The sequence below is a fragment of the Achromobacter sp. genome (genome assembly GCF_049647645.1).
In the GTDB taxonomy this organism is placed as follows: Bacteria; Pseudomonadota; Gammaproteobacteria; order Burkholderiales; family Burkholderiaceae_B; genus Achromobacter.
The window spans coordinates 1-40,468 of sequence record NZ_JBARYB010000202.1 but is presented as its reverse complement, the minus strand read 5'-3'; the positions used below and the strand labels follow the sequence as shown (position 1 = coordinate 40,468).

The window sequence follows — 40,468 nt, the reverse complement described above, 5'->3', positions numbered from 1 at the left end:
CACCTCCACGGGCCGACCGGCCTCAACTGCCGCAGCCGCCAGCGACCGCACCGTGTCGGCGGAATCGGCGAACGCCAGCAGGCGCGCATCGGGATAGGCCGCCAGCAGCTTGCCCAGGCGGGCGCCGCTGGCCGGGCCGCCGATCTCGTTGCCCAGCATCAGGCGCGAGACGCCGGCGCGCAGCAGTACGGCGGCCTGCTGCAGGTTGGCGACGGTGGCGCCCCAGGCGCCGGCATCCAGCAGCCGCTGCACGATCTGCGGCGACATCGGCGTCTTGGCATGCGGCGCCAGCGCCGCGCCGTGGCTGCGGGCGTACTGGAAGATCTGCTCGACGTTATGGGCGAAGGCGGCCTCGTCCAGCGTCAGGACGGGCAGCGCCATGTTGCCGCTGCTGGGCTGCCAGCCGCGGGTCGCCACGGCGCGCAGCGCAACCGCGGGCTGGCCCGGAGGAATGCCCCGGTAGGTGTCGTCCAGTGGAGTATCGAGCAGGGTTTCCAGGAAGGGATTCATGCGGCCGCCGAAGAAAGGATTCAGGGATATGACAACGTTATCATTTGATGGCGGCAGTCTAATGGTAACGTTGTCAAATTAGGATTAGGGCAATCCCTAGGAAAGCGAAAACCGGCGTTTCAAGCCGGCGCCAGCGCGGTTTCGTCCTTCCAGCGCTGCTTGTCGCGCAAGGGCGGCGAGCCGAACAGCCGGCTGTACTCGCGGCTGAACTGCGAGGAGCTTTCATAGCCCACGGCATGGGCCGCCAGCGCCACGCCGGCGTCGTCAGTCAGCATCAGCCGCCGCGCTTCCTGCAGGCGCAGGTGCTTCTGGTACTGCAGCGGGCTCATGGCGGTGGCCTGCTTGAAATGATGGTGCAGCGAAGACACGCTCATGTGCACGTCGCGCGCGATCTCTTCCACGCGCAGGGGCTGCGCATAGTTGTCGCGCAGGATGCGGATGGCCTTGGCCACGCGGTTGAGCTGGCTGTCCTGCAGCACCGACTGGCGCAGCACCGCGCCCTGGCCGTTCATCAGCAGGCGGTACAGCAGCTCGCGCTTGACCAGGGGCGCCAGGATGGGAATGTCGCGCGGCGTATCCAGCAGGCGCAACAGGCGCAGCACCGCGTCCAGCAGCGCGCCGCCCAGCGGATTGACGCAGAGCGCGCGGGCGGCCTCGGCCGGCGCCTGGCCGGGCAGGTTTTCGTCGCTGATCAGCGCGGTGATCTCCTCCACGTTCAGGTCCAGCCGCAAGCCCAGGTAGGGCAGGTTGGGACTGGCGACGGATACCTTGGCCACGACCGGCAGATCCACGGAGGAGATCAGGTAGTGGAAGGGGTCGTACTCGTAAGCCTCGTCGCCGATCAGCAGGCGCTTGGATCCCTGTGCGATCACGCCCAGCGCGGCCTTCTGCAGGCCGGGCTTGGCGCCGGTGGGCTGCGAAATGCGATGCAGGAACAGGCCTTCGATGGGCGTGTCCAGCGCGCCCTCCAGGTCGCCGGTCATGCGTTCCAGCGTGCAGAGCAGTTCGCGCCGCGCCGGCTCGTAGGCGGCGTCCAACGTCGGGCCGGCGCGGTGGCCGGCAATTGCGGTGGTCAGGGTCATGGGGGCTCCCGTGGCGCGCCGCGCCGGGAAGGCGGGCGGCGAAGGAAAATCGGAGAATCAGGCGGCTTTCAGTGTATGCCCTGGCGGGCTTGCATCCAGGCTGCAGCTTCTTTCATGGAGAAATGGGCAGGAAATCCGGAGGAATGAGTGCGCGCGCGCTGGATGTCGGGCATCGCCAGAGAATCGGGCAAAAAAAGGGCAGGATCAAGCAGCGCCCGCGGCCGGCGCCGGACGCATACTGGCTTCATCCCGGCAGGCGGGCCGCGACCATTCCATCCCGGAATGCCGGCACCCGTCGAGCCCTTGAAGGAGCGCAACCATGCGGTACAAGAAATTCGGAAGCACCGGCCTGTTCGTGTCGGAACTCTGCCTGGGCACCATGACCTTCGGCGGCGAAGGCGAGCTGTGGAGCAAGATCGGCAGCCTGCAGCAGGAAGACGCCAACCGACTGGTGGGCCGGGCGCTGGATGCCGGCGTCAACTTCATCGACACGGCCGACGTGTATTCAGAGGGCCGTTCCGAGGTCATCACCGGACAGGCGCTGCGCGACCTGAAGGTGGCGCGCGAGGACGTGGTCATCGCGACCAAGGTGTTCGGGCAGACCGGCGCCGGCGTCAATGCGCGCGGCAACTCGCGTTCGCACATCATGGACGGCGTCAAGAAGAGCCTGTCGCGCCTGCAGCTGGACCATATCGACCTCTACCAGATCCACGGCTTCGATCCCGCCACGCCGGTGGAGGAAACCGTCAGGGCGCTGGACAATCTGGTGCAGCATGGCCACGTGCGCTACGTCGGCGTGTCCAACTGGGCCGCCTGGCAGATCATGAAGGCGCTGGGCATCGCCGAACGGCTGGGCCTGGCGCGCTTCGAGTCGCTGCAGGCCTACTACACGATCGCCGGCCGCGACCTGGAGCGTGAGATCGTGCCCATGTTGCAAAGCGAAGGCGTGGGGCTGATGGTGTGGAGCCCGCTGGCCGGCGGCCTGCTCAGCGGCAAGTACACCCGGGACGGCCAGGCCGAGGCCGGCAGCCGCCGGGCGCTCTTCGACTTCCCGCCGGTGGACGAAGACCGCGCCTACGACAGCATCGACGTGCTGCGTCGCGTCGCCAGCGCCCGCGGCGTGTCCGTGGCGCAAGTGGCGCTGGCCTGGCTGCTGCACCAGCAGGCCGTGACCAGCGTCATCATCGGCGCCAAGCGCGTGGAGCAGTTGGACGACAACCTGGCGGCGACTGCCATCCGGCTGACGGCCGATGAACTGGCCGAACTGGATCAGGTCAGTGCCCTGCCGCCGGAGTATCCGGGCTGGATGCACGTGCGCCAGGGCGAGTACCGGCGCAAGCAGCTGAGCGAATCCGCAGCGCAATAAAACTGGCGTGGCGGCGCGCTTCGGTTTTGAGGTTCAGCTTGCCTGCGCTGCGTTCCCGAGCCGCGTGCCCAGCGGGCAAGCCCTACCATCCATGCGGATGTGCCGGGCCTGCCCGCGTGGAACCGCGAGGGATTTACTTCGGCATCAGCACGGTATCAATGACGTGGATCACGCCGTTGGACTGATAGACGTCATAGGTGCTGATGGTCGACACCCCGCCGTTTTCATCCTTCACGGTCAGGTTGTGCTTGCCGTTCATCATCACCCACAGCTTGCCGCCGCTGGCGGTAGTCAGTTCCGCCGTCTTGCCGTTCTTCTTGATCCGCGCCGCCAACGCGTCGAAGTCCAGCTTTCCGGGGACCACGTGATAGGTCAGGATCTTGGTCAGCGTCGCCTTGTTTTCAGGCTTGACCAGCGTATCGACCGTGCCGGCCGGCAGCTTGCCGAACGCGGCATTGGTGGGTGCGAACACCGTGTAAGGCCCCTTGCCTTGCAGCGTGTCCACCAGTCCGGCGGCTTTCACGGCCGCGACCAAGGTGGTGTGGTCCGCGGAGTTCACCGCATTCGCGACGATGTTCTTGGCGGGCATCATCGCCTGGCCGCCCACCATGACGTCAGCCGCATGGGCGGGTAGCAAGGTCAGCGCGGAGCAGGCGAGGGCAATCGAAGCTAGCAATTTCATGACGATCTCCTTTTGTGTGGCCGTCAACAGGAGATACGCGGCGGGTCGACGATTGGATGCGGCGTTCGATGCTAGGACAAACCCTGATCAGATAACGGTGCCGCTCAAAACGATAGGACCGGTCGGCACGCCCTGCGGGGCGCCGCCCGGCGGTTCGAGCGTGACGGCCACGGTGTCGCCCGGCCGCGGCGGCTGGCGCGGCGTCAGGACGGTGGTCTGGCCAGGCATGAGCAGGCCCAGCGAGCGCGGCGCCTGGTTTGGCGAGATTGCCCACAGTTCCAATGCGCGGCCATCGGCCAGGGCCGTGAGATCGCGCATGGGTTGGACTGCCAGGCGCTGATCCGGCAGGCTGTTCAGCACCAGCAAGCCAGGCGTCTTTTCCGCGCTCAGGATGGCGACAGTGCGCGGTTCAGCGGGCGGCGCGGGGGGCTTGAGCAGCATGACAGCCAGCACCACGGTCGCGGTCGCCAAGCCGACAGACAGCCTCTGCCACCAGGCCAGGCGGCGCGCATGGCTGCGGCCGCCGGGAGCGGAGCTCGCGGCAGGGGCGATGCGGGCTGCGACCGTCTCCCAGACACTGGGCGGGGGCGCTTCGGGCGGCAGCGCCAGCGCCAGGGGCAGCAGCCTGTCTTCCCATTCACCGACGGCGCGGCGCAGGGCCGCATCGTCGCGCATCAACTGAATGAACCGGCGCCGCGCGCCCCCGCGCAGCCCGCCAAGCACGTACTCGGCGGCCAGGCGGTCCTGCAGCTCCGGGTCGCGGTAATTCATTCCAGGCACCTTTTCAGCTGTTGCAGGCCTCGGCGGATCCAGCTCTTGATCGTTCCCAGCGGCGCATTCAGGCGTGCCGCGATGGCTGAATGCGCCAAGTCGTCAAAGAAGGCCATGGCGATCGCGACGCGTTGCGGCCCTTCCAGCCGCCCCAGGCAATCCGCCAGGCGACGTCCGTCCTGGCTGGCCTGTAGCTGCGCCAGCGGCCCGGGCCCGTCGTCGGCCATGGCCAGCGTCAGCGCGTCATCCGGATCCGGCACTTCAGCGTTGGCGCGCCGCAAGCGGTCGATGCAGCGGTTGCGCACGATGCGGGTCATCCAGGTCATGGCCTGGCTCTGTTCCGCGCGGTATTGTCCCGCCTGGCGCCAGATCGAGACGAAGCAATCCTGCAGCACGTCCTCGGCCGCGGCCTGGTCTCTCAACATACGTCTGGCCAGCGCAAACAGATGCGGGGACGCAAGGCGATAGATCTCGGCCAACGCGGACTCCCGCTTTTCAGCGCATTGGACAAGCAGGGCCTGGAGGTGCTGAGGGTCGGGCATCGGTTCCTTGAGGGAATGGCGTGCTGGGACCAAGCATACTGGGCCGGCGGCGAGGCGTCACCCGATAGTGCCGGCCTTACAATGCTCCGCACCGGGCTGCGCGGGTTCGGCACCGGGACTTTGGAGGAGGCAAACTAGGCATGGACGCGGAATTCTGGCTGGAGCGGTGGCGCGAAGGGCGCACGCATTTTCATCAATCGCGGGTCACGCCGCTGCTGCAGAAGTACTGGCCCACGCTGGGCGTGCCCAAGGACGGCCGCGTGCTGGTGCCGCTTTGCGGCAAGTCGCTGGACATGGTCTGGATCGCGGCGCAGGGGCATTCCGTGCTGGGCGTCGAACTGTCGCAGCTCGCGGTGGAGCAGTTCTTCGAAGAGAACGAACTCAAGCCGCTGACGCACGTGTCCGTCTATGGCAAGCACTACGTGGCGGGCAGCATTGAAATCATTTGCGGCGACATCTTCAAGCTGGACGCGCAGCTGCTGTCGCATTGCGTCGGCGCCTATGACCGCGCCGCGCTGGTGGCGCTGCCCGAAGCCATGCGCGCGGATTACGTGCGCCACGTCTACGGCAATCTGTCGCCCGCCTATCAGGGCCTGCTGATCACGCTGGACTATCCCCAGGAGGAAATGCCGGGGCCGCCGTTCTCGGTGGTGGACAGCGAAGTGCAGGCGATCTTTGCAGGCGTATCGCCCGCCAGGATCATCGACCGCCGCGACATCCTGGAAAAGGAACCCAAGTTCCTCGCGGCTGGCGTCAGCCGGCTGGACACGGTGGTCTACCACCTGGGCTCGCAGGAATGACGGGGGCGCCCGCCTGAGCGTGCAGGCGGGCGTCTTGCATCACGACATCACGTCATCAGCCAGCCGCCGGCCACGTCCAGCACCTGGCCGGTGACGAAGCGGGCCTGGTCCGACGCGAAGAACAGGCAGGCGTCGGCCACTTCCTCCGGCGTGCCCAGGCGGCGCAGCGCGGTCACCTGCGCCACGGCGTCGTTGATTTCCTTCGGCACGGACTTCAGCAGGGGTGTGCTGATGCGTCCGGGCGCCAGCGCGTTGACCGTGACCTCGTGCTCGCCCAGCTCGGCGGCCCAATGGCGCGTCAGGCCGATCAGGCCGGCCTTGGTGGCCGCATAGTGCGCCGCGACGATGTCGCAGTAAGCCCGGCCGGCTACCGAGGACATGTTGATCACCCGGCCCTGGCGTTCGCGCACCATGTGCGGCGTGGCCAGGTGCGTCATGTAGAACACGCTGTTCAGGTTGACGGCGACCACATTCTCCCATTCCCGGGGCGGCATCTCCCAGACCTTCAAGGCGCGCCCATCGGTCTTGGGCGAAATGCCGACGTTGTTCACCAGGATGGTGGCCGCGCCCAGCTCGCGGCTGATGCGCTCATAAGCTGCCTGGCACTCCTCGAAACGCGCCACGTCCGCATGCACGAAGCAGACGTCATGGCCGCGCTTGCGTAATTCCTTCTCGTAGGCCTGGCCGCCCTGCGAATTGAAATCGATCAGCCCCACGCGGCCGCCTTCGGCGAGGAACCCTTCGACGATGGCCGAACCTATGCCGCCGACCGCGCCGGTGACGATGGCGACCTGGTCCTGGAAGCGCCCGTTCACGAGCCCACCTTCAGCATGATCTTGCCGATGTGCTTGCTGCTTTCCATCAGCGCGTGCGCCTGCGCCGCCTCGGCCAGCGGGAATACCTTGTAGATGCGCGGCAGGCATTGCCCCTGTTCCATCAGCGGCAGCACTTTTTCAGCCAGCTCCTGGGCGATCGCACCCTTGTCTTCATCGGAGCGGGGGCGCAGGGTGGACCCGGTGAACTGCAGCCGCTTGATCATGATGGGCATGGCGTCGATCTCGGCCTTGCTGCCTTCCAGGAACGCGATCTGCACCAGCCGGCCATTGACCGCCAGCAGCCGCAGGTTCTTGTTGATGTAAGCGCCGCCCACCATGTCCAGGATCACGTCCACACCCGGGCCGCCGCTGCCCTGGCGCACTTCGGTCTCGAAGTCGGCATCGCGGTACAGCACGGCGTGGTGGGCGCCAGCGGCCAGGCAGGCCTCGGCCTTTTCCTGGTTGCCCACCGTGGTCCAGACCTCGGCGCCAAAGGCGCGGGCCAATTGGATCGCGGTCAGGCCGATGCCGCTGGAACCGCCGTGCACCAGGAAGCGCTCGCCGGCCGCCAGGCGGGCGCGGTCGAAAACATTGGTCCAGACCGTGTAGTAGTTCTCCGGGATGGCGGCGGCCGTCAGCAGGTCCAGGCCGCGCGGCACCGGCAGGCAATGACGCTCGTCGGCCAGGCAGTATTGGGCATAGCCGCCGCCCGGCGTCAGCGCGCAGACCTGGTCGCCGACCTTCCACAGGCTGGCTTCGGGGCCGGTGGCGATGACGGTGCCCGACACCTCAAGGCCCAGGTGGGGCGAGGCGCCCGGGGGCGGCGGATAGGAGCCGGAGCGTTGCAGCACGTCGGGCCGGTTGACCCCGGCGTAGGCAACCTCGATCAGCACCTGCCGTCCGGCGGGCGCTTCCATGTCGCGTTCGGCCAGACGCATGCAATCGGGCGCGCCGCCCTGGCCGTGGTCGATGTATGTGCAGCGTATAGACATAAAAAGGGGATCCTTGGTATCAATGGCCCAGATAGGCCTTCTTCACATGCGGGTCGCTCAGCAGTTCCGCGCCGGTGCCGGTGCGCACGATGGCGCCGTTCTCCAGCACGTAGCCACGGTCCGCCAGCCGCAGCGTGCGGAACACGTTCTGCTCCACCAGCAGCACGGTCACGCCGTGCGCGGTGACGCCGCGGATGATGTCGAACATCTGCTGCACCAGCAGCGGCGACAGGCCCAGCGAGGGCTCGTCGAACACTAGCAGCTTGGGATCGGCCATCATGCCGCGCGCGATCGCCACCATCTGCTGTTCGCCGCCCGAGAGCGAGCCCGCGTACTGGCTCAGCCTTTCCTTCACCCGGGGAAAGATGCCCAGCACCTCGTCCAGCTTGCGCTGCACGATGGGGCGGGCGGCGCGCTTGTACGAGCCCATCAGCAGGTTGTCGCGCACGGTGAAGTGCGGGAACAGTTGGCGGCCTTCGGGAATCATGGTGATGCCGGCGTCCACGATGTCGTAGGGCTTGCGGTTGGTCAGGTCCTGGCCTTCGAATTCGACCTTGCCTTCCATCGCACCGATGACGCCGCACAGCGTCTTCAGCGTGGTGGTCTTGCCGGCGCCGTTGGCGCCGATCAGCGTGACGATCTCGCCGGCGTGGACTTCGAAGTTCAGGCCGTTCAGGACCTCGCTCTTGCCGTAGCCCGAGGACAGATTCGAAACCTTAAGCATCCTGGTACTCCTTGCCCAAATAGGCTTCGATGACGGCGGGGTTCTCGACCACGTCCTTGGGCGCGCCGCTGACCAGCACCGCGCCTTCGTTCAGCACGATGATGCGGTCGGACAGCGCCATGGTGGCCTGCATCATGTGTTCGATCAGCAGCACCGACACGCCCGAATCGCGGATGCGCCGGATCATCTGGATCGACTTCTCGATGTCGGTCGGGTTCAGGCCCGCCATCACTTCGTCCAGCAGCAGGATGCGCGGCTTGATCGCCAGCGCGCGGGCGACCTCCAGGCGCTTCATGCCGCCCACGGTCAGGTTGCGCGCCTCGATGTCCAGGGACTTCACCAGGTCGGTCTGCTCGGCCACCTTCATGGCGATCTGCTCGGCCTCATCGCGGTTCGAGGTCCGGATGAAGGCGCCCAGCATGATGTTCTCCAGCACGGTCAGGCCGGTGAAGGGCTTGGCGATCTGGAAGGTGCGGCCCAGCCCCTGGTGCGCGAATTCGTCGGGCGTCTTGCAGGTGACCCATTTGCCATTCGCGTCCAGCATGCTGATGCCGCCCTTGTCCGGCGACAGGAAGCCCGACAGCAGGTTGAACACCGTGGTCTTGCCCGCGCCATTGGGGCCTATCATGCCCAGGATCTCGTTCTGGTTCAGCGTCAGCGACACGTCGTTGGTGGCGCGCAGGCCGCCGAAGCTCTTGAACAGTTTTTCGGCCTTCAGCACCGGCTGCTCGGTGCGCGCCGCGCTGTGCAGGCGCAGTTCGTCGGCCAGCTTGAGCTTGGCGCGCGGCGTGCCCAGATAGGGCAGGCGCGACAGCCAGCGCTCGATGGTCGGACCGAAGGCGCCGGCCAGGCCGCGCGGAATGGTCAGCACCACCGCCACCAGGATCAGGCCGTAGATCAGCCCGTGCATGCCGTTGCCCACGCTGCTGAGCCAGCCGCGCGCCAGTTCGGCGATGGGTAGCACCAGGAAGGTGCCGGCGATGGGGCCGGCCACCGTGCCCAGGCCGCCGATCAGGGCGAACATGGCCACCTGGATCGACAGCTCCAGCGAAAACGCCGAACTGGGATCCACGAAGGTCAGGTAGGTGATGTGGAAGGTGCCGATGATGCTGGTCAGCATGGCGGACACGACCGCGGCGATGATCTTCATGCGCACGGTATGGATGCCGACCGCCAGCGCTGCGTCCTCGCGTTCGCGGATCGCGATCAGGTAATGCCCGATGCGCGACTTGCGGATGTACCAGGATGCCCAGGTCACCAGCAGGAACAGGCCGAAGGCGATGATCACGTAGTTGAGCTTCTCGCGGAACACGATCCAGGTCCAGCCTATGTTCAGCGGCAGGCTGATGCCGCTGGAGCCGCCCGTCCAGCTTTCTTCATGGATGACCAGGAGGCGCACCACTTCCAGGATTGCAATGGTGGCCAGCGCGAAGAACGGTCCGCGCAGCCGCAGGGTGGGGTAGCTGATCAGGATGGCGACCGCGCCCGAGATCACCGCGCCCGCCAGCATGCCGAACCAGGGCGAAATGCCGAAGTTCTGCGTCAGCAGCGTGGCGGTATAGCCGCCGATGCCGTAGAACACGGCGTGGCCCAGGGACAGTTGGCCGGCGTAGCCGCCGACGATGTTCCAGGCCACCGACAGGGCCGAGAACACGAACAGCAGCACGAACAGATTGGTCCAGAAAGGCGTGCCCATGACCACGGGCACCAGGAACAGCGCGATCAGCAGGATCAGGCTGACGTAGGTCTTGGGGTGTCGAATATCGGGAAACACATCTCGCTCCTTGTTGCTCTGATCACTCTGTGCCAACGCCGAACAGGCCGTTCGGACGCAGCACCAGGATCAAGAGGAAGATCCCGAAATAAACGACCTCTTTCAGGTCGGGGGCGATGTAGAAGCCGGCCAGCGTGTCGACGATGCCGATAATCATGGAGCCGGCCACGGCGCCATACAGGCTGCCCAGTCCGCCCAGCACCACGATCACGAATGCCGTCAGCACGAAGTACGTACCCACGGTGGGAAACACCGGATACTGCGGCGCCAGCAGGCCCGCGGCGATGCCGACGAAGGCCGTGCCCAGGCCGAAGGCGATCGCGTAGACGTTGTTGACGTTCACGCCCATCAGGGTGGCGGCGTAGCGGTGCTGCGCCACCGCCCGCAGCGCGCGGCCCAGATAGGTGCGGTGCATGAACAGGTGCAGCAGCACGGCCAGGCTCAGGCCGATCACGAAGGTAATCAGCTGCCCGGTCACCATCGAATAGGGGCCGATGTCGATGGCATTGGTACCCAGTTCCACCGGCGCGCGGTAGACGTTGGCGCCGAAGATCACCAGGGCAAGGTTCAGGAGGATGGTGGACACGCCCACCGTGGCGAAGATCTGGATGTGCTGGTCGGCGTTGAGCAGCGGCTGGATGATGCCCTTCTGCGTCAGCGCGCCCAGCGCGAACAGGATGACTGCCACCGGCACCAGGCCGGCATAGGGATGCACGCCGAATTGCGCCGCGATCAGATAGACCATGTACATGCCTATCATCAGGAACTCGCCATGCGCGAAGTTCACGACCCGCACCACGCCGAAGATCAGCGTCAGCCCCAGGCTGATGATGGTGTACGCGCCGCCCAGCAACAGGCCGTTGATGACCAGTTGAATGAATAGTTCCATGTTGCAACCTCTTAGAGCGGGCTGCGGCCCCGGCGCGGCCGTGTCGTCGGCCGGGCCGGGGCGCGCGGACCCCGGGATACGTCAGGCGCCCCCGAGCGCCTGAGCACTGGCGTGGCGCTTATTTCTTGAAAACCGGCTTGCCGAGTGCGAGGTTGCTGGGCGCGATGGTGACGAGCTTGCCGTCCTGCCACTGCATCACGTAGAACGTGGATGCATTGTTCTGGCCGTCTTCGCCGAAGTCGAAGGCCCAGCCGTTGGCGGTCTGGCCTGCCGGCTGCTTGTAGGCCAGGACCGCGGCGCGGATCTTGTCCTTATCGGTGGACTTGGCGTTGCCGATGGCTTCGAAGAAGGCCTTGGCGCCGACGTAGTTGGTCAGGCTGTGGCCGGACTGCGGATCGCTCTTGTAGGTGGCCTTGTAGGCTTCCAGGAACTTGTCCAGGCCGGGCGCGCCCGCCGGATTGATGGAGGATTGCGGAAAGTCCAGGTCGAATACGCCGTTCATGTCCGCGCCCACGGCCTTGGCCGTGTCGGCCAGCGAATAGCCGCCGCCCGCGCCGATCACGACCTTGGGCTTGAAGCCCGCGGCGCGCGCCTGGCTGAAGAACAGGATGGCGTCGTTCTGATAGGCCGTCTGCAGCACCACGTCGACCTTGGCGCCCTTCAGGCGCAGGATCAGCGAGGACAGGTCCACCGTCTTGGCCGAATACGGCAGCACTTCCGCAACGGTGTAGCCCAGCTCCTGCGCGCGCTTCTTCTCGGTGGCGGCCACGTCGGTGCCGTAGGGGCCGTCCTCGTGGATGATGCCGATCTTGATGTCCTTGGGGTTCAGCCCCATGCCTGGCGCGATGGTGTCGTGCAGCGCATTGACCACCGACACGCCGTACAGCGCGGTGTTGGGGTTGCTGCGGAACAGGTACTTGTAGCCGCGCGTGGTGATCTTGTGCGCGGTGGCGCCCAGTTCGAAGTAGGGCACGCCGGCCAGCTCGGTGACGGGCGAGGCCGCGTAGGAGATGCCGGAAGCGTAGCTGCCGAACACGCCGACCACGTTGGAGGAAATCAGGCGCTTGGTTTCCGACACGGCCTGGGTCGGGTCGACGGCGTCGGCCTTGATGATTTCGATCTTTTCGCCGTTGATGCCGCCCGCGGCGTTGATCTCATTGACGGCCAGCTCCAGGCCGCGATAGCTCTCTTGTCCCAGGAGCGCGAGCGCGCCGCTGAACGGGAAGAGGGCGCCTACCTTCATGTCGGCCGCTGCGGTGCCGCTTGCCAGCGCGCCGCACACGGCCAGCGCCAAAGCAATTTTGTTGAACTTGAACACTGTCTACGCTCCTTTGTCGGTATGGGATGCGGACTTTCTTGTTTGGTCCGTTTTTTTGAATATATGATATATCTGCCGGACGGGTAGCAAACCCCGCCTTGGATTCTAGTTGGGGCCGTAACCCGCCGAATCGGGGAATTCCCTAAAGCCGCATGAATAAAGACTTAGCGGGCTGATCCAGCGCAAATCCGCATTGCTACCCCACTTTGGGATGACTCTTTTTGGCTGAGTCGATGGTTGCCAAAAACATCAGGGCATAGCTGTTTTTTTCATATATCGTATATCATCAATCGCCTGCTTTTCATAAGAATCTAGGAGACAGAGGCATGTTCGAGGAAGTGGATTTCGCCGGGAAAAGAGTGCTCATCACCGCCGGTGCGGACGGGCTGGGCCTGGAAATGGCGAAGGTGTTCCGCCATGCCGGCGCCTCCGTATTCGTGTGCGACGTGAACCAGGAGCGCCTGGCCGCGCTGCCGGCCGAATTGCCCGGGGTGCACGCGGTGCTGGCTGACGTCTCGGACGAGGACAGCGTCGCCGCGCTCTTTGATCAGGTCCGCGCCAAGCTGGGCGGCCTGGACATCCTGGTGAACAACGCGGGCGTGGCCGGTCCCACCGGCTATGTCGAAACCCTGTCCAAGGCGGACTGGGACCGCACGCTGGCCGTGAACATCACCGGACAGTTCCTGTGCGCGCGCCAGGCTATCCCCTTGCTCAAGGAATCCAAGGCCGGCGTCATGATCAACCTGTCGTCCGCGGCCGGCCATCTGGGCTTTGCAGGGCGTTCGGTCTATTCGGCCTCGAAATGGGCGGTGATCGGTTTCACCAAGTCCCTGGCCATCGAGCTGGGGCCGCATGGCATCCGCGTCAACGCCATCCTGCCGGGCGCGGTCGAAGGGCCGCGCATCCGCGCCGTCATCGCGGCCAAGGCGGATACGCTGGGCCGCCCGGTGGAGGAGATCGCCGCGCAGTATGAGAACCAGGCGGCGCTGGGCCGCATGGTCACGGCGCGCGACATCGCCAACATGGTGCTGTTCAACGCCAGCGAGGCTGCCCGCAGCGTCACGGGGCAGGCCATCGTGGTGGACGGCTACACGCAGAAGCTTTACTGATGGACGCCGGCTCCAAGGCGCAGCGCGCCGCCATCGTCGGCACCGGATTGATAGGCCAGGGCTGGGCCATCGTGTTCGCCCGCATGGGTTGGGAAGTGAGCCTGTATGACGTCAACGCCGCCATGCTGGCCGAGGCGCGAGGCCTGATCCTGCAGCAGCTGCGGGAACTTGAAACCCAGGGCTTGCTCAAGGACGCCGAGGCCATCGGTGGCCGCGTCCATGTGGCCAGCAGCCTGGCGGAGGCCTTGAAGGGCGCCAGCTACATCCAGGAAAACTCGCCCGAAAACGTCGAGATCAAGCGGGCACTGTTCACGCAACTGGACGCAGCGGCCGAGCCCGACGCCATCATCGGTAGCTCCACGTCCAGCATCCCCGCCAGCGAGTTCACCGAACATCTGGCCGGACGGCATCGCTGCCTGGTGGCGCATCCAGTGAATCCGCCTTACCTGATCCCGGTGGTGGAACTGTGTCCCGCGCCCTGGACCAGCCCCGAGGCCGTGGCTGTTGCCCGCGCCATCATGACCGGCATCGGCCAGAAGCCGGTGCTGGTGCGGCGCGAAATCGAAGGCTTCATCCTGAACCGGTTGCAGGGCGCGCTGCTGCACGAGGCTTTCCGGCTGGCCAGCGCGGGCATCGCCAGCGCCGAGGATATCGACACCACGGTGAAGGACGGGCTGGGCCTGCGCTGGTCGTTCATGGGGCCGTTCGAAACCATAGACCTCAATGCGCCGGGCGGCATTGCCGATTACTGCGCGCGCTACGGCGGGCTGTACCAATCCATCGGCGCGACCCAGGGCGAACCCGCCGCCTGGGACGGCGCGCTGGTCGACGCCCTGTCGGAGCAACGCCGCGGCCTGCTGCCGCGGGAAGATCTTGCCAAGCGCCGCTTCTGGCGCGATGAAAAACTGATGCGCCTCATGCGCCACAAACAGGACAACGGAGACAACAATGGCTAAGCCCAAGCAGAAAGTCATCATCACTTGCGCCGTGACGGGCGCCATCCATACCCCCAGCATGTCGCCGCACCTGCCGGTCACCGCCGACGAGATCGCGGAAGCGGCCATCGGCGCGGCCAAGGCCGGCGCGGCGGTGCTGCACCTGCACGCGCGCGATCCGCAGACCGGCAAGCCCTCGCAGGATCCGGCGCTGTTCAAGCCCTTCCTGGAGCGGATCAAGCGCGAAACGGACGCCATCATCAACATCACCACCGGCGGCAGCCCCCACATGACGGTGGAAGAGCGCATGCGTCCGGCCACCACCTTCAAGCCGGAGCTGGCATCCCTGAACATGGGGTCCATGAACTTCGGCTTGTACCCGATGCTGGGCCGCTTCCAGGAGTTCAAGCACGACTGGGAACGCGAGCACCTGGAGAACAGCCGCTCGCTGGTATTCCGCAATACCTACCAGGACATCGAATCCATCCTGGCGCTGGGCAACGCCAACGGCACCCGTTTCGAGTTCGAGTGCTATGACATCAGCCATCTGTACAACCTGGCGCATTTCGTCGACCGCGGCCTGGTCAAGTCGCCGCCCTTCATCCAGTCGGTGTTCGGCATCCTGGGCGGCATCGGCCCCCACCCCGAAGACCTGATGCACATGAAGCGCACGGCCGACCGCCTGTTCGGCAACGACTATGAATGGTCGATCCTGGGCGCTGGCCGCGGCCAGATCCCGCTGGCCACCATCGGCGCGGCCATGGGTTCGAACGTGCGGGTAGGGCTGGAGGATTCGCTGTGGATCGGCCCGGGCGAAATGGCGCAGTCCAATCAGGTCCAGGTGGAGCGCATCCGCACCATCCTGGAAGCGTTGAACCTGGAAATCGCCACGCCCGAAGAAGCGCGCGCCAAGCTGGATCTGAAGGGCAAGGACAACGTCGCGTTCTGATGCGGCAGGGCGCCGGCTTGGCCGGCGCCCTGCCTTGTCAGGCGTGGCGTCGCAGCGCGGCGGCCAGGGTGTCCGTGTCCAGCGCGCGGTCGAAGTTGGCGGCGTGGCGGGCCTTCAGGCTCAGCTCCGCAGCCAGCTTCAATTCCGCGTCGGACGGCACGGCGGCCGCGCCCAGTTCGCGCAAGGTGGTGGGCAGGCCCACCTGGGCATACCAGCGGCTCAGCTCGGCCAGCATGCCGTCCGTCCGGTTTTCCAGGTCCAGCTGCACCAGCAGGCCGACAGCGACCTGCAGGCCATGCGGGGCGGCGGCCACGCCGCTGATCTTGGGCAGGCCGCGCGTCAGCGCGTGGGCAATGGACAGGCCGCCGCTTTCAAAACCGAGGCCGCTCATGAGGATCATCGCTTCCACCACGCGTTCGAACGCCGGCGTGGGCTGGCCGCTGCCGGCAACCGCGGCGGCCGCCGCGCCGTCGGCCAGCAGGGTGCGCAGGCAGCCGTCGGCGATGAACTGGGCGGTAAGGGGCGGCGCGCCGTCATACATGTTCCTGCCGCCGTTGCGGGCGCACTGCTCGGCCTCGAACTTCTTCGAGACCGCGTCGCCCAGGCCGGCACGGAAGAAATGCGCCGGCGCGGTGGCGATGACGGCCGTGTCCACCAGCACGAGGGTGGGGTTGAACAGCATGTGTTCCACCGCCAGGAGATTGTGATGGGCGTCGTACAGGACGTAGTTCTTGCTGGTCGGCGCGTCGTTGGAGGCAACGGTGGGCACGGTGATGAGGTGGCAGTGCGAGGACTTGGCCACCGCCTTGCCGGCATCCAGCGATTTGCCGCCGCCCACTGCGATCACCATGTCGATGCCGGCTGGCGCGGCCTGCGCGCGCAATTGCGTGATCGCCGCGGGCGTCAGGTCGCCTTCGACGATCAGCGGCGTAAGCGATACCTGCTGCGCCGCGCACAATGCTTCGATTCTTGGCCCCAGCACGCCATGCACATAGCTGTCGATGACCAGGGCAGCGCGGCGGCCGAACAGGGCGGCGTACTGTCCCAGGGTGTCCAGGGCGCCGGCGCCCTGGATATAGCGGCAGGGCGCACCAAAAATCTTCAGCATGGGTTGTTCCTATTTGCGGGCAGCGGGAGGGCGGTAGTCGAGTTCCTTTTCGCGCTCGACCAGCCAGTCGATCATGATCTTGCCGCCCCAGACCAGATCGGCCTGGATGGCTTGCCTGGCGGCTTCGGAGTCGCGCGCTTCCAGGGCTTCCAGCACGGCCTCGTGGCGGTGCTCGTTCTGCGAGTAGTCCAGGCCCGAGGTCTTGACGTGGAAGACCTTGAGGATGGGGCCGGTAATCACCCAGAACGATTCCACCGTGGCGCGCAGGATGGGCTTGTTGCTGGCTTCCAGGATGGCGAAGTGGAACTTGCGGTTCAGGTAGCTGGCGCGCTTGGGATCGCTGGAAGTGCAGGAGATGAAGTCCCTCTGCAGGGCGATCAGGTTGTCCAGCTGCTTGCGCGTGATGTGTTGGGCGGCCTCGGCCGCGCCCATGCCTTCCAGGTGGAAACGGATCTGCTGGATTTCGCGCAGCTTTTCCGAATTGACGTAAGGCACGTAGACCGCGGTGGCCGCCTGCATTTCCAGGCCCTGCTCGCTGATCAGCCGGAAGATCGCTTCGCGCACGGGCGTGATGGAGACGCCCATTTCCTGGGCCAGTTCGCCAATGATCAGGCGTTCGCCGGGTTCGTACTGCCCGTTGATCAGGGCATTGCGGATTTCGTTGTAGACCCTGACGGAGAGGTTCTCTTTCTTTACCGGTTTGAGGCTGGACATGACAGGGCTCAGGCTTGCTGTATTGATGGGGGCGGGTGGATTCGGGATGAATTCTATCCCGCCATGGCAAATTCGAGCGCGATGGGTATATTATATATCATATATCCTAACAGCGAAAAGGAAGCGCCATGAGGAGTGACTGGGAGGCCCCTACGGAAGGGGAGGTCGGGATGCTGCGGGAAAAGGCCCGCCACATCCGGCTGGAGACCATCAGGCTGATCGAAATTGCCAAGGTCGGACACTACAGCTCGGTGTTCTCGTGCGCGGAAATCTTCGCCGCGCTGTACTACGACGTGATGCGCCTGCGTCCGGGCGAACCGCAGTGGCCCGACCGCGACCGCTTCCTGATGGGCAAGGGCCATGCCGCCGTGGGCCTCTTTCCGGTGCTGGCCGACCACGGCTTCATAGACCGCGAACTGCTGGACGGCTACACCCGCCTGGGCAGTCCGCTGGGCGACCATCCCGACATGAGCAAGGTGCCGGGCGTGGATTTCAGCTCGGGCTCGATCGGCCATGCGCTGTCCAATGGCGCGGGCATGGCGGTGGGCGGGCGCATGAGCGGACGCGACTTCAACGTGTTCGTGCTGCTGGGCGACGGCGAGATGCAGGAAGGCCAGGTCTGGGAGGCCGCGCTGTTCGCCGCGCACAACCGCCTGTCGCGCCTGGTCGCCATTGTCGACCGCAATGGCTATCAGCTGGACGGCAAGGTCGATGAGGTCATGGGCGTGGAGTCGCTGAAGGAAAAATGGCAGGCCTTCGGCTGGGACGTGCACGAGGTCGACGGCCACAACCTGGCGGAGCTGAGCGCCTTGCTGCGCCGCCTGCGCGCGGATGAGGCGCGCGCCAAGCCGGCCTGCGTGATCGCGAAGACCATCAAGGGCAAAGGCGTGTCCTATATGGAAACGGAGCCGGGCTGGCATCTTGGCTACCTGGCGCCGCAGGATGCGCAAAGCGCCGTTGAAGAAATCCTTTCCCGCGAGATCTGAATGGCACAGGCACAAGTCCTCTCTCCCGACTCCTGGCAATACCGCGCCCTGAACGCGGTGAACCCCGGGCTGTCCTATCTTTCCGACGCGCTGATTGAACTGGCGCAGGCGGGACACCCCGTCGTGGCAGGCTCGGCCGACCTGCAGTATTCCAACGGCCTGAACCGCTATGCGCAGGCCTATCCCGATCGCTACATCCAGTTCGGCATTTCCGAGCAGAACATGGTGTCGGCCGCCGCCGGGCTGGCGACCACGGGCATGATGCCTTTCGTCGCGACCTTCGCATCCTTCCTGGGCCTCTTGTGCTGCGAACAGATCCGCATGGACGTGGCCTACACCAAACTGCCGGTTCGCCTTATCGGCCACCACACCGGCATCAGCCTGGGCTTTTACGGCACCTCGCACCATGCCACCGAAGACATTTCGACGATGCGGGCGCTCGCCGGCCTGACGGTGGTCTCGCCCGCCGACGGCCCGCAACTGGCATCCGCCATCAAGGCCTCAGTGGATTGGCCCGAGCCGATCTACTTCCGCATCGGCCGCGGCCGCGACCCGCAGGTCTATGAAGACGGCACGCCTTTCGAATTCGGCCGCGCCATCGTCCATTCCAGCGGCTCGGACCTGAACATCATCGCCTGCGGCATCACCGTGCACGCGGCCCTGGCCGCGGCCGAGCAACTGCGCGGCGAGGGCCTGTCGGTGGGCGTGATCGACATGCCCACCATCAAGCCCCTGGACCGCGATGCCGTGCTGGCCGCGGCGGGCAGATCCCGCCAATTGATGACGGTGGAAGAGCACAACGTGCTGGGCGGGCTGGGTTCGGCCGTGGCCGAGGTCCTGGCGGACGCGGGCACGGGCACGCGCCTGCGCCGCCACGGCATCTACGACGAGTACAGCCTGATCGCGCCACCCACCACCCTGTACGCGCACTACAAACTGGACGCCGCCGGCATCGCCGAGGTTGCGCGCGCCACGCTCCAGCCCTGAGACACGGAGACGAGAATGAAGGAAATCACCGGAACCACGCGCCTGTTCGGCATCCTGGCCGATCCCATCCACCATGTGAAGACGCCGCAGCGCATGAACGAGCATTTCGCCGCCATCGGGTTCGACGGCGTGTGCGTGCCGTTCCACGCCCGGCCGGACAACCTGGCGGAAGTGGTCGCCGGCCTGCGACGGCTGGAAAACCTGGGCGGCGTCATCGTCACCGTGCCGCACAAGACCGCCATCCTGGACCTGGTGGACGACGCCACGCCCGTGGCGCGCAAGATCGGCGCGGCCAACGTGGTGCGGCGCGAGGCCGACGGCAAGCTGGTGGCGCACATGCTGGACGGCGAAGGCTTCGTGCGCGGCTTGCAGAGCGCCGGCGTGTCGCCCGAAGGCAAGAGCGCCTACCTGGCGGGCGCGGGCGGCGCGGCCAATGCCATCGGCTTCGCGCTGGTGCAGGCCGGCGTGTCGCGCCTGACCATCGCCAACCGCACGACGGCCAAGGCCGAAGACCTCAAGGCGCGCATCCTGTCGCTGCATCCCGGTGCCCGGATCGACGTGGGCACGCCCGACCCGTCGGGGCATGACCTGGTGGTCAACGGCACCTCGCTGGGCATGAAGCCGGAGGATGCGTTGCCGCTGGACGCCAGCCGCCTGACGCCGGATCAACTGGTCTGCGAAGTCATCATGCAGCCCAAGGACACCGCCTTGCTGCTGGCGGCGCAGGCCCGCGGCTGCAAGGTGCACTACGGCGCGCCGATGCTGGCCTGCCAGATCGAACTGATGGCGCAGATGCTGGGCGTGGCGGCGGACAAGCAGGCCGGCACAGGACGCTGACCCGTATGAGCGACTACGACTTCATCATTGCCGGGGGCGGCACGGCGGGCTGCATCCTGGCCAACCGCCTGAGCGCCGACGGCAAGTACCGCGTGCTGATGCTGGAGGCCGGCCACGAAGCCCGCAGCATGTGGATCTCCATCCCGGCGGGATTTTCCAAGCTGCTGGTGAACCCGGAATACAACTGGCGCTTCGCCACCGAGCCGGAAGACAACGTCCATGGCCGCATCATCGCCGTGCCGCGCGGCAAGGGTTTGGGCGGCTCGACCCTGATCAACGGCATGATCTACGTCCGCGGCCAGCCGCGGGACTACGACGGCTGGGAGGCGGCCGGCGCCACCGGCTGGGGCTACAGCCAGGCCGAGCGCGTCTTCCGCAAGATCGAATGCTACGAACCCGGCGATGGCAGCCGCGGCAAGAACGGTCCCATGCACTTGGAAGAGGTGGCCGAACGCTTTCCCATCGCGGATGCATTCTTGCGGGCGGCGCAGGAAGACGGGCAGCCCTTGAACCCGGATTACAACGGCGGCAGCCAGGAAGGCGTGGGCTACTACCAGGTGCTGCAGCACCGGGGCAGGCGCTGGAGCGTGGTGGACGGCTATCTGAAACCCGCCACGGGCCGCAAGAACCTCAGCGTGGAGTGCGGCGCGCACGTGACGCGGCTGGTGTTCGAGGGCAAGCGCTGCGTGGGCGTGACCTACCGCAAGAACGGGCAGGAGCACATCGTGCGCGCGCGGCGCGAGACGCTGCTGTGCATGGGGGCGGTGCAGTCGCCGCAGCTGCTGGAGCTGTCCGGCATCGGCAACCCGGCCTTGCTGCAATCGTTCGGCATTACGCCGGTGCTGGCGCAGCCGCAGGTGGGGGAGAACTACATCGACCACTTTGCCACGCGCATGAACTGGCGGGTGCAGGGCACCGTGACGCTGAACGAGATGTCGCGCGGCTGGCGCCTGGCGCAGCAGGTGGCGCGCTACTACGCCAGCCACAAGGGCATCCTGACCCTGGGCACGGGGCTGGCGCACGGCTTCGTGAAAAGCGCGCCGGACCTGCCCGCGCCCGATGTGCAGTACTTCTTCGTGCACGCCAGCTACGCCAACGCCGCCGAACGCATCCTGGACCGGCAACCGGGCATGACGATAGGCGTGGCGCAGCTGCGGCCCGAATCGGTCGGATCCATCCACATCAAGTCGGCCGACCCGCAGGCCGGCCCCGCGATCCGCCCCAACTTCCTGTCGGCCCAGGTGGACCGCGACAGCCTGGTGGGCGGCATGCAGGTGGCCAGGCGCATTGTCGGCCAGCCGGCCATGCAGCGCTACGTGGAATCCGAGATCAGCCCCGGCGTGGCGGTGGACAGTTACGACGAATGGCTGGACTTCGCGCGGCGCAACGGCCAGACCATCTACCACCCCATCGGCACCTGCCGCATGGGCTCGGACCCCGCCGCCGTCACCGACGTGCGCCTGCGCCTGAACGGCCTGTCCGGCCTGCGCGTGGTGGATGCTTCTGTGATGCCGAAGATGGTCTCCGGCAACACCCAGGCCGCCGTCATGATGGTGGCCGAGCGCGGCGCGGAGATGATTCTGGAGGATGCGGCGCGGACGTAACCGCGCTCGCCATCGAGAAAGGCGCGCGGGGCCAATCGGCCTCACGCGCCTTTTCACTTCAGCGGATGAGGAATCCGGCGCCCACAGGGTCGTTCTTGTCGATCACCCAACGCGCCGTTCCCAGAATGCTGGCCGTGCCCTTGACCGTGGGACGCACGGCGCGGGTGCCGTTCAGGTCCACCTCGCCCAGCAGGCAGCCCTCGAACACGCCGCTGCCCAGCAGGCCTTCCGACTTGATCGGCTGGTTCAAGCCCATCTTGCCGCGCGCCTCGAACATGGCCATCATCGCGCTGGTGCCGGTGCCGCCGGGCGAACGGTCCAATTGGCCGGCGCTGAACACATGCACGTTCTTGTAGAACGCGCCCTCGATGGTCGGCTGGTGCCAGAAGGTGATGAAGTTCAGGTTGTTGATGTGCGCCTCGGTCGGATGCTGGATGCGTTGGCGGGCATTGAGCTGGTCGCGCACGATCAGGCCCATGCGCGACAGTTCCGTGCCGTTGTCCGGCGAGATACGCAGATCGCAGCCGGACAGGTCCACGATGCCGAAGTAATTGCCGCCCCAGACGATGTCGGCCGACAGCTTGCCGTAGCCGGGTAGTTCCACCGGGATGTCCTGCGCGGCCACATAGGCGGGCACGTTCTCGAATCGCGTCCACAGCACGTTGTCGCCTTCGGACGCCACTTCCGACACCACCAGGCCGGCGGTGGTTTCAAAGCGGATCTTGGTGATGCCGTCCTTGCCGCGCGGCACCAGGCCGTGGGCCACCATGGCCATGCTGACCGCGATGGTGCCGTGGCCGCACATGTGCGAATACTCGGTGCCGTCGATATAGATCAGGCCTGCGTCGAACTCGGGGCTGGACGGGGGCGTGAGGAACACGCCGAACATGTCCTTGTGGCCGCGCGGCTCGCGCATCAGCGCCTTGCGCAGCCAGTCGTAGTTCTGCTCCAGAAAGGCGCGCTTCTCCAGGATGGTGGAGCCGGCGGGGTAGGGGATGCCGCTGTGCACGATGCACAGGGGCTCGCCTTCGGTATGGGTATAGATGACATCGAACGCGTCTTGCTTGCGCATGACTGTGACTCCAGACAATTAAGGTAGGGAAGAAAGGTTATTTGCCGCGTTCGGACAGCATGTCCAGCCCGACGGTCAAATCCAGGATGACGATGGCGATCACCGCAACCACGATCGTGGCGCCCGATACGGCTGCGATGGTCGGATCTATCGTGTATTGCACGTAGTTGAAGAGCTTCACGGGGATGGTGTTGAGGTCCGCCGTGGTGTTGAAAATGGACAGCTCCACGTTGATCCACGAAGAGATGAAGGCGAAGATCGAACCGGTCACGATGCCCGGCCGGATCTGCGGCAGCACCACCAGGAAGAAGGTGGTCCAGGGATTCGCGCCCAGGTCCGCCGAGGCTTCCTCCAGCGCGCGCTGCTCCGGCGTCAGCAAGGTCAGCGTGGACCGCAGCACGAAGGGCGCGATGATGACGATGTGCCCGATCAGCAACGACAGGAAGCTGCGCGTCAGGCCGAAGTACGCGCCGTACTGCAACAGCGCCGCGCCCAGCACGATGTGGGGCAGCACCAGCGGCGACATCAGCACCGAGGTCAGCGCAGCCTTGCCCGGAAACTCGTAGCGCGCCACCGCCAGCGCGGCGGGCACCGTCAGCAGCACGGCGGCGGCCGTGGCGGCCAGGGCCAGCACCGTGCTGGTCGTGAACGCGGCGACATAGCCGGCTTCGATCAGCAGGGTGCGGTACCAGTCCAGCGTAAAGCCCTTGGGCGGAAACGCCAGGTAAGGCGTGGCCGTGAACGAGGAACCCAGGATCACCACCAGCGGCAGGGCCAGGTAGGCCAGCACGCCCAGGGCGATCAGGCGGATCAGGTTGCGGGCGATCATCGCGCGGCTCCCGGCAGGACGGCGGCGCGGTTGGCGAGCGCCACCAGGATCAAGGTGAACACCAGCAGCACCATGCTCAGCGCGCCGCCGTAATGGAAGTCGAACACCGTGCTGTATTGCTGGAATATCAGCATCGACAACACCGACACGCGCCCGCCCGACAGCAGGGCCGGCGTGACGTAGGCGCTGACGGCCAGGGTGAAGACCATGATGGCGCCGGAGACCACGCCGGGCAGGGTCAGCGGCCAGGTGATGTGGAAGAAGGTCGCCGCCGGACTGGCGCCCAGGTCGGCCGACGCGTGCTCGCAGGCCGGATCGACCCGCGCCAGCGCATTGCCCACCGCCAGCACCACGAAGGGCAGCAGCACGTAGACCATGCCGATCAGAATGCCCAGTTCGGTGCCGATGAAGCGCACCGGTCGGTCGGCGGCGCCCACGCCCACCAGGGCCTGGTTGACCAGGCCGTTGCGGCCCAGCAGCACCATCCAGCCGAAGGCGCGCACGATATTGCTGGTGAACAGCGGCACCACCAGCAGGATCACGCAGAAGCGCCGCCAGGCCTGCCAGCGCACCACGCGCACCAAGTACCAGGCCAGCGGGTAGCCCAGGATCACGCAGACGACCGTGGTGAAGAACGCCAGCCGAAACGTCACCAGGATCACGTCCCAGTGGTACTGGTCGCCCAGCACGCGCAGGTATTGCTGCGGGGTGAGGCTCAGGCCGTCGGGCCCGCCGGTGATGCTGGCCAGCGCCACCACCGCCAGCGGCGCCAGGAAGAACGCCGCGAAGAACAGCACGGGAGCCGCCAGCAGCAGGCAGGGCGAACGCCAGGCGCGCGTGCTCATGGCTGTTCACCGATCAGGTGCAGGTGTTCCGGCGCGAATGCCAGGCGCGCCGCGGCGCCCGGGCCCAGGCCGGATGGCGCGATGCCGCCGTGGCGCGCCACCAGGACCTGTCCGCCGATGTCCACGTGGATCATGCAGTGGCTGCCCACGTTGATGACGTCGGTGACCGTGCCGGTCAGGGCCGTGGCCGTCGATGCATCGGCCAGGCGCAAGTCCTCGGGCCGCAGCACGGCGACGCCGCGCGCGGGCGCGGTCTTGCCCGGCAGCGGCACGCGCAGCCCCTGGGCATCCATCAGCAGCGCGTCGCCGTCGATGGCCGTGAACGGTATGAAGTTGGCGTCGCCGATGAACTCGGCGACGAAGCGGGTGGCAGGGTGCCGGTAGATGTCGGTTCCGCCGCCTACCTGCTCGATCTTGCCGGCATGCATGACGACCACCCGGTCGGCCATGGTCATGGCTTCTTCCTGGTCGTGCGTGACGAAGATGAAGGCGATGCCCAGCTTGGCCTGTAGATGCTTGAGTTCCAGCTGCATGCGCTTGCGCAGTTTCAGGTCCAGCGCCGACAGCGGTTCGTCCAGCAGCAGCAGCTTGGGTTGGTTCACGATGGCGCGCGCCAGCGCCACGCGCTGCTGCTGGCCGCCGGACATTTCGCGGGGATAGCGCGGGCCGAAGTCCGCCAGGCCCACCATGTCCAGCGCGGCGCGCGCGCGCCCGGCCGCCTCCTGCCGCGACGCGCCCTGGCGCCGCGGACCATAGGCCACGTTTTCCAGCACGCTCATGTGCGGGAACAACGCGTAGTTCTGGAACACGGTATTCAGCGGCCTGTGGTGTGCGGCCAGACGGCTGATGTCCTGGCCTTCGATCAGGATGCGGCCCGATTCGGGCCTGAGGAATCCGGCGATCGAGCGCAGCAGGGTGGTCTTGCCGCAACCGCTGGGACCGAGCAGGGCCACGAATTCCCCCTGCTGGACCTCCAGGTCGATGCGGTCCAGCGCCTGGTAGGCGCCAAAGCGCATCGACACGCCTTCGATGGTGAGCAAAGCGGACATGTTCTATCCCTAGCGCTTGCGGGCAACCTGGCGGTTCCAGGCGTCCGTGACCTCGGCGCGGCGGCTGTTGATGAGGTTCCAGTCGAACAGGCTCAGGTTCTTGACCGAGCCGTCCGCGCCCCAGGGCAGCTTGCGGGCCACGTCCTTGGACACCTGCACGTCCTTGACGGCGGGCCCCAGGTACAGGCGTGTGGCCAGGCAGGCGGCGGCATCCGGCGTGAGCGCGGTGTCGATGAACTTCTGCGCGGCGGTCTTGTTCGGCGCGTTCTTCACCAGATGCAGGCGCGCATCCGTGGCCCAGGCGCCTTCCTTGGGCACCGCGAAGCCGATGGGCAGGCCCTTGTCGATCAGGTCCCAGGCGCCCACGTTGAAATGCGCGCCGATGATGGCCTCGCCGCTCTGGTAGGCATTGGTGGCCGCGCCCGAACTGTCGAAGAACAGGGCCGTGTCCAGCGAGGCCAGCTTGGCGTACAACGGCGCCAGATTGGACGGGTCGACGGAGAACACCCGCGCCAGGAAGAAGATGAACGGCACACCCGACGAGTTCGCTGGCGACGGAATGGCGACGGCGCCCGCGTACTCGGGCTTCCACAGGTCCTTCCAGCTGGTGGGGGGCTGCGGCACTTCCTTGGTGTTGTAGGCGATGCCCAGCGAGTAGTAGCCGGTGCTGACCGCGTAGGCGCCATCGCCGTTGCGGTACACGCCCTGGTCGATGACGTTCTTCAGGTTGGGAATGCCGGCGGGATCGAGCGCGTCCAGCACGCCCGCTTCGGCGGCCAGTTCGCTGATGCCGCCGTCCATCCAGGCCACGTCTATCGTGGGCGCGCCTTTCTGTTGCTGCAGCTTGGCCAGCGTGGTGGTGGACGTGCCCACTTCCGGCACCACGGCCACGCCGGTCGCCTTGGTGTAGGGCTCGGCCACGCAGGCGCGGAACGCGTCGCCCCAGTTGCCGCCGTACCAGGCGACGGTGATCTTCTGCTGCTGGGCCAGCGCCTGGCCTGCGAGCAGCAGGCCGGTTCCCAGCAAGGCGGCGCGGATCGCGCTGCGGGTGAGTGTTGCCATGTCGGATTCCCCTTGTCGATTTATCGGCCCGTTGCGGCGGCGCCGGCGGGCGCGGCAGGACGGTGCCATAGATGCATCTTGGGCGATCCCCGGGAAAACCAGCTTGAAGGCGCGGGACAAAAACTTGAATAATTGCGACATGGAAACCGCCACACCCGCCGCGGCGCCGTCTTTCTCCTATGACGACGAGTTCAGCGGCCTGCCCCAGGGGAAACCCGCACTGACCGTAGGCATCGTGCTGCTGGACCAGTTCACGCTGGCCGCCTTTGCCGGATTGGTGGACGTGTTGCGGCTGGCGGGCGACCACGGCGGACGCAGCCGCCAGATCCATACCGCCTGGCGCGTCATGAGCTGGGACGGCAAGCCGCGCTGTTGCAGCGCCGGCCTGACCATAGAGGTGGCCCACGGTCTGCCCGAAGACCCGACGCAGTTCGACTATGTGGCGGTATGCGGTGGCAACGACTATTTCAACGGCCGCCTGCCCGAGCCCCTGCGCGACTGGCTGCGGCTGGCGGCGGCGCAGCGCGTGCGGCTGCTGGGCATATGCACCGGCACTTTCGCGCTGGCGCAGGCGGATGTCATCGGGCCGCGCACGGTTTGCGTGCACTGGAACGTGCTGGACACCTTCCGCGAGCGCTTTCCACAGGCCCGCGCAGTGGTGGACCGGTTGTTCGTGGATGAGGGCGACCTGATTTCCTGCGCCGGCTCCACGGCGGCCATCGATCTGGCGCTTTACCTGGTGGCCCGGCATTGCGGGCGCGACAAGGCGCAGCAGGCCATGCGGCACATGATGCTGCAAGGTGTCCGGCCGGGGCGCGTGCCGCAGGCCCACTTCCACACGGACCTGTCGGGCATCCAGGACCTGCGCGTGCGCCAGGCCGCGCACTTCATCGAGCAGCGCATCGACAGCCCGCCGCCGCTGGACGCGATCGCGCGCTACGTCGGGGTGGGACGCAGGCAGCTGGAGCGCGCGTTCCGCCTGGCCACGGGCATGTCGCCGATGGCATTCCAGCGGCAGTTGCGGCTGGAGTACGGCAGTTGGCTGCTGCTGAACAATCCCAGCAGCATTACGCAGATCGCGCTGGATTGCGGGTTTGCGGACGGCGCGCATTTCTCGCGCGATTTCCGCGCGCATTTCGGCCAGTCGCCGCGGCAGTATCAGCAGGCGGCGGATCGCGACAGCGGCGTCAGCGTGTTTCCCGCCTAGGGCCTGTGCACGGCTCGTTCCGGAGCAGGCGGGTCCTGGGCTTGTCAACGGAAGGAGACGACATGACCTATGACCTTTGGTATTGGGACGGCATCCCCGGCCGCGGCGAATTCGTGCGCCTGGCCCTGGAGGCCGGCGGCATCTCCTATCGCGAATGCGCGCGCGAACCGGGCGCGGACGAAGGCACGCTGGTTGCGGACTTGAGCTCGGCGCGCAAGCATCCGCCGTTTGCGCCGCCCTATCTGATCGCGGGCAAGATGACGCTGGCGCAAACCGCCAATATCCTGCTGTTCCTCGGCGAAAAGCATGGCTTGGCGCCGGATTCGCTGGAAGGGCGGTTGTGGGTGAACCAGCTGCAGCTCACCATCGCCGACATGGTGTCCGAAGCGCACGACACGCATCATCCGATCTCCGCCAGCGAATACTACGAAGATCAGAAAGTCGAGGCCGCGCGCCGCGCGCGCAATTTCCGCGCAGAGCGCATGCCCAAGTTCCTGCAGTACTTCGAACGCGTGCTGGGCGGCGAGCAGGCATGGCTGGCGGGCGGCAAGCGCTGGAGCTATGTGGACCTGTCCTTGTTCCACCTGGTCGATGGCCTGCTCTTCGCCTTCCCCAAGCGCATGGCCACCCTGGCCGTGCGCTATCCCAACGTCATGGCGCTGCATGCGCGCGTGACGTCGCTGCCGGAATTGCAGCCCTACTTCGAAAGCGGCAGACGCCTGCCTTTCGGGGAAGGGATCTTTCGCCAATATCGCGAATTGGACGCCGCTTGAGTCGGGATAAACCCTGGTGTTGCGGAATACCGATATTTTTGAACAGTCTCTTGAAAATCTTGAGACCTGCTCATTTTTAAGATTAAATTTTTGCAAATTGTTATAAAAATATATCCATTTGTCTCGCGGCAGATAGGTCGAACGGCATCAGGCCACCCACACCCTGGGTAGGAGACGTCACGATGAAATGGATTACCCTCAGCCAACTGTTGCGCACCGATCGCGGCATGCAGAAGGCGGACATGCTCGGGCAGATTGCAGCGATCAACAACGCCCAGGCCGTCATCGAGTTCGATCTGGACGGCCACGTCCTGGCGGCGAACCCGAACTTCCTGCACACCATGGGCTATGCGCTGGACGAGATCGCGGGGCAGCACCACCGCATGTTCGTCGACCCGGCAGCGCGTGCATCGGCCGCCTATGCGGAATTCTGGAACCGCCTGCGGCAGGGCGGCCGTGATGCCGGGCGCTATCGCCGGATCCGCAAGGACGGCAGCGACGTCTGGCTGGAAGCCTCCTACAACCCGATCTTCGACCGCCACGGCAGGCTGGCCAAAGTGGTCAAGTACGCCGTGGACATCACCGCGCAACAGCAGCGGCAGGCGGACGTGGAAGGCCAGCTGGCGGCGATCTCCAAGGTGCAGGCGATCATCGAGTTCGAACTCGACGGCACCATCGTCCGCGCCAACGACCTGTTCCTGGCCGCCGTGGGCTACCGCGCGGACGAGATCCAGGGACGGCACCACAGCATGTTCGTTCCACCGGAAGAGGCGCACGGCCAGGCGTACAAGGAATTCTGGCGCAGGCTGCGCAATGGCGAGCACGACACCGGGCAGTATCTGCGCATAGGCAAGGGCGGCCGCCAGGTCTGGATCGAAGCCAGCTACAACCCGATCTTCGACGCCGAAGGCCGCCCGGTGAAGGTCGTCAAGTACGCCACCGACATCACGCGGCGCTTTACCGCCGCCCAGACCCTGCGCGTTGCGGTCCAGGGCCTGACCGAAAACGCCGAGCGCGCGGGCCAGGCCAATACGTTGGCGCTGGACGCCTGTCGCGTGGCCGAGCAAGGCGGCCATACGGTGCAGGAAGTGGTGCTGACGATGGGTGGCATCACCCAGAGTTCGCGGCGCATCTCGGAAATCATCGGGGTGATGGACGGCATCGCCTTCCAGACCAATATCCTGGCGCTGAATGCCGCGGTGGAGGCGGCGCGCGCCGGCTCGCACGGCAAGGGCTTCGCCGTGGTGGCGGCCGAGGTCCGCAGCCTGGCGCAGAACAGCGCGGCAGCGGCCAAGGAAATCAAGGACCTGATCACGTCCTCGGTGCAGCAGGTCGAGAGCGGGGCGCGCCAGGTCCAGTCGGCCGGCACGACCATGGACGACATCGTCGCGTCGTCGCGCCGCGTGACCGAAATCATGGCGGAGGTGGTGGAGGTGTCGCTGGCCCAGTCGGCCAAGCTCGGCGAGGTCACCGAAGACATCACTCAGCGGACCGGCGAGCCTGCGCGCGGTGCGCTGCAGGCCCCGGCGGTCAGGCAGGTCGCGCCGGCTCTGCGGGCCCGGCCAGCCGCCAATGCGCCGCTGCAACCCCAGGCCGAGCGGCAGTACGTGCGCTACTGAGCCGGCGCTGCCGGCCCGATGCGCTATAAAGACGGTATTGATCTGAACCCGCAGGCCCGGGCAGGAGCCATTCCGCCCGGGCCGCGCCATTTGCGGCTACCGTCCATGACCGAATCCGAAGCACTGGCTCTCGCCTCGCACCGCCATTACAAGGGCGGCCTCTACCTCTATGTGGGCACCGCCCGCCACTCCGAAACCGAGGAGTCCCTGGTCGTCTACGAACACCTTTGGCCGCACGAGCGCGGCCTGTGGGTGCGGCCGGCAGACATGTTCTTCGGCCAGTTGCCCGATGGCGCGCCGCGCTTCGCGCCCTTGCGGCCGACGGAGTAAGGCCGTGACTTACTTCTATCGCCGGCCGCGCGCAGGCGGCGCCTCTCCTGTCCGGGCCGCGGGCGGCAAGGCGGGCGCGGAGGCCTTGGCCGCGGCGCTGCAGGCATTGCGCGGCCCTTTCATCGTGGCCGACCTGGAAACCACCGGCCTGTCCACGGCGACCTGCGAGATCCTGGAGTTCGCGGCGGTCCGCGTGGGCGAGGCCGGGGCGCTGGAGCGCGAGTACACGCAAGTCGTGCGTACCCGCGGCCCGGTGCCGTCCTTCATCAGCCGCCTGACCGGCATCACGCAGGCGGAAGTCGACCGCGATGGCGTGCCGGTGGTGCAGGCGTTTTCCTCCTTCCTCGATTTCGTGGAAGACCTGCCGGTGTTTTTTCACAATGCGTCGTTCGACCGGCGCTTTCTGGGCGCGGCGGCGGATCAAACCGGCATGCCGTTCGCCAACTCCACCCATTGCACCCTGGCGCTGGCGCGGCGCGCATGGCCGGAGCTGCCTTCGCACAAGCTGGACATCCTGGCGCGCCACGTGGGCGCCTCCAATCCCACCCACCGCGCGCTGGCCGACGTGCGCACGACCGTGGCCGTGGCGCTGGCGGCGGGTTCCCGCCTGGCTTCCGCCTAGGAGTTTCGATGTCCGACCTGGAACAGATCCGGCTCGCGGTGCGCCGGTTTACGGAAGAGCGGGATTGGCAGCCGTTTCATACGCCCAAGAACCTGGCGATGGCCCTGGCCGGCGAGGCGGGCGAGTTGGTGTCCCTGTTCCAATGGTTGACCGAGGCCGAGTCGCGCGCCATGCCGCCCGAAAAATTGGCGGACGCGGCGGATGAGATCGCCGATGTGCAGATGTACCTGGTGGCCCTGGCCGATCAGCTCGGCATCGATATCGCCGCTGCGGTCGCGGGCAAGATGGTCAAGAATGCGCGGAAGTATCCGGCGGATCGTTTTCGCGGCAGCGCGCGCAAGTACGACGATCCGCCCGAACAGTCCTGACGCGCGCGCGGCGTCGCCAGGCTGGCCGCGTCAGATCACTTTTTGCTCGTGATGCACCTGGGGCGGCTCGACGAAGAAGCCCGCCACCAGCTTGCGCCATTCCTGGAAATCGCCGGATTCGCGGAAGTCCACCATGTGGTTTTCTACGGTTTCCCAGTCCACCACCAGCGTGTAGCGCTGCGGCTGCTCGATGCTGCGGTACAGCTCCATGCCGTGGCAGCCGCGGGCCCGCAAGAACAGCGGCTTCGCTTGCGCGACGCCTGCCTCGAACAGCGCTTCCTGTCCTTCGCGGACATGGATGCTGGCAATCTCCTGGATCATGGTCTGGTCTCCAAACAGATGAGGCCGGGTAGCGCCCGGCTGGCCGCCGTAGTATCGCTGAAATTTCCGGGCCGGGCGCGCAGCGGGCCGCCGCCGCTTCGGTTGTGCGCGCTAGGGAACTCGCCCGAGGCGGCCTGTCTCCTTGCCATCCATAAAGTTGAATACCTGCGCCCGCGCCGCGCATCCGGCGGGTTTGCCCTCGTCCATACGCACGGGGAACGCGCAAGATTGCCGCAAATCTGGCCGATTGTTTTACAGCCCGGCGTCGTCCATCGGGACCCGGTCGCCCGTTTAGCCGATATCGACTTGCCTAGGACGGCGCAATCATTCCGTACCAATACGAAAGTCCCACGCCTTTCGTCATTGTCCAGGCGTGGCGCTGTGCGGTAACGGTCCGCGCCGGTCGGTCGCCGGTAATCATGAATCCGTGCTTGCACGGAGCAGGAGGAGCTGAAATGAAAAAGCTCGCAGCAGTCGCCGCGTTGTCCTTGTTCGCCGCATCGGCCTATGCCTCGGACCCTGGAGGATCAATTACGGGCCACGCCGGCGCAATCAATGGCACCGCGTCGTCCATCTCCACGGGCAGTTCCGTGGCCGCCACCCAGATCAACGGCTACGGCTCTTCCAGCCAGGTGTCGTTCGGCATGACGGGCGGGGTCTCCGAAGTGGGCGGCACCTTCAGCCGCGATGGCACGCAAGTCGTCACCAGCACGCGTCAGTACGCCAATAGCGACTCGTACGGCCACGTGTCGGGCAATGCGCCCATCATGGTGGGCGACAGCATCGCCAATGGCGGCGCCACGTTTGCGAAGACGGATACCAGCGCGTCGGCGACGGGTTCGTTCCATGCCGTGAATGTGGGCGCGTTTGGGTCGATACACGGCATAGGCCCGGTGGGCGGTGTCGGCGGATTCAATCACTGACCCAATTATCCGGACGGCCTCGGCCGTCCGGGCGAGGGGACATCATGAAGACTATAGTGCTTGCCATTTCCCTGTCGCTGGCGGCGTTTTCCGCCGGCGCCCAGACCAGCAGTTCCAATGCGTCGACATCGGCGTCGTCGGGATCGACCAACGCCGGCAACAATCAGGGCATCACGCTCAACTCCAACAACAGCGGGTCCAGCACGCTGCGCAGCGTGCCGCCCCTGGGCGGACAGAGTTTCTACGGTTCGTTCTCGTCCGACAGCTGCATGGTTTCGGCGGGTGGGGGCGGCGCCGTGGTCGGCTTCGGCTTGAATGTGGCGATTCCGATCGAGGACCAGAAGTGCAGCCTGCGCCGCAACTTCGAGCGGACCATGCAGGCGGCCGCCTCGACCAGGGACGCGGACCGTTCGCGCCGCCTGGAGACTGCGGCCATCGACATCCTGTGCCAGACCGACGACCGCACCAAGGCGGCGCTGGTGGCGCAGGGACTGTGCACCAATCCTGCCTTGACGACCGCGGATCATCGCTTCGACGGCAACGCGGTGGCGCAGGTGGCGCCTTCGGGGCCGGTCCTGGCCGACCGTCCCGCGCCGCCGCAACCTCCGACGCCCGAGGCGCAGGCCTATCCGGTGCGCAGCGTGCAGAGCGCGGCGCTGGCAGCGCCGCCCTTGCGCAACCGGACTTATACCGAGCTGTATACGCCGGGCTGAAGCAGGAGTCCTGCTGGTCCCGGGCGGGGCGGGACGGCGGCAGGATGCTTGGGGATGCTAGGACTGGACGGGCGGCGCAACGGCGAGGGGAGCCGCTGCCGGCTGCGGGGCTGAAGCCAGCAGCATGGTGGGCGGCGACGACACCTCCAGGCCGGCGTCATGCAGGCGCTTGAGCAAGGTGAACAGCAAGGCGCTGCGTACGCCGTAGGCCGTGCGCGGCGACGAGACGTAACCCTTGGCATTGAAGACCAGGTTGCCGCCCTCGATGCCGTCCAGGAAAACGTTCGGCGCTGGCGTGTCCAGCACGTCGTCGTGATCCGCGAAAGCCTGCAGGATCAATTCACGCACCTGTTCGGCGTCGGTGGACAGCGGCAAAGGCAGCTTGATCTGCACCAGCCCCAGCGGGTTCGAACGGGTCACGTTGCGCACGGTCTTGGTGACGAACTCCGAGTTCGGCACGATCACCGTGGAGCGGTCCCCCATCTGGATTTCCGTGGCGCGGACGTTGATGCGCAGGATGTCGCCTTCGACGCCGCCCAGGGATACCCAGTCTCCCACCTTCACGGGGCGCTCGGCCAGCAGGATCAGGCCGGACACGAAGTTCTGCACCACCGCCTGCAAGCCAAAGCCGATACCCACGGACAGCGCGCTCGCGATCCACGCCACGCGTTCCAGCCCGAAGCCGGCGGCCGACAGCGCCAGCGCCACCGCCGTCACGAAACCGGCATAGCCGAACAGCGTGGCGGCCGACAACTGCATGCCCGGATCCAGCTCGGTGGTCGGCAGGTAGCGGTTGGACAGCCAGCGCTTGAGCATTTTCACGGCCAGCAGCGACAGCGCCAGCACCAGCAGCGCCTGCAGGACCGCGCCCGGGCGGATCTGGGCTTCGCCGATGGCAAGTCCCTTGCGCAGCTGGTCGAAGCGCTGCAACAGGTCCATCGGCGCTTCGCCGAAGGGCGCCAGCAGCAGGATCACGGCCAGCAGGCCGACCGCCACGCGGCCCATCCCCGACAGCAGCACGGCGGCCTGGTCGCGCATGCTGGGCGCTTCGTGCTCGCCGCCATCGCGGTGCGAGGTGCCCAGCAGCGTGCTGAAGCCGTCCTCGATCAGCGTGGACAGCAGATACGCCGAGGCCAGCACGATCAGCACCCACAGCACCTGCTTGACCATGAAGCTGCCGAATGCCACGTAGCCGGCCAGCAGGCTGGCCAGGCTCAGGATCAACACCGTCCAGACCGAGGTCAGCAGCAGCGACACCCAGAATGGAATCGGCGTCTCGCTTTCCTGCATGGCCTGGCGCCGCAGCCGGCGGCTGATGGCCAGCACCGCGCCTATCGTCGCCATGGTCAGCACGGCGACGATGCCGGTCAGCGTGATGGTGGTGGTCAGGCTGGCGTTCAGCAGTACCGGCAGGCGTTCGGCCAGCCAGATCATCACCACCAGCACGCCCAGCACGCCGGGCAGCCAGCGCAGCCGCGCCGCCACGGCATCGCTGATGGGAGGCAGCCGCCACGACGGCCGGTTCGCGGACAGGAGCGCATAGCCCAGGCCGGACACGTAGCCGCCGAAACAGACGGTCGCCACCAGGTTCGCGAGCAGCGACGAGGTGTTGTCGCTCAGTTGCGAATCCCAATCCAGGCCGATGTGGATCAACAGCGCGATGACGCCCGGCGTGGCCACGGCCAGCACCAGATGCGTGACCGCAAGAAAGGAACGGCGCAGGCGTCCCGGCGGCACGCGCGTGGCGGTTATCCGTAGCAGGACCCGGCCGATGGCGACGCGCAAGGCGATCGTCAGCGCGATCGCGGCGCCCAGCAGCAGCCAGCCCCATTTCGGCGTCTGGCCGACCGCGGTCGAGAGGTCGTCGCGCAGGGCTTCCAGGCGTTCCAGGTCGCGCGGGAACTCCTCGCGGAACTCGGTCCAGAATTGGCCGGACAGGAAGGAATCGCGCCGCTCGCCCAGGCGTGCCTGGAACTGCTTGCGCCGCTGCGCCGAGATCTGCTCCGCGGTTTGTCCCGCGTCCACCGACAGCAGCCTGGCCAGCTTGATCTGCGCGTCGAGCGCGCGGCTGTTCTTATCCAGCTGCATGCGTTGCGCGGCGACGTCGGAGGCTTCCTTGACGCCTTCGGGCGGGGTGCCCAGTTCGCTCAGCCGGGCCGTTACGCTGGCCAGCTGAGGCGTCAGGGCCTCGGCGGCGGCGTCCGCCTTGGACTGGATGTCCAGCGCATCGCCGCGTTGTTTCACCAGAGTGGCGTCGTCGGTCTCGTCGGCGACGCGCTTGCGGATGTCATCGATCTGCTTGCGCGCGGCTGCCAGCGTCGCCTCGGTGTCGGCCGGGGTGGGCGGCGCCGCGGCGTGGGCCGGCAGCAGGAAAAGCGCAAGCAGCAGCGCCGCCATCAGCGCCGCGAAAGCGGGGTAGCGGGCGCGGCGGGTCCGCGCGGGTAGGGTAGGGAAAGTCTGTTTCATGTTCTTGGGCGAGTGGCTCGCATCGAGGCGGGAGCATAGCAAGCCGCCGCCTCGGCCGTTGCAACAAAAACGAGCGCTATGGCCCTATTTTTCTCGGTGCATTGGGCGTCGGGAATGACAGCGTGGGCCGGGGGGAGAAACAGGGTCGGATAGGCAGCGGGACGCCGCTGCCGGTTCTCACGGACGTCGGCTTCCGCAAAGCCTATTTACGAGGCCAACGTTTGGATTCAACTCAGGCGGAGGGGGCGCCGCGCGGCGTGCGCTTTTTCGGCTTGCCGAGCACGGCATCGCACACCTCCAGCCAGGCGCGGGCGGCATACGACAGATAGCCGGACTGCTGCCAGATATGGCCGACGTCCCACTGCATGCCCGACTTGGCCAGCTTTGCCGTGCTCAGGCCGCGGGTCTTCATGCGCTGCATCAGGGGTTCGGGCAGCAGCGCAACGCCCAGGTCCGCGGAGGCCATCGCCACCAGGAAATTCCAGTGCGCGCTCTGGGCGGCGATGCGCGGTTGAAAGCCGGCATCGGCAAAAGCCTGCCGCAAGCGGCGGGTCATGGCGAAGTCGTCCGTGGGGATCAGCAGCCGCGTCTCGCGCAGGGCGGTGAGCGGCAGCGAGGTCTTGCCGGCCCAGGACGCATCGGGCGGGCCTATCACCCAGATCGGATAGCTGCCGAAGGGCTGGGTGGCCAGCCCGCTGTCCGGCGCGATCGGCAAGACGGTCGCGCCCACTTCCAGTTCGCCGCTGGCGACCAGTCCCTCCACGGCCTGGCCGGTGCCTTCGCGCAGGGTCAGGTGGATGCCGGGATGCAGTTCGCGGAAGCGCTTGACCACAGGCGTGAACAGCAGATTGATCATGGGCGGGATGCCCACCTCCAGCGCGCCGCGGTGCAGGTCCGCCGTCTGGCGCAGTTCTTCGGATAGTTGGCGCATCGTTTCCAGCACCTGCAGGCCGCGCTGGTACATGACCCGGCCCGTGTCGGTGGGGCGGGCCGTGTGGCCGTCGCGGATCAGCAGCGGCGTGCCGGCCTCTTCTTCCAGCTGGCGGATCATCTTGCTCACCGTCGACTGCGTCACGAACAGCGTCTTGGCCGCCTGTGTGAAGCTGGCATGCCTGACGGTTTCGACGAAGTACCGCAACGCGCGCACGTCCATGGACCGGAATTCCCTAGCGCGATGCGCGCAAAAACATTCAAACGATGAAAAAAGCGACTTATCTGGATGATTTTAAGTCATTACGAGATTTGGGCCCGCCTTCCTATACTGCCCAAAATTCGTTCCCGGACCGCTTCGAGTCGGCCCTGGAACCTCGGGAAACGCCGCGTCAGACGGCGCCTGGGCGCAAGGCGGCAACGCCGCGCCCCGCCGCACGTAGGCCCTTGAATCTGGAGACACCATGCATCTCGACCGTATCCGCCACCCTGGGCTGCGCGCCAAGATCACTTCCGCCGATCAGGCGGCTTTGCTGGTTCAGGACGGCATGACCGTCGGAATGAGCGGCTTCACCCGCGCGGGCGACTGTAAGTCGGTGCCGGCGGCGCTGGCGGCCCGCGCCGAGCGCGAACCCCTCTCCATTACCCTGATCACCGGCGCGTCGCTGGGCCACGACACGGACAAGATGCTGGCGCAAGCCAACGCGCTTGCGCGCCGCATGCCGTTCCAGGTCGACACGACCTTGCGCCGCAAGATCAACCAGGGCGAAATCGCCTTCATCGACCAGCACCTGTCCGAAACCGTCGAACAGTTGCGCGCCGGCCATATCGGCCCCATCAACGTGGCCATCATCGAAGCCGCCGCCATTACCGAGACCGGCGCCATCGTGCCGACCATGTCGGTGGGCAACTCGGCCTCCTTCGCGCAGCAGGCGGACGCGATCATCATTGAACTCAACATGGGCGTGCCCGCAGCCATCGAGGGCCTGCACGATATCTACGTGCCCGAAGCCCGTCCGGCGCGCCAGCCGATCGGCATGGTTTCCCCGGACCAGCGCATCGGCCAGTCCTGCATCGAAGTCGACCCGGCCAAGATTGCCGCCATTGTCATCACGCAGGAACCGGACAGCCCGTCCAACGCTCTGCCGCCCGACGAGGAAACCAATGCGATCGCCGGCCATATCAACGCCTTCCTGCGCGCCGAGGTCGACGCCGGCCGCCTGACCAATGAATTGCTGCCGCTGCAGGCTGGCATCGGCACCATCGCCAACGCGGTGCTGCATGGCTTCGAGTCGTCGAGCTTCGAGAACCTGACGATGTATTCCGAGGTGCTGCAGGACAGCGCCATCGAACTGCTGGACCAGGGCAAGCTCGCGTTCGCCTCGGCCTCCTCGATCACCGTGTCCAAGCCAGTCTACGAAAAGATCCTGGCCAATATGGAGCACTATCGCGAGCGCATCGTGCTGCGTCCGCAAGAGATCAGCAATGCGCCCGAGATCGTGCGCCGCCTGGGCATCATCGCCATCAACACGGCCCTGGAATTCGATCTCTACGGCAACGTGAACTCCACGCATGTAGGCGGCACGCACATGATGAACGGGATCGGCGGCTCTGGCGACTTCGCCCGTAACGCGCACCTGGCGATCTTCGTGTCCAAGTCCATGGCCAAGAACGGCGACATCTCCAGCGTGGTGCCCATGGTGTCCCATGTGGACCATACCGAGCATGACGTGGACGTGCTGGTCACCGAGTGCGGCCTCGCGGACCTGCGCGGCCTGGCGCCCCGCGAACGCGCGCGAGTGGTGATCCAGAACTGTGTGCATCCGTCGTACCGCGACGCCTTGCAGGATTATTTCGACCGGGCTTGCGAGCGCGGCGGCCAGACGCCGCATCTGCTGGAGGAAGCGTACTCCTGGCACCAGCGCTTCAATGAAACCGATACGATGCGGCCGGCCAAGCCGGCTGCGCGCAAGGTGGCCTGAAATCCGCGGTCACGTGCGACTGCTGCCGCCGCCGCGGCGCCTGCCGGGCCATTCGTGCTTAGCGTATCCCGGCTTGCGGATCATGGTTTCCGCTGGCGCCGCGATTTGGTAGAGGTAAGGCAGCAGATGCTGCTTTACCTTTTTTTTGCCTGCTGTTTCTTGCCAGCGCCGGACTTGGGAGCGCTCAGGTTCTCGCGCGACATCTCCAGCTCGTCGCGCAGCCATTGCTTCAGCTCGACCAGCGGCGCCCAGTCGCGCAGGCTGGGCCGGTAGACCAGGTGATACGTCTGCGCTTGTTCATACTCGATGCTGATGGGGGATATCTGCACCAGCCGGCCCGAACACAGCGCGTCCGCGGCCAGCAATTGCCGCCCCAGGGTAATGCCCAATCCTTGCTCGGCGGCCTGCATCATCATGCCGGCATCGTTGAAGGAGGCCACCGGCGTGATCGGCGTGCTCAGTCCCGCGGCGTTGAACCAGGTTTGCCAGAGCTCGCGTTCGCCGAGCAAAGGTTGGCGCGCCAGCGTCTGCGGTGAATTGTCGGGGAGCGCCGCCGCGGTTTCCGGCGACGCCAGGACTATCAAGGGCAGGGGCGTGTCGAACAAGGGTTCCGACTCCACGCCCGCCCAGGGGCCGCGGCCAAAACGCAGCGCCGCGTGAAAGCCGTCGCGCAGCAGATCCACCACTTGCTGTGAAGTTTCGATCTCCAGCGTCAGGCCGGGATTGCGCGTGCGCCACCGCGCCATGCGCGGCAACAGCCAGCGCTGCGCGAAGGACGGCAGCACGGACACGCGCAAGCGCTGCTCGCTGCCCGAGGCTGCGGCCGACGCCGCCAGCGTTCCTTCGTCCAGTAGCGCCATCGCGCCTTGCACACTGCACAAAAGCGCGGCGCCTGCCGAATTCAGGACGATGCCCCGGCCGCTGCGCTCGAACAGGGGAAAGCCCAGCTGGGTTTCCAGCACCTTGATTTGCTGACTGACGGCGCTGTGGGTCAGGTGCAACCGTTCGGCCGCGGCGCGCAGATTCTGCAGTTCGGCCACGGCGCGGAAGGCGGGGAGGGTACTGAGCGGCAGGCGCATGGCTAAGGAGAGAGATGGAGATTGGTCATCATAGCTTACCGATATCCCCAAAACAATTCGATTTTCAGCAGGATATTGGGCGATTACGCTTACCAAAGTGCATAAATACCTGGAGCCCGTCATGTCTGCACAGCTTTGCACCCCGTCTTCCCCGAACCTGGTCGCCGCCTCCTGGGACCGTCAACAATGTACGGCCGTGCCGGTCACGGCTCCGCCCGCCGAGCCGGCGGCGCCCCGCCTTGGACTCTTCGCCGTGCTTGCGGCGGCTTTTCGCAAGCGCCGCAACGAAGCGCGGCTGCGTCATCTGGCCGCCGACCTGGATGAGCACATGCTGCAGGATCTGGGCGCTCCCAGCTGGCTGATGAACGAAGCCGCAGTCAAGCGCGACCTGGCGCGGCTACGCGACGTGGACTATCTCCGCTGGTAGGTGGGCCTGCGCCCGTGATGGGCGGCTCGCGGTTCCTTCTCTTCCCGTCGCGGCTCCGGCCTCTATATATAGGGGCCGGGGCCGCATGCTTTCCAGGGGAACGGTGTCTTGTCCGCTACTTATATATAGGCGGCACCGCGTGGCAAAAAAAGGCAGGCGTCTGAATCGCAGCGGATCATGGGCGCGCCAAGAACAAATTTTTGGCCGCGCTTCATGACAGGCGGAAAACTTGTGCTATAGTCTCGCTCCTTCGCAGTTCAGACAGTTTTGAACCGCGAAGCCAAGCAAGCACAACAGGTCGGGCAAGAGGATTCGAGCCAGGTCTGCCGCAAAGCTTCAGAAATGAACGCAGCGCGG

The 40,468-nt window shown here is 66.3% G+C and carries 41 protein-coding genes; 19 read left to right on the top strand and 22 right to left on the bottom strand.

Going from position 1 to position 40,468, the window contains the following annotated elements; all coding sequences use genetic code 11:
- A partial coding sequence (locus WBB14_RS22890) for an alanine racemase (protein ID WP_424241868.1) occupies positions 1-510 on the bottom strand: 510 nt, incomplete at its 3' end.
- 119 nt (positions 511-629) lie between these two features.
- Positions 630-1,592, bottom strand: coding sequence for an AraC family transcriptional regulator N-terminal domain-containing protein (locus WBB14_RS22885; RefSeq protein ID WP_424241867.1), 963 nt, complete (start codon positions 1,590-1,592; stop codon positions 630-632).
- A 319-nt stretch (positions 1,593-1,911) separates the two neighbouring features.
- Between WBB14_RS22885 and WBB14_RS22880 the strand changes: the two genes are divergently transcribed.
- A complete protein-coding gene (locus tag WBB14_RS22880; RefSeq protein ID WP_424241866.1) occupies positions 1,912-2,958 on the top strand; it encodes an aldo/keto reductase in 1,047 nt (348 codons plus the stop codon).
- Positions 2,959-3,091: 133 nt separating this feature from the next.
- On the opposite strand, the gene WBB14_RS22875 is transcribed toward WBB14_RS22880, so the two are convergent.
- The 3 genes from WBB14_RS22875 to WBB14_RS22865 all read right to left on the bottom strand — a co-directional run bounded on the left by WBB14_RS22875 (position 3,092) and on the right by WBB14_RS22865 (position 4,953).
- A complete protein-coding gene (locus WBB14_RS22875) occupies positions 3,092-3,640 on the bottom strand; it encodes a fasciclin domain-containing protein (protein ID WP_424241865.1) in 549 nt (182 codons plus the stop codon).
- 87 nt (positions 3,641-3,727) lie between these two features.
- A complete protein-coding gene (locus WBB14_RS22870; protein ID WP_424241864.1) occupies positions 3,728-4,411 on the bottom strand; it encodes an anti-sigma factor in 684 nt (227 codons plus the stop codon).
- Entirely contained in the window at positions 4,408-4,953 is a 546-nt protein-coding gene (locus tag WBB14_RS22865; protein WP_424241863.1) for a sigma-70 family RNA polymerase sigma factor, read from the bottom strand. Before WBB14_RS22865 ends, WBB14_RS22870 begins: the two co-directional genes overlap by 4 nt.
- Before the next feature lie 140 nt (positions 4,954-5,093).
- On the opposite strand from WBB14_RS22865, the gene WBB14_RS22860 reads away from it, so the two are divergent.
- A complete protein-coding gene (locus tag WBB14_RS22860; protein WP_424241862.1) occupies positions 5,094-5,753 on the top strand; it encodes a thiopurine S-methyltransferase in 660 nt (219 codons plus the stop codon).
- 47 nt (positions 5,754-5,800) lie between these two features.
- Here WBB14_RS22860 and WBB14_RS22855 read toward each other — a convergent pair whose 3' ends face one another.
- The 6 genes from WBB14_RS22855 to WBB14_RS22830 form a co-directional block, all read right to left on the bottom strand.
- Positions 5,801-6,568: an SDR family oxidoreductase gene (locus tag WBB14_RS22855; protein WP_424241861.1), complete on the bottom strand. Its 768-nt coding sequence runs from the start codon at positions 6,566-6,568 to the stop codon at positions 5,801-5,803.
- A complete protein-coding gene (locus tag WBB14_RS22850; RefSeq protein WP_424241860.1) occupies positions 6,565-7,560 on the bottom strand; it encodes an NAD(P)H-quinone oxidoreductase in 996 nt (331 codons plus the stop codon). The genes WBB14_RS22855 and WBB14_RS22850 overlap by 4 nt, the downstream gene beginning before the upstream one ends.
- 19 nt (positions 7,561-7,579) lie before the next feature.
- The gene (locus WBB14_RS22845; protein ID WP_424241859.1) at positions 7,580-8,284 is read right to left on the bottom strand and encodes an ABC transporter ATP-binding protein; all 705 of its coding nucleotides are present in this window, start codon (positions 8,282-8,284) and stop codon (positions 7,580-7,582) included.
- A complete protein-coding gene (locus WBB14_RS22840) occupies positions 8,277-10,058 on the bottom strand; it encodes an ABC transporter permease subunit (RefSeq protein ID WP_424241858.1) in 1,782 nt (593 codons plus the stop codon). The genes WBB14_RS22845 and WBB14_RS22840 overlap by 8 nt, the downstream gene beginning before the upstream one ends.
- A 22-nt stretch (positions 10,059-10,080) precedes the next feature.
- The gene (locus WBB14_RS22835) at positions 10,081-10,947 is read right to left on the bottom strand and encodes a branched-chain amino acid ABC transporter permease (protein WP_013395478.1); all 867 of its coding nucleotides are present in this window, start codon (positions 10,945-10,947) and stop codon (positions 10,081-10,083) included.
- 118 nt (positions 10,948-11,065) lie between these two features.
- The gene (locus tag WBB14_RS22830; protein WP_424241857.1) at positions 11,066-12,265 is read right to left on the bottom strand and encodes an ABC transporter substrate-binding protein; all 1,200 of its coding nucleotides are present in this window, start codon (positions 12,263-12,265) and stop codon (positions 11,066-11,068) included.
- 326 nt (positions 12,266-12,591) lie between these two features.
- Here WBB14_RS22830 and WBB14_RS22825 point away from each other — a divergent pair, with 326 nt between their 5' ends.
- From WBB14_RS22825 to WBB14_RS22815, 3 genes are read left to right on the top strand one after another with little or no spacing between them, the layout of a single operon-like run.
- Positions 12,592-13,374, top strand: a complete 783-nt coding sequence (locus tag WBB14_RS22825) for an SDR family oxidoreductase (RefSeq protein ID WP_424241856.1) — start codon at positions 12,592-12,594, stop codon at positions 13,372-13,374.
- Positions 13,374-14,330 (top strand): 3-hydroxyacyl-CoA dehydrogenase, encoded by a 957-nt coding sequence (locus WBB14_RS22820; RefSeq protein WP_424241855.1) that lies wholly within the window; start codon positions 13,374-13,376, stop codon positions 14,328-14,330. The genes WBB14_RS22825 and WBB14_RS22820 overlap by 1 nt, the downstream gene beginning before the upstream one ends.
- Positions 14,323-15,258 carry a 3-keto-5-aminohexanoate cleavage protein gene (locus WBB14_RS22815; RefSeq protein WP_424241854.1) on the top strand — a complete coding sequence of 312 codons (936 nt, stop codon included), beginning with the start codon at positions 14,323-14,325 and terminating at the stop codon, positions 15,256-15,258. The genes WBB14_RS22820 and WBB14_RS22815 overlap by 8 nt, the downstream gene beginning before the upstream one ends.
- Positions 15,259-15,295: 37 nt before the next feature.
- On the opposite strand, the gene WBB14_RS22810 is transcribed toward WBB14_RS22815, so the two are convergent.
- Together WBB14_RS22810 and WBB14_RS22805 are read right to left on the bottom strand one after the other, a co-directional pair.
- Complete coding sequence (locus WBB14_RS22810) at positions 15,296-16,366, bottom strand: glycerol dehydrogenase (RefSeq protein ID WP_424241853.1); 1,071 nt, start codon at positions 16,364-16,366, stop codon at positions 15,296-15,298.
- A gap of 9 nt (positions 16,367-16,375) precedes the next feature.
- Entirely contained in the window at positions 16,376-17,080 is a 705-nt protein-coding gene (locus tag WBB14_RS22805) for a GntR family transcriptional regulator (RefSeq protein WP_042794640.1), read from the bottom strand.
- Positions 17,081-17,208: 128 nt separating this feature from the next.
- Here WBB14_RS22805 and WBB14_RS22800 point away from each other — a divergent pair, with 128 nt between their 5' ends.
- Genes WBB14_RS22800 through WBB14_RS22785 form a run of 4 tightly spaced genes read left to right on the top strand, consistent with a single transcriptional unit; the run spans position 17,209 to position 21,494 of the window.
- A complete protein-coding gene (locus WBB14_RS22800; protein ID WP_424241852.1) occupies positions 17,209-18,066 on the top strand; it encodes a transketolase in 858 nt (285 codons plus the stop codon).
- Entirely contained in the window at positions 18,067-19,053 is a 987-nt protein-coding gene (locus WBB14_RS22795; RefSeq protein WP_424241851.1) for a transketolase family protein, read from the top strand.
- A gap of 15 nt (positions 19,054-19,068) precedes the next feature.
- Positions 19,069-19,890, top strand: a complete 822-nt coding sequence (locus tag WBB14_RS22790) for a shikimate dehydrogenase family protein (RefSeq protein WP_424241850.1) — start codon at positions 19,069-19,071, stop codon at positions 19,888-19,890.
- A gap of 5 nt (positions 19,891-19,895) precedes the next feature.
- Positions 19,896-21,494 (top strand): GMC family oxidoreductase, encoded by a 1,599-nt coding sequence (locus tag WBB14_RS22785; RefSeq protein ID WP_424241849.1) that lies wholly within the window; start codon positions 19,896-19,898, stop codon positions 21,492-21,494.
- A 58-nt stretch (positions 21,495-21,552) separates the two neighbouring features.
- On the opposite strand, the gene WBB14_RS22780 is transcribed toward WBB14_RS22785, so the two are convergent.
- The 5 genes from WBB14_RS22780 to WBB14_RS22760 are packed head-to-tail and all read right to left on the bottom strand — an operon-like array spanning position 21,553 to position 26,351.
- A complete protein-coding gene (locus tag WBB14_RS22780; RefSeq protein WP_013395467.1) occupies positions 21,553-22,566 on the bottom strand; it encodes a proline racemase family protein in 1,014 nt (337 codons plus the stop codon).
- Between the two features lie 37 nt (positions 22,567-22,603).
- Complete coding sequence (locus tag WBB14_RS22775; protein WP_013395466.1) at positions 22,604-23,395, bottom strand: ABC transporter permease; 792 nt, start codon at positions 23,393-23,395, stop codon at positions 22,604-22,606.
- Positions 23,392-24,240, bottom strand: coding sequence for an ABC transporter permease (locus WBB14_RS22770; RefSeq protein WP_424241848.1), 849 nt, complete (start codon positions 24,238-24,240; stop codon positions 23,392-23,394). The genes WBB14_RS22775 and WBB14_RS22770 overlap by 4 nt, the downstream gene beginning before the upstream one ends.
- Positions 24,237-25,289, bottom strand: a complete 1,053-nt coding sequence (locus WBB14_RS22765; RefSeq protein WP_424241847.1) for an ABC transporter ATP-binding protein — start codon at positions 25,287-25,289, stop codon at positions 24,237-24,239. Before WBB14_RS22765 ends, WBB14_RS22770 begins: the two co-directional genes overlap by 4 nt.
- A gap of 9 nt (positions 25,290-25,298) precedes the next feature.
- On the bottom strand, positions 25,299-26,351 hold the full coding sequence (locus WBB14_RS22760) for an ABC transporter substrate-binding protein (RefSeq protein ID WP_424241846.1): 1,053 nt from the start codon (positions 26,349-26,351) through the stop codon (positions 25,299-25,301).
- A 139-nt stretch (positions 26,352-26,490) separates the two neighbouring features.
- Between WBB14_RS22760 and WBB14_RS22755 the strand changes: the two genes are divergently transcribed.
- From WBB14_RS22755 to WBB14_RS22730, 6 genes are all read left to right on the top strand, one after another.
- Positions 26,491-27,558: a GlxA family transcriptional regulator gene (locus WBB14_RS22755; RefSeq protein WP_424241845.1), complete on the top strand. Its 1,068-nt coding sequence runs from the start codon at positions 26,491-26,493 to the stop codon at positions 27,556-27,558.
- Between the two features lie 62 nt (positions 27,559-27,620).
- On the top strand, positions 27,621-28,331 hold the full coding sequence (locus WBB14_RS22750) for a glutathione S-transferase (protein WP_424241844.1): 711 nt from the start codon (positions 27,621-27,623) through the stop codon (positions 28,329-28,331).
- 182 nt (positions 28,332-28,513) lie between these two features.
- On the top strand, positions 28,514-29,950 hold the full coding sequence (locus WBB14_RS22745; RefSeq protein WP_424241843.1) for a methyl-accepting chemotaxis protein: 1,437 nt from the start codon (positions 28,514-28,516) through the stop codon (positions 29,948-29,950).
- 105 nt (positions 29,951-30,055) lie between these two features.
- On the top strand, positions 30,056-30,280 hold the full coding sequence (locus WBB14_RS22740) for a DUF1653 domain-containing protein (protein ID WP_424241842.1): 225 nt from the start codon (positions 30,056-30,058) through the stop codon (positions 30,278-30,280).
- Positions 30,281-30,284: 4 nt separating this feature from the next.
- Entirely contained in the window at positions 30,285-30,902 is a 618-nt protein-coding gene (locus WBB14_RS22735; protein ID WP_424241841.1) for a 3'-5' exonuclease, read from the top strand.
- 8 nt (positions 30,903-30,910) lie between these two features.
- Complete coding sequence (locus WBB14_RS22730; RefSeq protein ID WP_424241840.1) at positions 30,911-31,270, top strand: nucleotide pyrophosphohydrolase; 360 nt, start codon at positions 30,911-30,913, stop codon at positions 31,268-31,270.
- 30 nt (positions 31,271-31,300) lie between these two features.
- On the opposite strand, the gene WBB14_RS22725 is transcribed toward WBB14_RS22730, so the two are convergent.
- Positions 31,301-31,591 (bottom strand): antibiotic biosynthesis monooxygenase family protein, encoded by a 291-nt coding sequence (locus WBB14_RS22725; RefSeq protein ID WP_013395456.1) that lies wholly within the window; start codon positions 31,589-31,591, stop codon positions 31,301-31,303.
- 455 nt (positions 31,592-32,046) lie between these two features.
- On the opposite strand from WBB14_RS22725, the gene WBB14_RS22720 reads away from it, so the two are divergent.
- Positions 32,047-32,514, top strand: coding sequence for a hypothetical protein (locus tag WBB14_RS22720; protein WP_424241839.1), 468 nt, complete (start codon positions 32,047-32,049; stop codon positions 32,512-32,514).
- A gap of 44 nt (positions 32,515-32,558) precedes the next feature.
- On the top strand, positions 32,559-33,227 hold the full coding sequence (locus WBB14_RS22715) for a hypothetical protein (RefSeq protein ID WP_424241838.1): 669 nt from the start codon (positions 32,559-32,561) through the stop codon (positions 33,225-33,227).
- 57 nt (positions 33,228-33,284) lie between these two features.
- On the opposite strand, the gene WBB14_RS22710 is transcribed toward WBB14_RS22715, so the two are convergent.
- Both WBB14_RS22710 and WBB14_RS22705 read right to left on the bottom strand, forming a co-directional pair.
- Positions 33,285-35,693: a DUF3772 domain-containing protein gene (locus WBB14_RS22710; protein WP_424241837.1), complete on the bottom strand. Its 2,409-nt coding sequence runs from the start codon at positions 35,691-35,693 to the stop codon at positions 33,285-33,287.
- Positions 35,694-35,925: 232 nt separating this feature from the next.
- Positions 35,926-36,846, bottom strand: coding sequence for a LysR family transcriptional regulator (locus tag WBB14_RS22705; protein WP_424241836.1), 921 nt, complete (start codon positions 36,844-36,846; stop codon positions 35,926-35,928).
- Positions 36,847-37,087: 241 nt separating this feature from the next.
- Between WBB14_RS22705 and WBB14_RS22700 the strand changes: the two genes are divergently transcribed.
- Positions 37,088-38,605 carry an acetyl-CoA hydrolase/transferase family protein gene (locus WBB14_RS22700; protein ID WP_424241835.1) on the top strand — a complete coding sequence of 506 codons (1,518 nt, stop codon included), beginning with the start codon at positions 37,088-37,090 and terminating at the stop codon, positions 38,603-38,605.
- A 134-nt stretch (positions 38,606-38,739) separates the two neighbouring features.
- On the opposite strand, the gene WBB14_RS22695 is transcribed toward WBB14_RS22700, so the two are convergent.
- Positions 38,740-39,684, bottom strand: a complete 945-nt coding sequence (locus WBB14_RS22695) for a LysR substrate-binding domain-containing protein (protein WP_424241834.1) — start codon at positions 39,682-39,684, stop codon at positions 38,740-38,742.
- Between the two features lie 121 nt (positions 39,685-39,805).
- Here WBB14_RS22695 and WBB14_RS22690 point away from each other — a divergent pair, with 121 nt between their 5' ends.
- A complete protein-coding gene (locus WBB14_RS22690; protein ID WP_424241833.1) occupies positions 39,806-40,111 on the top strand; it encodes a hypothetical protein in 306 nt (101 codons plus the stop codon).
- The last annotated feature ends 357 nt before the right edge of the window (positions 40,112-40,468 follow it).

What these genes read in the sequence shown, in the direction of transcription:
- WBB14_RS22690 (WP_424241833.1), top strand. Translation starts at nt 39,806, where the DNA reads ATGTCTGCACAGCTTTGCACCCCGTCTTCCCCGAACCTGGTCGCCGCC.
- WBB14_RS22795 (WP_424241851.1), top strand. Translation starts at nt 18,067, where the DNA reads ATGGCACAGGCACAAGTCCTCTCTCCCGACTCCTGGCAATACCGCGCC.
- WBB14_RS22765 (WP_424241847.1), bottom strand. Translation starts at nt 25,289, where the DNA reads ATGTCCGCTTTGCTCACCATCGAAGGCGTGTCGATGCGCTTTGGCGCC.
- WBB14_RS22850 (WP_424241860.1), bottom strand. Translation starts at nt 7,560, where the DNA reads ATGTCTATACGCTGCACATACATCGACCACGGCCAGGGCGGCGCGCCC.
- WBB14_RS22865 (WP_424241863.1), bottom strand. Translation starts at nt 4,953, where the DNA reads ATGCCCGACCCTCAGCACCTCCAGGCCCTGCTTGTCCAATGCGCTGAA.
- WBB14_RS22815 (WP_424241854.1), top strand. Translation starts at nt 14,323, where the DNA reads ATGGCTAAGCCCAAGCAGAAAGTCATCATCACTTGCGCCGTGACGGGC.
- WBB14_RS22750 (WP_424241844.1), top strand. Translation starts at nt 27,621, where the DNA reads ATGACCTATGACCTTTGGTATTGGGACGGCATCCCCGGCCGCGGCGAA.
- WBB14_RS22775 (WP_013395466.1), bottom strand. Translation starts at nt 23,395, where the DNA reads ATGATCGCCCGCAACCTGATCCGCCTGATCGCCCTGGGCGTGCTGGCC.
- WBB14_RS22715 (WP_424241838.1), top strand. Translation starts at nt 32,559, where the DNA reads ATGAAGACTATAGTGCTTGCCATTTCCCTGTCGCTGGCGGCGTTTTCC.
- WBB14_RS22825 (WP_424241856.1), top strand. Translation starts at nt 12,592, where the DNA reads ATGTTCGAGGAAGTGGATTTCGCCGGGAAAAGAGTGCTCATCACCGCC.
- WBB14_RS22740 (WP_424241842.1), top strand. Translation starts at nt 30,056, where the DNA reads ATGACCGAATCCGAAGCACTGGCTCTCGCCTCGCACCGCCATTACAAG.
- WBB14_RS22790 (WP_424241850.1), top strand. Translation starts at nt 19,069, where the DNA reads ATGAAGGAAATCACCGGAACCACGCGCCTGTTCGGCATCCTGGCCGAT.
- WBB14_RS22810 (WP_424241853.1), bottom strand. Translation starts at nt 16,366, where the DNA reads ATGCTGAAGATTTTTGGTGCGCCCTGCCGCTATATCCAGGGCGCCGGC.
- WBB14_RS22695 (WP_424241834.1), bottom strand. Translation starts at nt 39,684, where the DNA reads ATGCGCCTGCCGCTCAGTACCCTCCCCGCCTTCCGCGCCGTGGCCGAA.
- WBB14_RS22780 (WP_013395467.1), bottom strand. Translation starts at nt 22,566, where the DNA reads ATGCGCAAGCAAGACGCGTTCGATGTCATCTATACCCATACCGAAGGC.
- WBB14_RS22805 (WP_042794640.1), bottom strand. Translation starts at nt 17,080, where the DNA reads ATGTCCAGCCTCAAACCGGTAAAGAAAGAGAACCTCTCCGTCAGGGTC.
- WBB14_RS22720 (WP_424241839.1), top strand. Translation starts at nt 32,047, where the DNA reads ATGAAAAAGCTCGCAGCAGTCGCCGCGTTGTCCTTGTTCGCCGCATCG.
- WBB14_RS22820 (WP_424241855.1), top strand. Translation starts at nt 13,374, where the DNA reads ATGGACGCCGGCTCCAAGGCGCAGCGCGCCGCCATCGTCGGCACCGGA.
- WBB14_RS22745 (WP_424241843.1), top strand. Translation starts at nt 28,514, where the DNA reads ATGAAATGGATTACCCTCAGCCAACTGTTGCGCACCGATCGCGGCATG.
- WBB14_RS22835 (WP_013395478.1), bottom strand. Translation starts at nt 10,947, where the DNA reads ATGGAACTATTCATTCAACTGGTCATCAACGGCCTGTTGCTGGGCGGC.
- WBB14_RS22725 (WP_013395456.1), bottom strand. Translation starts at nt 31,591, where the DNA reads ATGATCCAGGAGATTGCCAGCATCCATGTCCGCGAAGGACAGGAAGCG.
- WBB14_RS22770 (WP_424241848.1), bottom strand. Translation starts at nt 24,240, where the DNA reads ATGAGCACGCGCGCCTGGCGTTCGCCCTGCCTGCTGCTGGCGGCTCCC.
- WBB14_RS22845 (WP_424241859.1), bottom strand. Translation starts at nt 8,284, where the DNA reads ATGCTTAAGGTTTCGAATCTGTCCTCGGGCTACGGCAAGAGCGAGGTC.
- WBB14_RS22860 (WP_424241862.1), top strand. Translation starts at nt 5,094, where the DNA reads ATGGACGCGGAATTCTGGCTGGAGCGGTGGCGCGAAGGGCGCACGCAT.
- WBB14_RS22885 (WP_424241867.1), bottom strand. Translation starts at nt 1,592, where the DNA reads ATGACCCTGACCACCGCAATTGCCGGCCACCGCGCCGGCCCGACGTTG.
- WBB14_RS22785 (WP_424241849.1), top strand. Translation starts at nt 19,896, where the DNA reads ATGAGCGACTACGACTTCATCATTGCCGGGGGCGGCACGGCGGGCTGC.
- WBB14_RS22755 (WP_424241845.1), top strand. Translation starts at nt 26,491, where the DNA reads ATGGAAACCGCCACACCCGCCGCGGCGCCGTCTTTCTCCTATGACGAC.
- WBB14_RS22700 (WP_424241835.1), top strand. Translation starts at nt 37,088, where the DNA reads ATGCATCTCGACCGTATCCGCCACCCTGGGCTGCGCGCCAAGATCACT.
- WBB14_RS22875 (WP_424241865.1), bottom strand. Translation starts at nt 3,640, where the DNA reads ATGAAATTGCTAGCTTCGATTGCCCTCGCCTGCTCCGCGCTGACCTTG.
- WBB14_RS22710 (WP_424241837.1), bottom strand. Translation starts at nt 35,693, where the DNA reads ATGAAACAGACTTTCCCTACCCTACCCGCGCGGACCCGCCGCGCCCGC.
- WBB14_RS22800 (WP_424241852.1), top strand. Translation starts at nt 17,209, where the DNA reads ATGAGGAGTGACTGGGAGGCCCCTACGGAAGGGGAGGTCGGGATGCTG.
- WBB14_RS22880 (WP_424241866.1), top strand. Translation starts at nt 1,912, where the DNA reads ATGCGGTACAAGAAATTCGGAAGCACCGGCCTGTTCGTGTCGGAACTC.
- WBB14_RS22870 (WP_424241864.1), bottom strand. Translation starts at nt 4,411, where the DNA reads ATGAATTACCGCGACCCGGAGCTGCAGGACCGCCTGGCCGCCGAGTAC.
- WBB14_RS22760 (WP_424241846.1), bottom strand. Translation starts at nt 26,351, where the DNA reads ATGGCAACACTCACCCGCAGCGCGATCCGCGCCGCCTTGCTGGGAACC.
- WBB14_RS22730 (WP_424241840.1), top strand. Translation starts at nt 30,911, where the DNA reads ATGTCCGACCTGGAACAGATCCGGCTCGCGGTGCGCCGGTTTACGGAA.
- WBB14_RS22705 (WP_424241836.1), bottom strand. Translation starts at nt 36,846, where the DNA reads ATGGACGTGCGCGCGTTGCGGTACTTCGTCGAAACCGTCAGGCATGCC.